Annotated in this window: 51 protein-coding genes and 2 tRNA genes; 3 read left to right on the plus strand and 50 right to left on the minus strand. The window is 41.5% G+C overall.

Annotated features, from left to right (window positions below):
- Positions 1–251 precede the first annotated feature (251 nt).
- From lysS to spoIIE, 13 genes are all read right to left on the minus strand, one after another.
- Positions 252–1,733 (minus strand): lysine--tRNA ligase, encoded by a 1,482-nt coding sequence (gene lysS / locus IEV27_RS19275; protein WP_188379144.1) that lies wholly within the window; start codon positions 1,731–1,733, stop codon positions 252–254.
- Between the two features lie 199 nt (positions 1,734–1,932).
- Positions 1,933–2,430 (minus strand): 2-amino-4-hydroxy-6-hydroxymethyldihydropteridine diphosphokinase, encoded by a 498-nt coding sequence (gene folK, locus IEV27_RS19280; RefSeq protein ID WP_188379145.1) that lies wholly within the window; start codon positions 2,428–2,430, stop codon positions 1,933–1,935.
- Positions 2,420–2,788, minus strand: a complete 369-nt coding sequence (gene folB / locus IEV27_RS19285; protein ID WP_188379146.1) for a dihydroneopterin aldolase — start codon at positions 2,786–2,788, stop codon at positions 2,420–2,422. Before folB ends, folK begins: the two co-directional genes overlap by 11 nt.
- Positions 2,789–3,613, minus strand: a complete 825-nt coding sequence (gene folP / locus IEV27_RS19290) for a dihydropteroate synthase (protein ID WP_188379147.1) — start codon at positions 3,611–3,613, stop codon at positions 2,789–2,791. It lies immediately after the preceding gene.
- A 110-nt stretch (positions 3,614–3,723) separates the two neighbouring features.
- Positions 3,724–4,650: a cysteine synthase A gene (gene cysK / locus IEV27_RS19295; RefSeq protein WP_188379148.1), complete on the minus strand. Its 927-nt coding sequence runs from the start codon at positions 4,648–4,650 to the stop codon at positions 3,724–3,726.
- 152 nt (positions 4,651–4,802) lie between these two features.
- Positions 4,803–5,681 carry an Hsp33 family molecular chaperone HslO gene (hslO, locus tag IEV27_RS19300; protein WP_188379149.1) on the minus strand — a complete coding sequence of 293 codons (879 nt, stop codon included), beginning with the start codon at positions 5,679–5,681 and terminating at the stop codon, positions 4,803–4,805.
- Positions 5,682–5,684: 3 nt separating this feature from the next.
- Positions 5,685–6,479: a type III pantothenate kinase gene (locus tag IEV27_RS19305; protein WP_188379150.1), complete on the minus strand. Its 795-nt coding sequence runs from the start codon at positions 6,477–6,479 to the stop codon at positions 5,685–5,687.
- A 135-nt stretch (positions 6,480–6,614) separates the two neighbouring features.
- On the minus strand, positions 6,615–8,675 hold the full coding sequence (gene ftsH / locus IEV27_RS19310) for an ATP-dependent zinc metalloprotease FtsH (RefSeq protein ID WP_188379151.1): 2,061 nt from the start codon (positions 8,673–8,675) through the stop codon (positions 6,615–6,617).
- 118 nt (positions 8,676–8,793) lie between these two features.
- Positions 8,794–9,333, minus strand: a complete 540-nt coding sequence (hpt, locus tag IEV27_RS19315; protein ID WP_188379152.1) for a hypoxanthine phosphoribosyltransferase — start codon at positions 9,331–9,333, stop codon at positions 8,794–8,796.
- Positions 9,334–9,356: 23 nt separating this feature from the next.
- On the minus strand, positions 9,357–10,736 hold the full coding sequence (gene tilS, locus IEV27_RS19320; RefSeq protein WP_229735432.1) for a tRNA lysidine(34) synthetase TilS: 1,380 nt from the start codon (positions 10,734–10,736) through the stop codon (positions 9,357–9,359).
- A gap of 71 nt (positions 10,737–10,807) precedes the next feature.
- Entirely contained in the window at positions 10,808–11,725 is a 918-nt protein-coding gene (gene prkT / locus IEV27_RS19325; protein ID WP_188379154.1) for a serine/threonine protein kinase PrkT, read from the minus strand.
- The gene (locus IEV27_RS19330; RefSeq protein ID WP_188379155.1) at positions 11,706–12,440 is read right to left on the minus strand and encodes a VWA domain-containing protein; all 735 of its coding nucleotides are present in this window, start codon (positions 12,438–12,440) and stop codon (positions 11,706–11,708) included. Before IEV27_RS19330 ends, prkT begins: the two co-directional genes overlap by 20 nt.
- 63 nt (positions 12,441–12,503) lie before the next feature.
- Positions 12,504–14,945, minus strand: coding sequence for a stage II sporulation protein E (gene spoIIE / locus IEV27_RS19335; protein WP_188379156.1), 2,442 nt, complete (start codon positions 14,943–14,945; stop codon positions 12,504–12,506).
- A gap of 270 nt (positions 14,946–15,215) precedes the next feature.
- On the opposite strand from spoIIE, the gene IEV27_RS19340 reads away from it, so the two are divergent.
- Together IEV27_RS19340 and IEV27_RS19345 are read left to right on the plus strand one after the other, a co-directional pair.
- Positions 15,216–15,289 (plus strand) — tRNA-Met (locus tag IEV27_RS19340).
- A gap of 306 nt (positions 15,290–15,595) precedes the next feature.
- Positions 15,596–15,667, plus strand: a tRNA-Glu gene (locus IEV27_RS19345).
- 113 nt (positions 15,668–15,780) lie between these two features.
- Here the strand turns inward: IEV27_RS19345 and IEV27_RS19350 are convergent.
- The 26 genes from IEV27_RS19350 to metG all read right to left on the minus strand — a co-directional run bounded on the left by IEV27_RS19350 (position 15,781) and on the right by metG (position 40,858).
- On the minus strand, positions 15,781–16,104 hold the full coding sequence (locus tag IEV27_RS19350) for a YnfA family protein (protein WP_188379157.1): 324 nt from the start codon (positions 16,102–16,104) through the stop codon (positions 15,781–15,783).
- Between the two features lie 98 nt (positions 16,105–16,202).
- The gene (locus tag IEV27_RS19355) at positions 16,203–16,592 is read right to left on the minus strand and encodes a S1 domain-containing RNA-binding protein (protein WP_188379158.1); all 390 of its coding nucleotides are present in this window, start codon (positions 16,590–16,592) and stop codon (positions 16,203–16,205) included.
- Between the two features lie 74 nt (positions 16,593–16,666).
- Positions 16,667–17,044 (minus strand): FtsB family cell division protein, encoded by a 378-nt coding sequence (locus tag IEV27_RS19360; RefSeq protein WP_188379159.1) that lies wholly within the window; start codon positions 17,042–17,044, stop codon positions 16,667–16,669.
- A gap of 66 nt (positions 17,045–17,110) precedes the next feature.
- Entirely contained in the window at positions 17,111–17,707 is a 597-nt protein-coding gene (gene yabQ, locus IEV27_RS19365) for a spore cortex biosynthesis protein YabQ (RefSeq protein ID WP_188379160.1), read from the minus strand.
- Positions 17,704–18,015: a sporulation protein YabP gene (gene yabP, locus IEV27_RS19370; protein WP_188379161.1), complete on the minus strand. Its 312-nt coding sequence runs from the start codon at positions 18,013–18,015 to the stop codon at positions 17,704–17,706. Before yabP ends, yabQ begins: the two co-directional genes overlap by 4 nt.
- A 412-nt stretch (positions 18,016–18,427) precedes the next feature.
- On the minus strand, positions 18,428–18,688 hold the full coding sequence (locus IEV27_RS19375) for an RNA-binding S4 domain-containing protein (protein ID WP_188379162.1): 261 nt from the start codon (positions 18,686–18,688) through the stop codon (positions 18,428–18,430).
- A complete protein-coding gene (gene yabN, locus IEV27_RS19380; RefSeq protein WP_188379163.1) occupies positions 18,685–20,145 on the minus strand; it encodes a bifunctional methyltransferase/pyrophosphohydrolase YabN in 1,461 nt (486 codons plus the stop codon). Before yabN ends, IEV27_RS19375 begins: the two co-directional genes overlap by 4 nt.
- On the minus strand, positions 20,142–21,722 hold the full coding sequence (locus IEV27_RS19385) for a putative polysaccharide biosynthesis protein (protein ID WP_188379164.1): 1,581 nt from the start codon (positions 21,720–21,722) through the stop codon (positions 20,142–20,144). The genes yabN and IEV27_RS19385 overlap by 4 nt, the downstream gene beginning before the upstream one ends.
- 84 nt (positions 21,723–21,806) lie before the next feature.
- On the minus strand, positions 21,807–22,343 hold the full coding sequence (gene spoVT / locus IEV27_RS19390) for a stage V sporulation protein T (protein ID WP_188379165.1): 537 nt from the start codon (positions 22,341–22,343) through the stop codon (positions 21,807–21,809).
- Positions 22,344–22,797: 454 nt separating this feature from the next.
- Positions 22,798–26,334 carry a transcription-repair coupling factor gene (gene mfd / locus IEV27_RS19395; RefSeq protein WP_188379166.1) on the minus strand — a complete coding sequence of 1,179 codons (3,537 nt, stop codon included), beginning with the start codon at positions 26,332–26,334 and terminating at the stop codon, positions 22,798–22,800.
- 49 nt (positions 26,335–26,383) lie between these two features.
- Positions 26,384–26,614, minus strand: a complete 231-nt coding sequence (gene fin, locus IEV27_RS19400) for an anti-sigma-F factor Fin (protein WP_188379167.1) — start codon at positions 26,612–26,614, stop codon at positions 26,384–26,386.
- Between the two features lie 68 nt (positions 26,615–26,682).
- The gene (gene pth / locus IEV27_RS19405) at positions 26,683–27,246 is read right to left on the minus strand and encodes an aminoacyl-tRNA hydrolase (protein WP_188379168.1); all 564 of its coding nucleotides are present in this window, start codon (positions 27,244–27,246) and stop codon (positions 26,683–26,685) included.
- Positions 27,247–27,379: 133 nt separating this feature from the next.
- Positions 27,380–28,054 (minus strand): 50S ribosomal protein L25/general stress protein Ctc, encoded by a 675-nt coding sequence (locus IEV27_RS19410; RefSeq protein ID WP_188379169.1) that lies wholly within the window; start codon positions 28,052–28,054, stop codon positions 27,380–27,382.
- Positions 28,055–28,143: 89 nt separating this feature from the next.
- Positions 28,144–29,097, minus strand: a complete 954-nt coding sequence (locus IEV27_RS19415; RefSeq protein ID WP_188379170.1) for a ribose-phosphate diphosphokinase — start codon at positions 29,095–29,097, stop codon at positions 28,144–28,146.
- A gap of 16 nt (positions 29,098–29,113) precedes the next feature.
- Positions 29,114–30,490 carry a bifunctional UDP-N-acetylglucosamine diphosphorylase/glucosamine-1-phosphate N-acetyltransferase GlmU gene (glmU, locus tag IEV27_RS19420; protein ID WP_188379171.1) on the minus strand — a complete coding sequence of 459 codons (1,377 nt, stop codon included), beginning with the start codon at positions 30,488–30,490 and terminating at the stop codon, positions 29,114–29,116.
- Positions 30,491–30,665: 175 nt separating this feature from the next.
- Positions 30,666–30,962: a septation regulator SpoVG gene (gene spoVG / locus IEV27_RS19425; RefSeq protein ID WP_188379172.1), complete on the minus strand. Its 297-nt coding sequence runs from the start codon at positions 30,960–30,962 to the stop codon at positions 30,666–30,668.
- Positions 30,963–31,155: 193 nt separating this feature from the next.
- The gene (gene purR, locus IEV27_RS19430) at positions 31,156–31,977 is read right to left on the minus strand and encodes a pur operon repressor (protein ID WP_188379173.1); all 822 of its coding nucleotides are present in this window, start codon (positions 31,975–31,977) and stop codon (positions 31,156–31,158) included.
- A 58-nt stretch (positions 31,978–32,035) separates the two neighbouring features.
- Positions 32,036–32,905 carry a 4-(cytidine 5'-diphospho)-2-C-methyl-D-erythritol kinase gene (gene ispE, locus IEV27_RS19435; RefSeq protein ID WP_188379174.1) on the minus strand — a complete coding sequence of 290 codons (870 nt, stop codon included), beginning with the start codon at positions 32,903–32,905 and terminating at the stop codon, positions 32,036–32,038.
- Between the two features lie 271 nt (positions 32,906–33,176).
- The gene (locus IEV27_RS19440) at positions 33,177–33,353 is read right to left on the minus strand and encodes a small, acid-soluble spore protein, alpha/beta type (RefSeq protein WP_188379175.1); all 177 of its coding nucleotides are present in this window, start codon (positions 33,351–33,353) and stop codon (positions 33,177–33,179) included.
- A gap of 287 nt (positions 33,354–33,640) precedes the next feature.
- Positions 33,641–33,901, minus strand: coding sequence for a biofilm formation stimulator Veg (veg, locus tag IEV27_RS19445; protein ID WP_101847154.1), 261 nt, complete (start codon positions 33,899–33,901; stop codon positions 33,641–33,643).
- A gap of 196 nt (positions 33,902–34,097) precedes the next feature.
- A complete protein-coding gene (yabG, locus tag IEV27_RS19450; RefSeq protein ID WP_188379176.1) occupies positions 34,098–34,976 on the minus strand; it encodes a sporulation peptidase YabG in 879 nt (292 codons plus the stop codon).
- Positions 34,977–35,026: 50 nt separating this feature from the next.
- On the minus strand, positions 35,027–35,899 hold the full coding sequence (rsmA, locus tag IEV27_RS19455) for a 16S rRNA (adenine(1518)-N(6)/adenine(1519)-N(6))-dimethyltransferase RsmA (RefSeq protein ID WP_188379177.1): 873 nt from the start codon (positions 35,897–35,899) through the stop codon (positions 35,027–35,029).
- Positions 35,889–36,452: a ribonuclease M5 gene (gene rnmV / locus IEV27_RS19460; RefSeq protein WP_188379178.1), complete on the minus strand. Its 564-nt coding sequence runs from the start codon at positions 36,450–36,452 to the stop codon at positions 35,889–35,891. The genes rsmA and rnmV overlap by 11 nt, the downstream gene beginning before the upstream one ends.
- Before the next feature lie 95 nt (positions 36,453–36,547).
- On the minus strand, positions 36,548–37,840 hold the full coding sequence (locus tag IEV27_RS20040) for a G5 and 3D domain-containing protein (RefSeq protein WP_188379179.1): 1,293 nt from the start codon (positions 37,838–37,840) through the stop codon (positions 36,548–36,550).
- Between the two features lie 209 nt (positions 37,841–38,049).
- A complete protein-coding gene (locus tag IEV27_RS19470; RefSeq protein WP_188379180.1) occupies positions 38,050–38,820 on the minus strand; it encodes a TatD family hydrolase in 771 nt (256 codons plus the stop codon).
- Positions 38,821–38,902: 82 nt separating this feature from the next.
- The gene (metG, locus tag IEV27_RS19475) at positions 38,903–40,858 is read right to left on the minus strand and encodes a methionine--tRNA ligase (protein ID WP_188379181.1); all 1,956 of its coding nucleotides are present in this window, start codon (positions 40,856–40,858) and stop codon (positions 38,903–38,905) included.
- A 413-nt stretch (positions 40,859–41,271) separates the two neighbouring features.
- Here metG and abrB point away from each other — a divergent pair, with 413 nt between their 5' ends.
- Entirely contained in the window at positions 41,272–41,553 is a 282-nt protein-coding gene (gene abrB / locus IEV27_RS19480; RefSeq protein ID WP_188379182.1) for a transition state genes transcriptional regulator AbrB, read from the plus strand.
- Between the two features lie 98 nt (positions 41,554–41,651).
- On the opposite strand, the gene rsmI is transcribed toward abrB, so the two are convergent.
- The 11 genes from rsmI to IEV27_RS19535 form a co-directional block, all read right to left on the minus strand.
- A complete protein-coding gene (gene rsmI, locus IEV27_RS19485) occupies positions 41,652–42,527 on the minus strand; it encodes a 16S rRNA (cytidine(1402)-2'-O)-methyltransferase (protein WP_188379183.1) in 876 nt (291 codons plus the stop codon).
- Complete coding sequence (locus IEV27_RS19490; RefSeq protein ID WP_188379184.1) at positions 42,496–42,792, minus strand: GIY-YIG nuclease family protein; 297 nt, start codon at positions 42,790–42,792, stop codon at positions 42,496–42,498. Before IEV27_RS19490 ends, rsmI begins: the two co-directional genes overlap by 32 nt.
- Positions 42,782–43,528 carry a tRNA1(Val) (adenine(37)-N6)-methyltransferase gene (locus tag IEV27_RS19495; RefSeq protein WP_188379185.1) on the minus strand — a complete coding sequence of 249 codons (747 nt, stop codon included), beginning with the start codon at positions 43,526–43,528 and terminating at the stop codon, positions 42,782–42,784. Before IEV27_RS19495 ends, IEV27_RS19490 begins: the two co-directional genes overlap by 11 nt.
- A gap of 447 nt (positions 43,529–43,975) precedes the next feature.
- The gene (gene yabA / locus IEV27_RS19500; RefSeq protein ID WP_188379186.1) at positions 43,976–44,320 is read right to left on the minus strand and encodes a DNA replication initiation control protein YabA; all 345 of its coding nucleotides are present in this window, start codon (positions 44,318–44,320) and stop codon (positions 43,976–43,978) included.
- A gap of 16 nt (positions 44,321–44,336) precedes the next feature.
- Positions 44,337–45,164, minus strand: coding sequence for a PSP1 domain-containing protein (locus IEV27_RS19505; protein WP_188379187.1), 828 nt, complete (start codon positions 45,162–45,164; stop codon positions 44,337–44,339).
- Positions 45,165–45,171: 7 nt separating this feature from the next.
- Positions 45,172–46,158 carry a DNA polymerase III subunit delta' gene (gene holB / locus IEV27_RS19510; RefSeq protein ID WP_188379188.1) on the minus strand — a complete coding sequence of 329 codons (987 nt, stop codon included), beginning with the start codon at positions 46,156–46,158 and terminating at the stop codon, positions 45,172–45,174.
- Between the two features lie 13 nt (positions 46,159–46,171).
- Positions 46,172–46,612, minus strand: a complete 441-nt coding sequence (locus IEV27_RS19515; RefSeq protein ID WP_188379189.1) for a YaaR family protein — start codon at positions 46,610–46,612, stop codon at positions 46,172–46,174.
- A gap of 14 nt (positions 46,613–46,626) precedes the next feature.
- Positions 46,627–46,956 (minus strand): cyclic di-AMP receptor DarA, encoded by a 330-nt coding sequence (darA, locus tag IEV27_RS19520; protein WP_188379190.1) that lies wholly within the window; start codon positions 46,954–46,956, stop codon positions 46,627–46,629.
- A gap of 44 nt (positions 46,957–47,000) precedes the next feature.
- Positions 47,001–47,633: a dTMP kinase gene (tmk, locus tag IEV27_RS19525; RefSeq protein ID WP_188379191.1), complete on the minus strand. Its 633-nt coding sequence runs from the start codon at positions 47,631–47,633 to the stop codon at positions 47,001–47,003.
- A 14-nt stretch (positions 47,634–47,647) separates the two neighbouring features.
- Positions 47,648–49,075: an aminotransferase class I/II-fold pyridoxal phosphate-dependent enzyme gene (locus IEV27_RS19530; protein ID WP_188379192.1), complete on the minus strand. Its 1,428-nt coding sequence runs from the start codon at positions 49,073–49,075 to the stop codon at positions 47,648–47,650.
- Between the two features lie 95 nt (positions 49,076–49,170).
- Positions 49,171–49,353 (minus strand): sigma factor G inhibitor Gin, encoded by a 183-nt coding sequence (locus IEV27_RS19535; protein WP_188379193.1) that lies wholly within the window; start codon positions 49,351–49,353, stop codon positions 49,171–49,173.
- Between the last annotated feature and the right edge of the window lie 311 nt (positions 49,354–49,664).

Raw genomic sequence — 49,664 nt, forward strand, 5'->3', positions numbered from 1 at the left:
ATTCGTTCGCCGCCTCAAAACAGCGACTTAATCAATATATCATGTGTTTAAGTTGAAGTCAACAACTTTTTCATGATTTTTAATTTGTTTTCTTGCGATGTCGCGACCTCTTGTTGCGACGTTTATTAATATACCACGGTTCAAAGAGCACATCAAGTACAAATTAAAATAAAAGTTAATTCTGACGATTACTCTTCAAAACAAAAGACTTCCAGCCTTTTATTAAGGTCTGGAAGTCTTTATTATCGATACTACCTATTTCTCATTTGAGGAAAAAGAAGTACATCTCTAATGGATGCAGAGTTTGTAAGAAGCATGACTAAACGATCAATCCCTATGCCTAATCCTCCAGTAGGAGGCATGCCGTATTCCAATGACTCAAGGAAATCATCGTCCATTAAGTGCGCTTCGTCATTTCCTTCTTCTCTTTCTTTAAGTTGTGCTTCAAAACGCTCACGTTGATCAATCGGGTCGTTTAGCTCAGAGAACGCATTTGCATGCTCGCGGCCTACAATAAACAACTCAAATCGATCAGTAAAACGTGAGTCTTCTGGATTCTTTTTCGCTAATGGAGAAATCTCGATTGGATGACCATATACGAAAGTAGGTTGAATTAACTTTTCTTCTACTTTCTGCTCAAAGAACTCGTTAACAATATGACCAAATGTCATCGTTTCTTGAATTTCGATCCCATGCTCTTTAGCAAGTGCTTTAGCTTCTTCATCGCTCATTTCTTTCCAGAAGTCTACTCCTGTATACTCTTTAACAGCGTCCACCATGTGCAGACGTGCCCACTCTGGCTCTAAATCAATTTCTTGATCATCGTACTGAACCTTTGTTGTGCCTAGTACTTCTTTAGAAATGTGAGCAATCAAATGCTCCGTCAAGCTCATAATATCATGGTAATCAGCGTATGCCTCATACAGCTCAATCATCGTAAATTCAGGGTTATGACGAGTAGAAACTCCTTCATTACGGAAAACGCGGCCGATTTCATAAACCTTTTCCATTCCACCTACAATTAATCTCTTCAGATGAAGTTCAATCGCTATACGCATATAAAGTTCCATATCAAGAGCATTGTGGTGGGTAACAAATGGACGTGCTGAAGCTCCTCCAGGAATGCTATGCATCATTGGTGTTTCAACCTCTAAGAATCCTAAGTTGTCTAGGTATCTGCGCATAGACTGAATGATTTTACTACGTAACACGAAGGTATCACGACTATCGGGATTCGTAATTAAATCTAAGTAACGCTGGCGGTAGCGCTGTTCCACATCTTTAAGGCCATGGAACTTCTCTGGTAAAGGACGCAGAGATTTTGTTAAGATTTCAAATTCACTAGCTTTAACGGATAATTCCCCTACGTTCGTTTTGAACATTTCACCTGAAACACCGACGATATCTCCAATATCTGCTGATTTAAAAATGGCATAAGCATCTTCACCGATCGCATCTTTACGGACATACAGCTGAATTTGACCGCTTAGATCTTGAATATGCGCGAATCCCGCTTTTCCTTTTCCGCGTTTCGTCATAATACGCCCTGCAATAGTTGTCGGAATTTGTTTTTCTTCTAACTCTTCCTTTGTGAATTCGTCATACTGCGACGTTAATTCACTAGCAAGAGCTGTACGTTCAAATTTGCTTCCAAATGGATCGAGTCCTTGTTCCTTATACGAGTTCAATTTCTCGCGTCTCACCTGCATTTGGTCATTGAGCTCTTCTGACATGATCATCACTCCATTCTTATAAAAGTTTATATATAAGTTTAACGTTGTCCCAAATGAAAAACTGCCAGCATGCCACTGGCAGTATTCTAACTATGGTTTAGTATAGAAAAGTCCTCGAAAGGTGTCAACGGAGAACCGTTCACCAAACTTTCATGCGCTCTTCAATATCTTCTGGAAATTCATAAAGAATGCCTAACATTTATCTACTCCAGATGCTTACACCGTTCACTTCACTGGAAGGAAGCTGATGAACTACGTCGTCAGCCCGTTGTCCAATCGCAGGGATGTAAACGTCTGGATTTAACTCGGCCAAAGGTACCATCACAAAAGCACGCTCATGCATATGAGGATGGGGTATCGTTAAACGCTCATCTTTCATATTTTCTTGATTATAGAGCAAAATGTCAAGGTCTATTGTGCGCGGCCCCCATTTAATCACTCTTTTTCGGCCTAACTCCTTTTCAATCGATTGACAGAAGTCGAGTAAAGCCAAGGGTTCAAGTATCGTATTAACTTCGATCACCATATTAAGAAAATCATTTTGGTCAGTGTAACCTACAGGAGCTGTCTCATAAATATTTGAACGTCGGGTGACATCAATAGCATCATGGTGATCTATCTGTTCAATCGCTTCGGTTAAGTATTGCTCTCGCTCATCAAGGTTAGAGCCTAACGCAATGTACGCTTTATTCATCATGCTTACTCCTGTATATATCAATGGCGACCGATTGATAATGACCCGGGATCGGAGGATCTGGCTTTGTTACTTTTACCCGGCACGCCTCAAGCTGGCTGAAATACTGTAACAGCTCGTCTGCTAAGTGCTCAGCAACCGCCTCTACTAAGTTGCGTGTTTCTCCTTCTACCACTCGCTTTGTTATTTGGTATACCTCGCCGTAATCAATTGATTGAGTCATATCATCAGAATGGCCAGCCGGCTGTAAATCCATCTCTAATTCTAAATCGACATAAAAACGTTGACCAAGTTTATTCTCTTCAGGAAAAAGTCCGTGATACCCCCAAAATTCCATACCATTTAATTGAATTTGATCCATTTAACTTCTCCTCTCTATCATTGCGTCCATCATTTTTGTCATCCGTACGATCTCTTTAACATCATGCACTCTTACGATTTGAACTCCCTTAGAAATACCTAAACAAACAGTCGCACCTGTCCCTTCCATACGGTCCGTTTCTGGCAGGTCCAATACATGGCCGATAAACGATTTGCGAGAAGTACCAAGTAACAGAGGAAAACCAAGATCATGGAATTGATCGAGATTGCGCATGACTTCTAAATTGTCATCGATGGTCTTGGCAAACCCAACACCCGGATCAAGAATGATGTGGTGGTCTTTCACTCCTGCTTCTTTAGCGATTTTTATGCTTTCCTGCAAGTCCCGCTTCATATCTATAATCAAAGAGTTATAATTTTTTTCTTCACGATTATGCATTAATATAATCGGGGCGTCATATTCAGCTGCTGCTTCCGCAATTTTTGGTTCCCTTTTTGCACCCCAGACATCATTAACAATTTCAGCCCCAGCTTTTAAGGCTTGTCTTGCTACTTCTGCTTTATACGTATCTATAGAAATTGGAATCGATATTTGTTCTTTCACAGCTTTAATGACAGGAACTACACGCTCAATTTCTTCTTGTTCAGACACAGGACGATGCCCTGGACGGGTAGATTCACCTCCAACATCGATGATATGTGCCCCTTCCTGCTCCATTTGCACCGCACGTTCTATAGCTGCCTCCGTTCGATTGAAACGACCGCCGTCAGAGAAAGAATCAGGCGTTATATTTAAAATCCCCATCACGAGCGTCTGCTCGGATAATGCATACGATTGGCTCTTTGTCATTAGCTGAAAACTCATGATACATCCTCATTTCCCACGTTTATTATTTCTCTATTTTACACCATCACCCCTTCGGATAACAAAAAAGCTGTGCTCCTTTTTGAAAGGGCACAGCTTTTAATTTCATTTTATTCTTCTTCAAATTGATAAAGAGGTGTAGAAAGATAACGTTCACCATTACTCGGAATAATAGCTACTACTTTTTTACCTTTCCCTAATTGTTTAGCGACCTTTTTAGCTACATGAATGGCAGCCCCCGACGATACGCCGCCTAAAATGCCGTCTTTTCTGGCAGCTTCTCTAGCTGAATCGTAAGCTTCTTCGGTCGTTACTTGATGCACTTCATCATAAATTTCAGTATTTAGAATTCCCGGAACAAAGCCAGCTCCGATCCCTTGAATTTTGTGAGGTCCTGGCTGTCCGCCTGATAAAATAGGAGATCCTTCAGGTTCTACAGCGTGAATTTTAACTTCAGGATACTTTTCTTTTAACACTTTTCCTGCACCCGTGATTGTTCCACCTGTTCCAATACCTGAAATGAATGCATCAAGCTGATCGCCCATTTGCTCAACAATTTCAGGTCCTGTCGTTTTTTCGTGAACAGCTACGTTCGCCTCATTATTAAACTGTTGAGGCATGAAGTAACCATGCTGATCTTGAAGTTCAGACGCTTTTTTTATAGCTCCTTTCATTCCATCCGCTCCAGGTGTTAAAACTAATTCAGCACCATAAGCACGTAAAAGGTTACGTCGCTCTTGACTCATAGTATCCGGCATTACGAGAACCGTCCGGTAACCTTTGGCCGCTGCTATCATCGCTAACCCAATTCCCGTATTCCCGCTAGTCGGTTCAACGATCGTATCGCCGGCTTTTAGGTCGCCAGCTTCTTCAGCAGCCTCAATCATTGAAAGAGCAATACGGTCTTTAACCGAGCTGCCTGGATTCATGTACTCAAGTTTTAAATAAATGTCTGCACTATTTTCATCAGCACTTTTGTTCAATTTTACTAAAGGGGTTTGACCCACTAATTCACTCACACTATTTGCAATTCTCATAACTTCACTCCTAAAACCAAGTATTTTAATAGGATTTAATACTAATGTACGCAATCTCTGGGTCATTGTCAAACATTTCTATCATTTTTATCAAAAGTGTTCCCAAAATAAAAGCGAGCGAAACGGATATTTATCTCGTTTCGCTCAGCTCTTTAGGATGGATTGGATTGTAGTTCTTTTAAATCTTTTTCATTAAAGTTATAGGCTTCATTGCAAAAGTGACACTTTGCTTCTGCCCCTTTATCTTCTTCAATCATACGTTGAATTTCTTCGTCCCCTAAACTTGATATCGCAATTTCTACACGCTCTCTAGAACAGCGGCACTTAAATTGGACAGGCATTGAATCAAGAATCTGGAGATCCTCTTCGCCAATTAAAGCAGCAAGAATTTCTTCTGGCGTTTTACCTTCACGAACCATAGTAGAGATGGGGGCAATTTCAGTTAGTCGTTTTTCCAGGGTTGCCGTTGTCTCTTCATCAGCTCCCGGCATCATTTGAATGATAAAACCACCAGCCGCCAAGATGGAATGGTCGGTATTAACTAGTACGCCTGCTCCTACAGCTGATGGTACTTGTTCTGAATTGGCAAAGTAATACGTGAAATCTTCGCTGACTTCTCCAGATACAATCGGAACCTGCCCTGTAAAGTGATCTTTCATCCCAAGGTCTTTTACAATACTTAACGTACCGTCCGTTCCTACAGCGCGAGCTACATCAAGTTTCCCTTGATTATTCAAGTCAAAATCGACATGAGGATTTTTCAGATAACCGCGGACGTCTCCTTTTGAATTAGCATCAGCAATGATCGCTCCAACCGGGCCGTTGCCTTCTATTTTGGCTGTCAATTTGTCTTCGCCTTTAAGCATAGCTCCCATCATAGCACTGATGGTAAGTGTACGGCCTAAGGCAGCTGAAGCTGTAGCCCAAGAGTCCTGCCTGCGGCGTGCTTCTTCTACTGTTTCAGTTGATTGTATAGCGTAAGCGCGCACTTGTCCATTAAAGCCAATAGCACGTACTAAATAATCTGACATAAATCATCCTTCTCCTTTGAATGCTTTATTATCTTTGTTGTTTTGATAAATTTTATTCAACCCTTTTAATGTTAAATAAGGATCGATCACATCGATTGTGCGTGACTCATCCCCTATCAGGGAAGCCAGCCCTCCTGTTGCTACTACAGTAGGCGTGGACTCTGCGGTTTCCTTCATTCTACGAACCACTTCATCTACTTGACCCACATATCCGTAAAACACTCCAGACTGCATAGCTTCAACGGTTGATGACCCTACGACTTGCTCCGGACTTTTAATTTCAATCTTCGGTAATTTTGCGGCTTTTGCATATAAAGCTTCCATGGAGATATTAATACCCGGCGCAATCGCTCCTCCGACATATTCCCCTTTTTCATTAACGTAACAGTAAGTGGTAGCTGTACCAAAGTCGATAATAATAAGAGGAGTATTATATTCTTCAATCGCTCCCACGGCATTTACAATTCGGTCGGCTCCTATTTCTTTAGGGTTCGGATACTTCATCGATAAACCTGCATCTACTTCTTGCTCTCCGATAATCATCGGTGTTTTTTTAAAATAATAACGAGCCATCCGTTCAAGTGCAAACATTATGGGTGGTACAACGGAGGAAATGATGACTCCATCTATATCTTGAAAAGTAAGACCTTCATGTTCAAAAAGTGATTTAATCAGCATTCCGTATTCATCTTCTGTTTTATACCGATCCGTCTTAATGCGCCACTGATAGTTCAGCTTATTGTGTTCAAATACGCCGAGTACAGTATTCGTATTCCCCACATCAAGGACAAAAATCATATGCAAAGCCCCCTGTTTCTTTTTCTTCGGCTTCCATCATATCACAATTAAAGATAGGGATGGGATGAAGAGTTTTGAACCAAGACAGGAAAAAGCCACATTCCCTGTCTTGGAAATGTGACTTTTTTATATGAGTTATGAACGGTCATGACGATCTTTGTTGTCGTCTTGATCTTCCGAACCTTTTTGTTCTTCTTTAGAAGGAGATGCTTTACCCTCTGGCGTTTCTTGCTCTTCGTCTTTTGACTTTAGGTTCACGCGTACATTCTCATTGTTCTCTTGACGCTCATCAATCTCTTTTTGCTCTTCCTGATTCGCTCGAAGCTGCTTATTGTTTTCAATCGCAATTTCTTCTAGCTCTTCATCAGTTGGAAGGCGTCCTTTTTTAAATAAGGATTCGATTTGAGTAGCATCTAATGTTTCCACATCTAATAAAGTATTCGCGATCAGTTCAAGTTTATCTTTATTCTCTGTAAGAATCGTTTTCGCACGATCATAAGAATCTGTAATAAACCTTTGAACTTCTGTATCAATATCATAAGCAATTTGATCACTATAATTTTGTTCATTTTGAATGTCTCTGCCAAGGAATACTTGACCGCCGGAGTTTTGTCCGAATTGAAGCGGTCCAAGCTTTTCACTCATTCCATATTCGGTGACCATCTTACGTGCAATGGAAGTCGCACGCTGGAAGTCATTATGAGCTCCAGTAGACACTTCACCAAACATAATTTCTTCAGCGACACGTCCACCAAGTAAGCCTGTAATCTTATCAAGCAATTCTGGCTTCGTCATAAAGTAGCGGTCTTCTCGTGGAAGCATCACAGCATATCCTCCTGCTTGGCCACGAGGCACAATCGTAACCTTGTGCACCATGTCCGCATCATCTAAGACCATACCGATAACAGTATGTCCACTTTCGTGGTGCGCCACAATGTTGCGTTCTTTCTTAGAGATGACACGACTTTTCTTAGCTGGGCCTGCTATAACACGATCAATGGCTTCGTCGACATGGATCATATCGATCTCTTTACTGTCTGCACGAGCGGCCACAAGTGCTGCTTCGTTAAGCAAGTTCTCTAAGTCTGCGCCCGAGAACCCCGGGGTACGAAGAGCAATAGTCTTAAGGTCAACGTTATCAGATAGAGGCTTATCACGAGCGTGCACCCCTAGAACAGCTTGACGACCTTTTACATCAGGACGGTCTACCGTAATTTGACGGTCAAAACGGCCTGGACGCAGTAAGGCTGGGTCAAGAATGTCCGGACGGTTTGTAGCTGCAATCATAATGATTCCTTCGTTAGCTCCAAAACCATCCATTTCAACTAACAGCTGGTTCAATGTTTGTTCACGTTCATCGTGACCGCCGCCTAAACCGGCTCCACGTTGACGGCCTACTGCATCAATTTCATCGATAAAAATGATACAAGGCGCATTTTTCTTAGCATTTTCAAACAAGTCACGGACACGGGAAGCACCAACACCGACAAACATTTCTACGAAGTCAGAACCACTGATTGAGAAGAACGGAACTCCCGCTTCTCCTGCTACGGCTCTCGCTAGTAATGTTTTACCTGTACCTGGTGGTCCTACAAGCAGGACACCTTTTGGAATACGGGCACCTACTGCTGAGAACTTACGAGGATCTTTTAAGAAGTCTACAACTTCCACAAGCTCCTGCTTTTCTTCATCTGCTCCGGCCACGTCTTTAAAACGCACCTTCTTCTTGTCTTCACTGTACATCTTCGCCTTACTCTTACCAAAGTTCATGACACGGCTTCCGCCGCCCTGAGCCTGGTTAAGCAAGAAGATAAACAAGATAAATATAATCACAAACGGAATGATGGACGTTAATACCGTGACCCATACACTCGGTTGTTCTTCTTCTTCAACGGTTAAAATACTTTGCTGTTGAGCTTCTTCAGTTACGTTAGAAACGATTTCTTCGTTAGCTGGAATGTTTGCAGTAAACGTTTCTCCTTCTTCACTGCCAGCTACTGAACCTGTGATACGAATGACACCATTAGTAGGCTGCATCGTCATTTCTTCGATTTCACCATTATTCAATCTATCGTAAAATTCGTTCACATTTAATGTTTGTTCTGGTTCACCTTGACCTCTAAATAGACCGACTATGCCGATAACTACGAGGAAGATTAGTAAGTAAAAGATTGTATTACGAAATATCCGGTTCATTTCCTACCTCCTCCCAAGCGAGAAAAACTATAGTAAATGTTATCACACAAAAAACGAAACACACAACTAATTGCCCTTACATCCAGCACGTTTGTTTGAAGTCGCAAATTGGATTCCATCAGCCACCATACACTTCTGGTTTAAGAATCCCGATATATGGAAGGTTACGATACTTTTCATTGTAATCTAAACCATATCCAACTACGAATTCATCAGGCACTTCAAAACCCACCGTATCGGCTTTAATATGTGAAGTTCTGCCTTCAGGTTTATCGAGCAATGTTACAATTTTAATGGATTTTGCTTTACGATATTTAAATAAGTCCACTAAATAGCTTAATGTCAATCCACTATCAATGATATCTTCCACGATGATTAAGTCTCTGCCTTCTACTGAAGTATCTAAGTCTTTAACGATCTTTACTTCTCCGGTAGAACGCATTCCTCCGTCATAACTAGAGACATCCATGAAGTCCATTTCCAAGTGTGTTTCCACTCGTTTTAAAAGGTCACCCATAAACGGCATAGCTCCTTTAAGTACGCCGATCGCTAAAGGGAAACGTCCTTCATATTCTTCTGTTAGTTGTGCTCCAAGTTCTTTACATTTGCTTTGAATCTCTTCTTCAGAAATCAAGATTTTCTCAATTTCGTTGTGCATGAAAGCTCCTCCTACGTTCTCAGTTATTTTTTATATTGTAATCGAAGCCATGTACCGGAAGGGTTCCTAGTACACCCCTCACCTTTTTTTAAACCAACCAGCCATAGGACTTGACCATCCTGATCCGTAACAAGCGGCCAAGTATCACGAAGTTGTGCAGGGATCTTTTGGTCGATAAAAATATCCTTTACCTTCTTAGACCCATTCATTCCTCTAAGTATCATTCGATCTCCTGGTTTTCGGTTTCGTACAATTAATGGCAGAGATACGTGATGTGAATCACAAACATAGTCATGTTTTCCCTGCTCCCAAGAGTCTTCCCCCGCCGTGAGCGAGAGAGTTGATCCATCCGGAAGTGAAACTTGCTCTCCTATGTATAATGTTTTAAACAAAATAGATTCTTCCTTTTCAGAGTTAAAAGTAAACATTATGTCATCGTAGGCACGAACCACTTTTAACCCTCTTGGAAAATCTAGACTTGCATTAGGTTTTTGTTCATCTAAAAGGTGAAAAAACATCTCCTCATGTATATAGGAGATTTCTTCAATTTGATTACCATACAGATAGTTTAATATTAGATGAAAGGCACTTCTTTGTAAAGCAAGCGGCTGCTTTTGAAAAACAGTTTTTGAAAATTGTGTGAAGCCGCCTTTTCCACCCTCCATTTTTATATCTTGAAGGACTTCTTCAGCCTTCTCTTGAATGAAGCCTCGATCTTCTGAGAATCGTTCACTCATTCGCTGCATGTGCTGGTGAAGCTTAGGGTTTGAGGCTTTTAAAAAAGGGAGGACCTTTTTACGAAAAGCATTCCGCGTATAATCTGTTTCTTCATTAGATGGATCGTGACGAGGCTGCAGCTGATGGGCAGCGCAATATTGTACTAAGTCTTCTTTCTCTAAGCAAAGAAAAGGACGAATAATACTTCCGGAGGCAAACGGACGTTTTACCGGCATTCCATGCACGGCTTCCGGTAGTGCGCTTCTCGTGAACTGCATGAGCATCGTCTCCGCCTGATCATCGCCATGATGGCCAAAGGCCAGCTTATCAGCTTCGACCTCATTCATTACTTCAGCAAAAAAACGGTAACGTAACGTCCTCGCTGCTTCCTGCGTACCCATGCCTGTCTCTTTCTTAAACGAAGGTACATCAACTGTCGTTCCGTAAAACGTCAGCTCCCATTCCTTAGCGAGGGACCTAACATAGTCAAGGTCCTGCTTCGATCCTGCTCCTCGCAAACTGTGATCGACCGAAGCGACTACAAGTGTTAACCCATATTTATCTTTTAATTGAGAAAAGTAATGAAGAAGGGCGAGAGAGTCTGGGCCTCCGGATACAGCTAAAATGACTGTATCGTTAGGTTGAAGCAATTGATGTTTTTTAATAAAATTCTCCACGTCTATCACCTGCCGCGCTACCTCCCATCGCATCTCCCCTCATCGTACCACTCGACAGCCTTCTCCTGCAAAGCTTTCCTTTACATCCATAGATTCCAAGCAGAGATGCCATAAAACACTAATGCAATAAAGCTCACACCAAGCATTTCTCCCCACTCTGACGCCTCGTGATGGATGCTTTTACGAGTTAAGCGCTTCGGAGGCTGGACTCTTTTCATGAGGATTTGACCTAGCGCTTCTTTCATATCTCTGGCTGAATGATATTTTCCCTGCCAGCAATCTGTTATGACCCGCTTGTACTCTACTGGCAGCGAGGCTTGCTTCAGTTTGTCCTGCAATGTTTTCTGCGCATCCCTATGTGCTGTGAAACGCGCAGGATAAACAGTCTCAAGCATAATCATGGTCACTGCAAATAAGTCATACCCTGGATCTGCCCGACGTGAACCATACCCCCAGTATCCGCGATCATAGAACTCTGTATATTCCTTTATCGCTCGCCCAATGCCTGTTACTCCACCGACATCAATCCATTGCACCTTAGAATCAGCAATTAATAAATTATCCGTTTTAAGGTCTCCAAATACATATCCCGCTTGATGCAAATGCTCTAAGTCACTAAGCAGCTGCATCGCACAAATCCCAACCCATTCTTTTTTCTTCCCACGAAGGAAAGTCGAAAACGAATCTCCTTTAATATATTCCATGACGTAAAAAGGGTAGGTTTGACCATTGGACGCCACCCAATCATCAACATCAACAAAAGAAGGCCCAAGCTTTACTCCTTGGACCTTACTGAACTTCTTAAGCATATTCACTTCAAGCATGAGCCTTGAGCTCTCGGTCCCTACTTTCAGCGCATATCGAACTCCGTTTTTCTCACACAAATAAACAACGCCACAAGCCCCTTCACCAAGCTTGTTTACAATATGGTAAGCATGATGGTTCCATTTTCCACGCACAAGAGTACCATTGGTTACATTAAAAACCGGTTTCTTCATATGGATCCACCCTGCTTTCATCTCTAGAGATTGATTTATGTGTAAATGCATAAAGAGCTTCTTTTAAAGCTGGCCCTGTCGGAGTATATCCTCCACTTGAAAGCTTAGAAAATAAGTTATGCATAGCGCTAAGCTCCGATGTCCAGTCCACTCGCTGCTTAATCGTGTGCTTTACATCCGGGAAAGAATAAACACTAAACTGATTGGATCCGCTTCTCGCATTAAGGCTTAGCGACAAATCAGCAAGAGCTTCTTTCACTGTAGGGAGCTTATGATGCATACTTGCACTTGAATCAACCAAAACAAGGACCTCCAACTTGCAGGTCTCCCCCAGGTCATCCACGATCTCTACAACTTCCCCTCTCTGTTCAGGAGGCAGCTCTTCAATGGTTTTACTTTCACCCAAAATATGCTGCAGCTCTTTATTGACCACCCCTTGTATCGTCTGAGTCATCGCTTGCTTCGTTACCATCTGCACGGTTTCAGACAAGTTCTTTTGATAGACGATCTGACTAACGCCGCCCCCAGCTTCTGCAATCGACTCTACCTCTTTAAGTCCTTGTGCCTCACCTGTCTGCTGGTCATCGAGCACACCAATGACATTGACCGTTACCCCCTGATTCCTCGCTAATGCAGCGACAGCAACAGGATCCTCACCATAGTTTGAGCACCCATCAGTTAACAATAGAATTTGTTTTAATCGACCTGCTTTCATCGAGCTTCCCTCCTCATTTGTTACGACCATTTTCGCCGAAAATGAGGAGGAATATACGTGGCGCTAAGCCTGTTTTTTATGAAACTTAATAGCCGACCATTCCGGCATGTAATGATCAATCCGTGCCACAAGCACCGTCATATCGTCATCAATTCCTCCAGATTGAGCACGTATGACTTCTTCTAATAAAATATCGGCCACTTCTTGCGGATCCTGCTCATCGATTTCTCTAATCTTTCTCTTTAACCACACCTCCACATTTTCGACGTGTTTTGGCCCCTCTAAGATGCCATCACTCACCATAATTAAAAGATCCCCGGCTTTAAGCTGCTCACTCGTAGTATCCACATCAACTTCAGGTATAATCCCCATTGGCAGATTACCTGACTCTACTGAGATAATTTGATCTCCCCTTTTTATAAAGCTCGGTGTACTTCCTATTTTAATAAACTTCGATGTCGCAAAATGCAGGTCAATCACGGCTAAGTCTAACGTTGAAAATATTTCATCGTTGCTTCTTAACGAGAGAATGGAATTAATAGACTGAATGGCCACAGATTCTTGAATACCAGATTGTAAAATTTGTTTGAGCAGTCTTAATGTCTCTACGCTCTCCTCGTGAGCTCTTTCCCCGTTCCCCATCCCATCACTGATCGCTAAAGCATACTTCCCCCTTCCTAATTCCATCATGGAATAGCTGTCTCCCGATATAAATCCTCCCCCTTTAGCGGCATGAGCCACTCCAGATTCAATCGTATAGTGTTTCGCTGATCCAAACGTCATTAAACAGCGCCCGTGAGGATAAGGTGAAATATCCTCCATCGTTACCACGATCGTTTCCTGTAAAATATCAGAAAGCAGCGGGGCGATTAACTTTGCTCCTTCCCCTCTATATTGGTCGATCTCAATGATCACTTCCAAATCAATATTCCCAGCATCAAGCGTATAGATTTCAAGCTTAGCCACATTTAAACCTAACCTCTCTAATGCTTCATGAATGATGTGCTCTTTTTGTTCATGATGCTCTCGTTCCTTTACAATCTCCTTTGCAAAATTATTCATCACTTCTGAAACACCATGAAGCTGTTCTGCTACAAACTTTCGACTTTCTTGAACCTGCTGCTTCAGCTGTTTATTCGCATGGTAAAAGGACAGCTCATGCTTCATCGTGTCAATCAGCTTTTGAGACTTCACACAATATTGATCCACATTCTTCCGCATCATACGGCTTACGTCTTCCTTCTCATCGATCTCCACCATTAAATCCGTCATAAGATTATGCGTCTCATCAAATTGATTAATCCAACATTTCTCTTTCTTAAAACACGCCTGGCACGTTTTCTCTGTCACATGACTTAAGAAATAATCTACCTCTTGGGTATCATCTGCCTCCTTTTGTGAATGATCAATATGATGAAAGCTCTTTGACAAAGCCTCAAACACATCAGAAAATTTTCCCACACGAACAGCTGTCACATCTCTAACCTTTTGTAAATACTTCTGTTGCTCTTGACGGTGTTCATCGGTACCAGGTACGAAGCGTGATAACCTCTTAACCCAGCGTTCAGGCGTCAGAAAAAACAGAATGATTGCGAAGAAAGATGCCCATAAGGAAGCAGACAAACCATCTCCCGTATAAAATCCCATTAATATGGTACTTACAAAAAGTCCTGCACTAACCCCCAGTTTATTTCCCTCTTTTAATAAGCCGCCCAACAACCCCGAAAAGGCAAGCAAACTCATTTGATAAAGATGATCCACCTGGGACAGACTCAGAACAAGCCCCGTAACCACCCCCACCGTCGATCCAATAGCCGCTCCAGCTATATAAGCCAACAATATAACTAAATAACGAGAAAACACATCGACCATCGCTATGTCTTGGTACTCAAAACCAATCATCCCGGTTAACACAGAAGCCAGTAAAATGATAAAACAAACAATTTCCTCATTTTTTAACGTAGGATGATAGCGTTGTGGTGATAAAAGCGGTAAGCTTTGCATAAAAATAAGTACAAGTATAAAAGCCAGCACTCCTTCAGAGACGAGGAGAAAAATTTCGTATAATTGCCAGCGGTCCAACACGGCAAGGCTTACGGTTCGCGGGATCATACTCGCTAATGCCGCTATAACCGGCAGCCACTTCTGCGGTTGGTGAAGCTTATTTAATAAACCACTTAATAGAAGAATCGAAACCGCAGCTCCAGCAATAAATCCAGCATGTCCATAACTATATGTAGCAGCTCCAATCGCCATCATCATTGTCGCCGGTATGATGAGCGGACGCTTAAACCACCAGATCACTGCTAAGAAAGCAACGCCGAACGGTGCCATCGACGATAAGATGACAGCTCGTCCAAGTAATAAACTGAGAGCCATATGAAAGACACCCTTAGCCGCTAGAAAAGTAAACACCGATAATGCCATCTTTTCAATTCCTCGATTTAATGATGACTCTCTCCACATTGCTTCTCGCCCTGCTCGTTTCATAACGGTCCCCAACATAATATTCACCACTCCTTTTTGTTAGACCCATTAAATCACATCAAAGCGAATCATTTTGTCAAAACAACAGACGTGCAACAACAAAAACTTCGATTGATTTCATACAAACGGAGCTCCATTCTACAAAATAACACTCACGTGATTCGTTACTTATCCAAAATCATCCAATATCCTCTATCGAAATTAACAGACTAATCTCATAATTTTATTTTATGTTGACATGTTTTTTTTCATAGTGTACTATATTTCTTGTGCCTTAAATGACAACATGGCGGTGTAGCTCAGCTGGCTAGAGCGTACGGTTCATACCCGTGAGGTCGGGGGTTCGATCCCCTCCGCCGCTACTATTAAGTGCAGAAGGGGCCTGCTTAGACACGAAACGGATAAGACAGGCGCTTCCATGTTCCCGATTTTTGGAACATGGAAAGTGACTGACTTATCTCGCGAGTGTCTGGCCCCTGAAGCCGGATAACACAAGTGCTGAATGGCTTTGAATAGATGCGATACGCATAAGACAAGCAGCTGAAATGGTCTGATCTTTGACCATTCAGATGATTGACTTATGTCGCGAGCATCTAAGCCATGAAGCCGGATGATATTAAGTGCTGAAGGGGCTTGGTTCGCTAATCCCCCACATTACATATGAACGAGGCCCGTTGGTCAAGTGGTTAAGACACCGCCCTTTCACGGCGGTATCACGGGTTCGAATCCCGTACGGGTCATAAAGTAAAAAAACGTCTTTCTCCATTTGAGAAAGACGTTTTTTATTTTCATTCACTCGTTTACTTTCTATAGAAAGAAGCTTTTCTCTACTTCCTTCGATCAAGTAACAAAATCAACTTCTTGGCCCCCATAACATGACGGCGACTCCAACCAAACAAATACCAGCACCTGCCCAGTCATACATGTCAGGCATCTTTCGATCTACACCCCATCCCCAAAGAACGGATAAAACAATGAACACTCCACCATAGGCAGCATATACCCGTCCGAAGGCAGGAAAAGATTGAAAGGCAGCCACGACACCATAAGACGCTAACAAAAAAGCTCCTGTGATCCCAAAGTAAAAAGGCTTACCTTCTCTTAACCAGATCCAAATCAGGTAGCCTCCACCGATTTCTGCTAAGCCTGCAAGCAGAAATAATAGTAACGCTGACACGTCCTCACCTCTATCCAATCTAAAAAAACAGACCTGCTAATAAGCAGGTCTGTTTTTATATAAACGCGCATCTTTTACTCATTGTCCTAGACAGCAAGCTATCCTCTTTTAGCACCTCGACCTCCACGTTTGGTCTCAGTTTGCTTTTTCAGTGATGCTAGACGGTCTTCGCTGTCCTTTAAGAAGTTACTCATTTTCTGCTCGAATGATTCTACAGGTTTACGAGGCTTCTTAGGCGCACGACGACCATAATTCTCTTTTGCTTTTTTGATGGATAGACCAATCTTTCCATCATCTCCAACATTAATAACCTTAACCTCAACTTCGTCACCTTGGCTAAGGTGCTCATTAATGTCTTTCACATAGTTATCGGCAACTTCACTAATGTGGACAAGACCTGTCTTCCCATCTGGAAGCTCGACAAATGCTCCGAAATTAGTGATACCCGTTACCTTACCCTGTAGCTTGCTGCCTACTTCAATTGACATAAAAAAAATGCTCCTCCTTAGATTTCGATAAAAATATCCTTCTTTACTATTATATATAAGCTATGAAAAGAGTGTCAATACGAAGGGGCATCATTTGGCATTTTAAAGATAATTTCCCCATCTTTTGAGAAGAAATAGTTCGATCTGGCAATTTGCAAGACGTATTCTTCGTTATTTAATAACTCAATCTCTTCGTTTAAGTTTTTTTCTTCCTGCTGCAGTTCATCCATTTCGGCTTGCAGCTGCTTGTACTCTTCTACTTTCTCCGCATGGAGTGATCGCTGCTGGAAGTGATAAAAAGCCATAGAGCCTGCCACAACAATTACTAAAAGGCTAAACAGCATAATCCGGCGCATCAACCGTTTCTTTTTCCTTGCATGACGTTCCATGTGAGCATCGTAATTCTTCATGTATGTAGAATCCATGCGAGTAACTGACGACTTATTTGCCATTTCCGTCGGGCCCCCTTATTTAAAATATGTGCAGATCCCCATCGCCTGTCCTCTACAACGCTAGCTTTATTCATCTTTGTTTTTGCTATTCCATTTATTAACTATAATATTCTTTATTGTATCGTAAAATCCTGCTAAATGAAGTAAATATTTTTTTATTTTTTCCGGTATTAGCTTCCAAATGAGACGAAAAACCAACAAAATAGGATAGAAAGCGACAGTAAACACTATAAATATACCCTTATATAATATTCGGTAAACCCATATTAATACATTTTTCGATATAATGATCAAAGTTGTGAGGGGCCACACGATAAAAATGTCAAAAAGACGCTTTAAGAAGCGTAATACACTCACACAAATTCGAATCTTAAACTCCAATAATCGGTTATAGCTTCGCTGAAATAATGCGCGGTAAGCAGCATAGCCACAAAGTAAAGCTAGAAAAATATATACCCGTATCTCACCATAGTTTACGGAATACAAGATAAAAAAAAGAAAAGCAGCCTGAGTCATCCAAAAGGCAGACTGCCACATATACTCAAACCAGCTTCTCTTGTTTCTTTTATGAAAAAGGCGTTCAAAGGTATCCATGGCTGCCCCAATATAGATTCCACCAGCGATCATCGAAATCATCGTCATGAATTGAGTAGTTAACGTCATTTGAACAGCTTGCTAAATAAACCTTTAGCTTTCTCCCCATGATTTTCATCTAAGTACGTCATTTCGTACACTCGGCCTTTAATAGCTACTTGTCCGTCATCTAAGTTTAGGTTTTTCATTTGTAGATTTTCTCCGCGAATCACAAGGTAACCCATAGATGTTTGCAGAAGAAATTCTTCACTGTCGAAGCTGTCCACTTCTTTTACACCTGATATTTCAAGGTTGCGACGATTCCACACCTTTACATTATGTTCAGCTTGATGAATATGACTACTGCGCCCACTTATATTCTTTTCATACCCTTCCATTTCACAGCCTCCTTCTCTAGTACAAGCTATGAGGAAGAACGGGTAAATAGAACTTACAGCATACAATCTGCAAAAAAAGAAAAAGACCCTTTTCTTCAGGGTCTCCACTTATAGAGAAACCTTAGTTTTCTCCACGTTTTTAAGTGAAAGTTTCTGTCATTAAATAGAATAAAGGGTTCTAGGAAACGACTCCCTTTCCATGGGCGAATGGTGTGCCTCCTCGGGCTTTATCGCCCTCCGGGGTCACACCTTATTCGTATCTCCCACAGGAGTCTCGCCGTTTCCTAAAACCCTTTTACGGTATGCTCACATATTATATCCGTCTAATCTTTTTCAACAGCCAGACCCTTTTCTTCAGGGTCTCCAGGTTGTTGTTCCTATCCTTTTATAACGAAAAAATGATAAAGAGTGGCTACTGCTTTACAGGTTCTTCTTTTTTTATTTCATAAAGAGTGGCCGCTTCATCTTTTTTTACATTTTCCCGTAACGACTTCACTTCGATCGTTAAGATCTTTTGCCCAAACTGAATCGTCAATTCATCTCCAACGTCTACTTTTGTCGCTGCTTTACTAGGTGTGCCGTTTATATTAATTCTACCTTGATCGGCAACTTCTTTAGCCAGCGTACGACGTTTAATAAGCCTTGAAATCTTCAGGAACTTATCTAATCTCATCCTCCATCTTCCTCCTTCTCATATTTCGCACGAACCCATAATTGCTCCATCTCTTCTAATGAATAATCATCTAATGTACGATTAACGCTGCTCGCTTGTCTTTCCATAGAGGAAAAACGGAATCTGAATTTTTGGTTTGTTCGCTGCAATGCTGTTTCCCCGTTAATTTTATAATGACGGGCAACGTTCGCAATTGCAAATAACCAGTCTCCAAACTCCTTCTCCATTTCCTCCTTGTTATCCGCTTTCTTCGCTTCTAAAAACTCTTCCCATTCTTCTTCAACCTTTTCTAGTACTAATTCGACGTTATCCCAATCAAATCCTACTTTAGCAGCCTTCTTTTGCAAATCTTCAGCTTGTAATAACGCAGGAAAACTTGTAGGAACGCTATCTAACAAGGATTCAGGCTCTTCCCCTTTTTCCTGTTTCTTTATTTCATCCCAGTTCGTCAGCACATCCTCTGTATTGTCGACATGGACCTGCCCAAACACATGGGGATGACGCCGAATCATTTTATCTGTAACCGACTGTATCACATCATCAACCGTGAAGAAGCCATCGTCCTCCCCAATTTGGCTATGAAGCATCACTTGTAATAGCACATCTCCCAGCTCTTCGACCATATGTTCATCATCTTCGCGATTGACAGCATCAATAAACTCATAGGCTTCTTCAATCAAATATTTTCTCAGCGATTCATGCGTTTGCTTTTGATCCCACGGACATCCGCCTGGACCTCTAAGATCACGAATCACCTCACGCAAGCGGAAAAACTGATGGTTCAAATCTTCCTTTTTTACAGGAGGGACGTATACACTCGTTAAATTATTAACGGCCACTGCACGATCTAAATCCTCCAGAGGAACCGTCACTAAACGTTCTTCGCTGCTTCCTGCTGCGGTAACGACGGTCACTTCATACTCAGGTGGCAAATCCTCTAAAAGTACAAGTTTTACTTCAGAGGCCATCATCGCATCGTAAACCTGACAGAAGACTAGATGATGCTGTAACTGAAGTTCATCTCGCACGAAAGAAGTGGCATCGATAAATTGAAAGCCTTCAATTGGATCAATTTTCAAGGCTGTAAACAGATCATCTAAATAGCTTTGTCCGCCTTTTATTTCCACATTTACCTCATCACAAGCAATAAGCAGCTGTACGGTACGTTCTGCAAGCATCGGATGACCGGGCACTACGTAGGTCACATTCTGGTGTTTAGCAGCTTCCACTAATTGACGCACAATGGCTGCATATACATCTTCAAACTGATCATATGCTTCATAAACAGAATCGAAGCTCTCGAAAACAAGCCCATCTTTTTGTAATTCCGAAATGACGGGATGACCCATCGTCCGCACATAAATCGCACCCTGCACCTTCTGTAGTTTGCGATAAATTCCTAAAGGGAGCTGCTCTAGATCTCCAGCTCCAAGTCCAACAATCGAAATTGTATTCATACTTTCCTTCCTCTCGGCAAAAATTTAACGAACACCTCTCCAAAAGGGAGAAGCTCTAGTTCCTTTTGTTCAAACGCCCCAAACCGAATCAGCAAGTATAAATAAACGGAAGCTCCAAGCGCTATGACGAACAGCAAGTAAGCCAATAGAGCAAGCCGATGTTCGATACCCGCCATTCCCAGTTCAAGTGCAAACAATACCCCTGTCATACCGCTCAGTGCACCGAACAGGGCAAACCAAGGCAGTCGCCTCCAATTTGTGAAATGGTACTCTTTATGTAATAAAACGACATGACACCCTACTACAAAGACGACGGTAATGACGGAGGCAGCCGCCGCTCCATACACCTCAAACAGAGGGACTAATCCTATATTCATCCCCCACTTTACAAACAAAGCAGCGACCACCACAATGGCGGTATGAACCACTTTTCCAAGGCCTTGGAGCAACGACGAAAGCGTGATCGCTAAGGAGCTAAACAAAATAACAAGCATAAGTAGTTGCAGCGGGGAAGACCCCTTCGAATTCTGAAAAAAGACTTCATTCACATAAGGAAATAGAGTGACAAGACCGGCAGTTGCACCTGCTGCAATAAAGAGACAATACTTTATCCCTCCAAAGATGTAACGCTCCACCTGTTCAGGTTCTTTCTCTTTACGTTCTTTGGTTACAGAGGGGACTAATGCTAAAGCAAGGGACGATGCCAATACCGTCCCTAACTGAATAAGCGGCTGGCCGCGATCAAATATACCTTTAGCTGCTTTCGCTTCTTCTAATCCAAATCCCGCGGTTTGCAAGCCGGGTATGAGTGTAAGAGCATCAATTAATTGCAGAAACAGCAATAACATGTAATTCAAACAAATAAATACCCCATAAAAAAAGATCGTTTTTGCAAAAAAGCCGGGCTTTATACTTTCTTGCCCCACGGGAATTTTTTCGCTTCGCAGCCAAAACACGAGTAAAACAAAAGCAGCAGCCGCTGCTCCCAGAATAGAAGATATTGCTCCACCAATACCGATCTGATAGAGGTTCCCTGCTCGTGTTGCATAAATGGCACTTCCTATAATGACAAAAACCCGGACGAGCTGTTCACTTATTTGAGAAGCCGCAGTTGGCTCCATAATCCCTTTCCCTTGAAAAACCCCGCGTATAAGCGAAGAAAATGGAAGAAGCAAAAACACAAAAAAAGCAGCCTGCAATGAAGAGGTTAATTGCTCATCGCCCATCACCGCGGCCAATCGGTCAGCTTGAGTATACCCAAGAAGAAAAATTCCTCCACAAATGATAGACAACCAAGCAAAGGCAGGTATGTAAAAGGAGCGAAGGCTCAGCTTTACCCCTTGATCTTGAAGTTCGGATACCAGCTTGGAAATGGCGACCGGGAATCCATATAGCGAAAGCATAAGGGCCATCCCTAATACTGGATAAATTTGTTGATAAATATAAAAGCCGACATCACCAGCGATATTTTGCAAAGGAATCCGATAAGCGGCACTTAATATTTTGCCGATTAACCCTGCTATTGTCAGTAATAGGGCTCCTTTTATCAGCCGGTGGGACGCATTGGTTTGTTCCATGGTTTACCCTTTCCCATTCATAAAATAAGTGGTTCCATTATAGCACAAAACAAGCCAGATCTCTTGATAGACCTGGCTTTCGAGCTATTCCATCTGCTTTGCTAAGAAATGTGCAGCTGTCTCAACAGCCATTTGAGCACCTTCTTCGATCGGTGAACCTTCTTTGTTAAATGCAGCTACACAACCAATTGGATCACCTTGCGCAATGATAGGATAAATAATATAAGATATAACGTCCTCTTCCTGATCACGCACGATTTCTACAGGCTGCGGATGTTTTTCTGACTCTGCAGTTCGCTTGTCCAACACCTGCTCCATAAGCGTCCCAATCTGCCTATTTAAATAGGACTTCTTCGACTCACCTGCGACGGCAATAAATTCGTCACGATCACAAATAAGTACCGGAACCTTCAAAGAATCGTGTAAGGCTTCCGCATATTCCTTAGCAAAATCGCCAAGTTCACTAATTGGAGAGTATTTTTTCAAAATAACTTCACCTTCACGGTCAACGAAAATTTCCAATGGATCGCCTTCTCTAATACGCAAAGTACGACGAATTTCTTTAGGTATTACAACCCTGCCTAAGTCATCGATACGACGAACAATACCAGTTGCTTTCATTCAATTGCTGCCTCCCTTTCATGATGCTACAACCTGCATTATCCTGACAAATTTCCCATGCAGAATAAACGGGTGATAAATATAGTATGATACACCATAAAAAACCTATGCATAAAAATTAAAAAGCGGTAGGAGCGGCAGGGTTGTAAGCGTTGATAAATCTTGTTCAGAAATCATGTTGACCTGGTTCGAACTTCAAGAAGGCGTCCTCCTGATTAAGAAGAACGCCTCCGTTGGTAAAGAGTCTTTTTTTATTTAAAAGTGTGTTAAGGGATGAGGAAGCGACTCCCTTTTTCAATAAAAGAGCAATAGAAAAGCAGTCAGGGACATCGCTGGACACAGACCTAGGTGACTCTCCCCCGTGGAAAGCAACACTTTTCCTGCTCCTATTTACATGCATTCCAGCTTTTTTGACAGCCTCAGGCATCCTTCTGTTTAAGAAGGCGCCTTTTTATTATGCACTTGTTGCTTCTCGCGTTAATTGTGGAAGCTTTTCTAGAAATTCTTCCACTACATCATAGCGCTTCAATGCCGATTGACGGTCCCATGTAATCGTTACTTTCAATTGACCATCTTCGGTTCCCAGTTGAATCATGCGGCCATATTCGTTAGCCACTTCAAATAACTTAGCACCATCAACTTGCTGACTTTGACTAGACTCCATCAGCATTTCAATTTTTCTCTTTTTCTCGGATATGGATTCAATCCGGGCTTGCTTGGCGTAGTATTTGATTGAAGAGACACGGAATAAGTTCTCTACCTCGTCTGGGTAATCACCAAAACGGTCGATAAGTTCATCTCGTAGATCATGGATATCTTCCACTGATTCAATCGCTTGAAACTGCTTATACATATCAATTTTTTGTTTTTCATCCGAGATATATTCTTCAGGAATGTACGCATCAATATTGAGATCGAGTTCTGTTTGGAATGGCTGCACAGCTTCGGGTTCTTTACCTTGACGTTTGGCTTCAATAGCGTCTTTCAGCATTTGAGAATACATGTCAAACCCAACGGAATCAATAAAGCCATGCTGCTGGGCACCTAACAGATTCCCGGCTCCTCGAATAGATAAATCACGCATTGCAATTTTAAATCCAGATCCCAATTCAGTGAACTCTTTAATAGCCTGTAACCGTTTCTCTGCTACTTCGGTTAACACTTTATCTTTTTGGTAGGTGAAATAAGCGTAGGCGACGCGGTTGGAACGTCCCACTCTTCCCCTTAGCTGGTATAGCTGACTAAGCCCCATTCGATCAGCGTCAAATACGATAAGGGTGTTTACATTTGGAATATCCACGCCTGTTTCAATAATCGTTGTGCTGACGAGAACATCGAATTCCCCTTCAAGAAAGGAGAACATCACATTCTCAAGCTCCGTTTCATTCATTTGCCCATGGGCAAATGCCACTCTCGCTTCTGGAACAAGGGCTGATATTTCCTGTGCCATTCTTTCGATATTTTCCACTCGATTAAACAGGAAGAATACCTGACCATCCCTCGCCATCTCGCGCTCGACAGCTTCCCTCATGAATACAGGGTTATATTCAAGAACATAGGTCTGGATGGGGAAGCGGTTCTCAGGCGGTGTTTCAATGACAGATAAATCTCTTACCCCTAACATTGACATATGCAGCGTTCTTGGAATAGGCGTAGCTGTTAAAGTTAACACGTCTACGTTAGCCTTCAATTGTTTAATCTTTTCTTTGTGCTTCACACCAAAACGCTGCTCTTCATCCACAATGAGTAAGCCTAAGTCTTTAAACTGAATGTCCTTCGATAAGATGCGGTGCGTTCCTACCACAATATCGATTAGACCTTTACGGATGCGGTCTGTCGTTTCTTTTTGCTGCTTTTTCGTTCGGAACCGACTAAGCAGTCCAATGTTAATGCCAAAGTCCTGAAACCTTTCCTGCATCGTTTCAAAATGCTGCTGCGCCAAAATTGTAGTTGGTACAAGTAACGCGACCTGTTTCCCATTCTCCACTGCTTTAAAGGCCGCCCGAATCGCAACTTCTGTCTTCCCATATCCCACGTCTCCACAAAGTAGACGGTCCATTGGGCGAATTCTCTGCATATCTTCTTTAATCTCTTCAATACAGCGGATTTGATCCTCTGTTTCCTCATAGGGAAAGGCAGCTTCGAAATCACGCTGCATTTCACCATCGTCATCGAACGCGTGTCCTTTGGATGCTTCTCGTTCAGCATAAAGTTGAATGAGGTCATCTGCAATGTCCTCAACCGAGGATTGAACACGACTCTTAACCTTCGTCCACTCGCTGCCGCCAAGCTTATATACTTTGGGCTCTTTGCCTTCAGAGCCAACATATTTTTGAATGAGATCAATCTGATCAATGGGAACGAAAAGCTTATCATTTCCAGAGTACTTCACCATAAGAAAATCCTTATGGCTATCGCCTACTTTTAGTGTCTCTATTCCGATGTACTTCCCAATTCCATGGTTCGCATGAACAACATAATCGCCGACCTTTAACTCTTGATAGTTCTTAATTCGTTCGGCGTTCGACAGCTTTTGCCGTCTTTTCGGCTTTGCTGTACGTTTCTTGAACAATTCATTCTCTGTCAAAACGGCTAATTTATGCATCGGCCATTCAAATCCACTGCTAATATTGCCTTTGACAATGGTGGGAATATCAACAGGGAGCTTAGGCTGTTGCTTAGCTACAACAGCCTCCATTTGGTAGTCAAGAAGTACAGAATGAATCTTCTCTGCCCTCGTCTCATCAGGAGCTAAAATAATCACGCTGTACCCTTGCTTCATCCAGCGGTCCATTTCTGTCTTCAGCAAATTCATCTGCCCATGAAATTGCTGCATTTGGCGGCTGGAGATGTTGACGATATTTTGCGGCTGAGTATTAGGTATGTGACGCATAAATACAGATAAGTAAAGCTTAGTCTGCTGCATGTTCGCCCATGTATCATGCCAATCAAAAGATATACGAAGATCACGTACCATCTGATTAACCTCTAGCAGACTGTTGTGCCACTCCGCTTCTTCTTGATCGAGTCGTCCAGCCGTTTCTTGAATTCGACTCATTTCATCTAGAACAATTAATCCGTTGTCTGGTAAATAATCTAGTAAACTAACGGGTTTTTCATAAAAATACCCGATATATTTATACATTTCCTGAAATCTTTCACGGTGCTGCAATTGCTCTATATCACGCTCAATATATGAAGTTAGTGTTTCCTTGGCTTCTGATTTTGTCAGCTTTTGCAATGAGTGACTCAACGCTTCCTCTAGTTTATGGGAAGCCCTTGTAAAGTCCTCTTCGGTTAACAACATTTCAGTTGCAGGTCCTACTTGAACAAAATCAAATTTATCCTGCGATCGCTGCGTTTCAGAATCAAACGTTCGGATGGAGTCTACCTCGGTATCGAACAGTTCAATACGATAAGGATATTCAGCTGTTAATGGATAGACGTCTATTATGCCTCCACGAACAGAGAATTCGCCGGGACTCGCCACCATATCCGTTCGTTCATAGCCCATACTGACAAAACGGTTTAAATATCCATCCAAATTAATTTCTTCACCAACACGAAAAGGGAGCATATTGTGCTCCCAATAATGTTTTGGCGGCATAATCCGTTTTAAAGCGGCAACAGGGGCAATGAGAATGCCGGAATCCTGATGCAGCCATTGACTTAAAGCCTCAATTCGTTGACTTCTTAACTCTGGACTAGCCACTGCAATTTCAGAGGCGATCAGCTCATTGACTGGATAAAGGGAAACTTGTTCTTTATCGCTAAGCTCCGCTAAATCATCATATAGCTGTTGAGCTTGGATCAGCTGATGGGTAACAACTAATACAGGACGTTCTAAGGATTCGCGAAGCAATGAAATCATTACACTTCGAGAAGCTCCCGACAACCCAGCCACCATTTGCTCTCTCATACCAGATTGGAAACCTTCGACCACTGAATGAATATCATCTTGAGGATACAAATACTCTTTAATACCGTCCATAACATACTCCTCCACCACCATGAACGCTCTTGAGAGGAGACGTCCTGGTTTACTGAATAAAAAAGTCTAACTCATGATAATGAGGATGCTGTTGAAGGGATCGCTCACACGAATCACATATCGTCTTGATGTTCATATTCCCTTCACGATCATACGTAATCATTTCTCTATGATCATCTTCTGACAAACACTCTAAGCCAAGCTCAGAAACCTCGACCCTTTCACGATCTAGTTTTCCTACTTGGCGTTGACAATGCCGGCATATATAGTTGATTTGCATACATACACTCTCCTTGTTAGCAGTACATGTCACTATTGTTGCCGGCTTTTTGCAAGGTTATACAGTTCTTATTTTACATTAAAGTCATTCATTACTTCGTTAAAAGACTGCTCCATCCAAGATTCACAGGCTTTTACAGATTGAGTGATCGCTTCACTTACTGGACCTTGCTGCTCTTTGCTAAATGGACTAAGTACATAGTCTACTACCGTCGTCGAGCCACTTGGCCGTCCAACACCCACGCGCAAACGATTAAAATCTTTCGTACCAAGGTGAGTGATAATATTACGAATGCCATTATGACCACCATGTCCACCTTTTTGGCGAAGCCTGATTTTTCCTGGAGGCAGATCTAAATCGTCGTATATGACGAGTACATCTTCTTCCTCTATCTCATAATAATCCATGAATAAACGAAGCGATTCACCAGATAGGTTCATATACGTTTGAGGCTTCAGCAACAGAATCTTTTCTCCATTTACATGCTCGACCGTATATTGTCCTTTAAACTTATCTTGGGAGATGGTCCAGTGGTTTTGTTTCGCTAATTCATCGAGAATCATAAAACCGATATTGTGACGCGTTTTATCATATTTTTTACCTGGATTTCCTAATCCAACAATACACTTCATATATGATCTTCCTTTACCCTGTCATTCATACTCGCTTCATTATAACAAATCTATGATAAAAAAATTGTCAGAATGCTGTTTACGTAAAAAAAGAGCGCAACCATCGGCTACGCCCTATGCTTCTACTATAAGATTATTTATCGTCGTTTTCGTTATTTTCCTCGTTATCACCAGATTCAGCGCCTTCTTCATCGGCATCTTCACCGACACGCTCAGGTTCAGCATCTGCATTCTCCAAGTCTGGCTCTTCCGGCATTTCTTCCGGCGGAGTGACAGAAACGATGGTCGTGTTTTCATCTTCCGTAATCTCATACTTGCGAGATTCCTTTAGATCACCAACCATAACGGCGTCTCCAATGTTTAACTCAGAAACATCTACAACGATTTCTTCAGGAATGTCACCCGGTTTCGCACGAATAGCTAAATCATATAACGGCTGTTGTACAACGCCGCCTTCTTTAGCTCCTGCTGCTTCACCTTCCAGGCGTACTGGAACTTCTACATCCATCTCTTCGGACATGTTAACAATATAGAAGTCAGCATGAATAAGCTCGTCCTTTAACGGATCAATTTGATATTCATGAAGCATAACATTGACTGTTGATCCTTCATCAATATCTAGTGAAATAATTGCGTTTTTACCTTCGTCACGTACTGTCTTTAACAGTTCGAGGCTGTTAACTGCAACGTTTACAGGTTCTTTATCTTTACCATATACAACACCAGGAACGTTTCCTTCGTGTCGTAGTTCACGTGTCACTGATTGTTTTAGATCTTTTCTTTGATTTGCTTTTAATGTAATTGCCAAAATAATCTCCTCCAGTTAATTAACCATTCATTATATTCAGGTTCCCTTTTCTAACAGAAGTTAAACATTTTTCATTACAAAAGTCGTTCTTAATCAAACAAGATGCTTACAGATTGTCGCTCATGCACACGGATAATCGCCTCACTAATAAGCGGGGCAACGGAGAGTTGTGTGATGTTATCGATAGTTTTTTCTTCTCCAAGTGGAATTGTATTCGTTACAACTAACTCTTTGATCTTAGAATTTTCAATTCGCTCCAGTGCAGGACCTGAAAGAACAGGGTGTGTACAACAAGCATACACGTTCTTTGCTCCATTTTCCACTAGAGCATTGGCTGCGAGCGTAATCGTTCCCGCTGTATCAATAATATCATCAATCATAATGGCCGTTTTCCCTTCAACGTTACCTACGATATTCATAACCTCGGCTACGTTAGGCTTAGGACGGCGCTTATCAATGATGGCAATTGGAGCCTTTAAGCGGTCAGCCATCTTACGGGCTCTCGTTACACCACCGTGGTCTGGTGAAACGATGACCACATCATCGAAGTTTTTCGATTTGAAGTAATCGGATAAGATTGGCACACCTACAAGGTGGTCAATTGGCATATCGAAAAATCCTTGAATTTGTGGTGCATGCAGATCCAGCATAATCACTCGGGACGCTCCAGCCGTTTCAAGCAAGTTAGCGATAAGTTTCGCTGTAATAGGCTCCCTCGCTCTTGCTTTTCGATCCTGTCTTGCATATCCGTAATAAGGCATAACAATATTAATCGACCTTGCAGACGCACGTTTTAACGCATCAATCATAATTAACAGTTCCATAATATGTTGATTGACCGGAGCACATGTCGATTGCACGACATAAACGTCACATCCACGAATACTTTCATCGATATTAATCTGAATTTCCCCATCACTGAAGCTAGTGACTGTACACTTCCCTAATTCTGTCCCGATATTCTCAGCAATTTCTTTAGCAAGCTCAGGGTTTGAGTTAAGAGAGAATACCTTTAATGCTGAATCCTTATATCCAGTTGCCATGGATTTGAACCCTCCGTTAGTCTTTTTTATTCTGGAATTTAGTAGCATAGCCTTCTTTATTCGTTTGACGAGACCTGGCAATGGACAAAGCCTCCGCAGGTACGTCTTGATTAATCGTAGATCCCGCTGCAACATATGCTCCTTTGCCTACAGTGACCGGAGCCACCAAGTTTGAGTTACATCCAATAAAGGCATCATCTTCGATTGTCGTCAAGAATTTATTATGGCCGTCGTAGTTCACTGTTATTGTACCACACCCAATGTTCACTCCGGTGCCTACATTAGCGTCGCCAATGTAGCTTAAGTGAGAGGCTTTACTTCCGTCGCCGAATCCAGCTTTTTTCACTTCTACAAAGTTACCGATCTTCACGTCATTTCCTAAGTCAGAGTCTGGGCGAATGTGAGCAAATGGTCCGATTTGAACACGAGCTCCAATTTTGCTGTTCGTAGCTACACTTTGTTTAATGACCGTTGCTTCTCCAACATTACATTGGGTGATGTTCGAGTGCGGCCCTATGATGGCATCGTCTTCAATGTAACTGTCTCCATCAATGATAGAACCAGGATACACGGTCACATCTTGACCAAATGTGACGTCAGGACCAATATAAGTATTCTCTGGATCAATGATCGATACACCGTTACGCATATGCGTTTCGTTAATACGCTGTTTCATCATTTTCTCAGCTTGTGACAACGCTACACGGTCATTTACCCCTAAGGATTCTGAAAAATCCGTTGTCTGATAGGCGCTGATGACCTCGCCTTGACTTTGAAGAATTTGAATGACGTCCGGAAGGTAGTATTCCCCTTGAGCGTTATCATTAGACACATTTTGAAGTGATTCAAAAAGCTCCTTGTTATCAAAGCAATACGTTCCTGTGTTAATTTCCTGAACGGCTTGCTCATCTTCAGAAGCATCTTTTTGCTCAACAATACGCTCCACTTGTCCATTGCCACCGCGAATAATACGGCCGTATCCTGTTGGATCTTCAGCATGAGCGGTTAATATCGTTGCCTTCGCTCCAGTTTCAATGTGATGATTCATCATATTTTGCAGTGTTTCCTTTGTTAGTAAAGGAGTGTCACCGCAAGCAACGATCGTTACACCTTCTTTATTTGCCAAAATGTCTTCTGCTTGTTGAACCGCATGGCCCGTACCAAGCTGTTCTTTTTGAACGACATAGTGACTCTTATCACCAAGCTGATCCTGGACTTTTTCAGCGCCAAAACCTACAACACTAATTAATTCATCTAATTCAAGCTTATTTAATTGATCAACCACATGTTGAACCATTGGTTTACCGCAAACAGGGTGCAAAACCTTGTATAGTTTTGACTTCATTCGCGTTCCTTGGCCAGCGGCTAATACAACTGCATATTTTTGGGTCATGAAGCAACCTCCATCCTATTTATCCACTATGAATAATATCTTAAAATAGGCGCAATTTCAACAAACATCCCTTTAAAAGCAAGTAGTCACGAATTCTTACGCCTCACGTCCTTTATGTATACAAAAAAAGAAGCCAGACCCCCCCTTGAAGGTCAGACTTCTATTTGACAAGCGGTTACGAAGCGCCTGCTTCTTCATATTCAACTTCTGATTCCGTTTCCCCTACTTTATGGTACTCTTCAAGAACAGCATCTTGAATCTTACCTCGCGTTCCCGAATTGATCGGGTGTGCAATATCACGGAATTCCCCATCAGGAGTACGCTTACTTGGCATGGCTACAAATAGGCCATTGTTGCCATCAATCACCCTAATGTCATGGACAACAAACTCCTGATCCAAGGTAATAGAAGCAATTGCTCGCATTCTTCCTTCGGTATTTACGCGTCGCAGTCTTACGTCAGTTACTTCCATTAAAGTTCACCACCTTTTCCCAAAAAGAACTTACTAAATAAATTCCACAAACCACCAAAAATTCCTGCTTAATTTCCAAAAAAAATTAGCGATCAATAATTTTGAAGTTTTATAAGACTTTAGACACACAAAAAGAAAGCCTTTACACCAACGGTTCACGGCTTTCTTTACTGGTAGAAATTTTTTAAATTTTTTATTCCGTTTGCTTTAGGAAGTTCCCCGGATGCACTTCAATCTTTGATTTCCGGTCATCCACATTCATGATTTGAACGAGGGATACATGATCATCAATGACACGGTCTTCTTCTTCATCTTCTGCTTCAGCTAAAACACCAATCCCCGCAACTTCAGCATTGAATTCTTTAAGGAGGCTCTTCATCCCATTAATGGTGCCCCCGGCTTTCATAAAATCATCTATAATACAAACTTTGGACCCTTCCCTTAAAGACCGTTTAGTCAGGACCATGGTTTGAATTTTTCTTGTTGAACCAGACACATAATTAATACTCACCGTTGATCCCTCTGTCACCTTTGGATCACGTCTCACAATGACGACTGGAACGTTTAGATAAGAGGCCACTGCGTAAGCAAGAGGAATCCCTTTTGTTGCTACTGTCATTACCGCATCAATTTCTCTGTCGGCAAAAGCAGAAGCTAACAAACGACCAATATTCCTAATGGTATCCGGTTCACCAAGTAAATCGCTCATAAATAAATACCCGCCTGGGAGAAGCCTTTCTGGATCTTCCAATCGACGGCATAATTCAAGGACGAATTGTTCGCTGTAGCTTGTAGAAAACGCAGGAATATACTTCACGCCACCTGCTGCACCAGAGACGGTTTCTAAATATCCAATCCCTTCTTGCTGGAATATTTTGTTCACAATCCCTAAATCTTCACTAATGGAAGACTTAGCGGCTTTATAATTCTCCGATAAGAAAGGCAAAGAAATTAATTCCCGAGGCCGGTCGAGCACATAATGGGTCATAGCAACTAATCGTTCACTTCTTTTCATAAAAAAGACACCCCAAAATCCGAATATTATTAATAAATATATCAGATTCGTACGGATTTTAGCAAGTGGTTTCTCGATTTCCTAACATTCTCACAATATGCACTTCCGGACAAAAGCCTTTTAACGAATTATAAATCCGATGAACTCTTGCGTCTTGAGCGACGAGAGCAAATACTGTAGGACCACTGCCACTCATTAATACAGCGTCAGCTCCAGCCTCGCTCATTTTTTCTTTTATTTGGTTTACTTCCGGATGAAGTTTAGTGGTAACCCCTTCTAATGTGTTGGCTACGTGCGTACAAATGCCTGCAAAGTCTTTTTCTTCTAACGCTTTAATCATAGCTTGTGTATCAGGGTGCTCCGCTTGCTTAATGTTCAACTTTTGATAAACCGTTTGTGTGGAAACCCCGATCGCCGGCTTAGCTAAAACGACCCAGCAAGGTGGTGGAGAAGGTAAATGCGTAATTTTTTCTCCTCGTCCTTTTGCCAACGCCGTTCCTCCATATACGCAAAACGATACATCAGAGCCTATTTCAGCCCCTAATTCAGCAAGCTCATCTATGTCAGCTTCAAGACCCCACAATTTATTAACTCCGCGAAGTACTGCAGCTGCATCACTACTTCCTCCAGCTAATCCAGCCGCTACGGGTATGTTTTTCTCAATAAAGATTCTTACTCCTTGCTTTACTTGGAAGTGTTCTTTCATCAGCTTAGCCGCTCTGTATGCTAAATTACGTTCATCATTAGGTACAAATCGGCTTTCAGAAACAACTTTAATTTTGTCCTGATCTAACAGTGTTAATTCAATGCGGTCGGCAAGATCGACAGTAGTCATTACCATTTCCACTTCATGGAATCCATCATTTCTTTTATGTAACACATCAAGTGACAAATTAATTTTGGCCGGTGCCTTCTCTAAAACAACCACACGTACACCCCCTTCTCTCATAATCCCTTTCAGCATTGTACCACATTATAAATAAAGAGAGGTAGTGCTCAATGGGACCAGTCGAAATGAGTGTTTATTATTTTCTCTCTTCCTATGGTGTGTGCTCAATGGTACCAGGTACCGGAAAGCTAAATGTGACTCAAGAAGCAAAATATGTATTCCGGTACCTGGTACCTCGTTATACTCTCTTTAGTTAAATACAGTTAAACACCAGCAGCCCAGCGAAAGGTTTTTCGCTGGGCTGCTTTTTTTACTGCTGATCTTTCATCATTTGCTCTTCAGCCATCTGAATAGCACGCTTCACCATATTTCCGGCATCACGAGTCGTAATACCGCCCCATCCATCTTTCTGAACTTTGTCGTAAAACCCAAGTTCTTTTGCGATTTCTTCTTTCAACGAATCGGACATCATACTTCTACGTCCCATCGCCTTCAGCTCCTTTCGCCATCACTTAGCTACGACAAGGTTAGTATGTGCAGGGATTGAGGGTTAATGTGATGTAGAAAAAGGAAAGAGAGGGAGGTTGGCGCTCACGGTATCTTCTCCATCATTGGTTGGTGCTCATGGTACCAGGTACCGGAAAGTTAAATATGGTTTAGAAAGCAACTATATGTATTCCGGTACCTGGTACCTCATTTGCTCACTTAATATTAAAAGATGTTATACTGTTTTTTCTTTTTCTCCCCAAGAAAAAAAGCAGCAACCCCGTAGGTTTACTGCTCCATAGCCATTGTTGATAGGTCGTCAAAGCTTAGTTCGACTGTCTCTGTGAGTACATCTGCATAACTATATGATACACGTTCGAAAGCATTTTCGTCTTGGTCTAATTCAACAATAAAAACGGCTGGATATGTCTCAGCAAGAACACCAGATCGTTCAATGGTCTTACGGCGTCCACCGTTCGCTTTTAATGTTAAACGTTTTCCAATTTGCCCCTCAAGGGATTGTTTGATTTCTACTAACGTTTTAGCCACTATACTCCACCTCACTAATGATAAATATATCATTTTCTCCAGACAAAGTCAAATAAAATATATAATTATAACAGTATGCTAAATTCGATGTCAATACAATAGTTCATGGATTGGAGGTTATTTATAAATTTTTATAGTAAATTCTTTTGTCAGTAGACAATCATCGGTATTACCCTTTACACTCAGTCATATTGCGTTATTTTTCGACATCTTCCGAATAAGGCATTCCAATTCTAAGCAGCCCTCTTGTTTGAAGTCCGCCTAAACCTTTTTCTCCACTAATGGTATTCCGCACAACTTCCCAAATATTAATATGATCCATAAAAGACGTATAAGCTACACGTGCTGCTACATATACTGGATCAATAGCATGGATGTTGACCCTTGCTGGCGAGCTTGCAAAATTTGCTCCTGCTTTAATAATGGACTCAAAATGCGATTGACAAGCGCCTGCAAATATTACTAAGTGGTCAAAATGAGGATAGTCTTGCCTTAAGTTGCGTACCGCTTCCACAAAGTACTTGGAGTTGCGATATGAGTCCAGTTCCCTTACTGAACCTTTTGCTTTTGAATAGGCATCATGGCCTGTTAACACCACGATTTCGGGATGAATCTTCTGCACGAGAGCAGGAACCTCAGAAGGCATATTTTTTTCTTGAATGTATTGCCCATGGACTTGAAGACCCAACTGCTCATACAATTGAACGCATTTCTTTAGAAATAACGGATCACCGTCAATATGAAGGATTCTTGGGGAGATTTGAAAATAATTCGATTTTTCTTCAAGTTCTTCATACCCGCCTCCTGCTTCCACCTCCCGCTTTTCCTTAAGAAGGCGGTAGTCTTGACGAAAGAGACGATAAGAACAAGCCTCTTGTTTATTTATATGTGATTTTCTCTCTTCGTATTCAGATCCTGAGACTTTTTTTAAATCCTCTAAAGGAGCATCTGCTTGAAGACGTATATCTTCACCAATTAATTTAACCATTGAGCCTTCTATAGAGAACACTCGAAATAAAACGTCGTGATTATAAGATTTTCTTGTTACTAGGTCTCCAGTTGTTAACACCCGCATCCCACCTCACAGCAAGCACTACATTAGTCTATGTGGGAGTTCTCTTCCTGTTACTTTTCGTAAAAGTAGTGAGCTAGTACGGCGAATTCTTCCATGGATAACGACTCTCCTCGACGTCCTGGATCGATTTCTGCAGCTTCAAGACGCTTTCTGATCTCTTGCTTATCCATTGATTCTTTAAAGTGGCGAGCTAAGTTATTCATTAAAGTTTTTCTTCTTTGTCCAAACGTAGCCTGCACAAGATCAAAGAAAAATTCTTCATTTTCGACTTGGACAGGCGGTTCCTCGCGCATCTTTAAATGTAAAACGGAAGAATCCACATTAGGTTGAGGCATAAACACGGTTTTTGGTACGTTCATAGATACTTCCGCTTCCGTATAATACTGCACAGCGATCGATAATGAGCCGTAACTCTTCGTGTTTGGTGAAGCAGCCATCCGTTCAGCCACTTCTTTTTGAATCATAACTGTAATACTTTCAACAGGCAGCCGGCCCATTAAAAGCTTCATTAAGATCGGGGTAGTAATGTAATAGGGAAGGTTAGCGACAACTTTAATAGGCTGTCCTTCTTTAAATTGGGCAGCGATTACCTCATTGACATCAGCTTGAAGAATGTCTTTATTAATCACCGCTACATTATCATAATCAGCTAGTGTATCTTCTAAGATCGGGAGAAGTCGTTGATCAATCTCAAATGCTACTACACGATCGGCATGGATCGCCAGCTGTTCCGTTAACGCCCCGATGCCTGGTCCAATTTCAATAGCACCGGCTTCTCGATCAATGCCCGCGTGCTCGATAATATTCTTTAAAATATTGACGTCGATTAAAAAATTTTGCCCTAAGCTTTTCTTAAACGCAAAGCCATACGTTTCAAGAATTTCTTTCGTCCGTGTTGGTGTGGCCACCGCTTTATTTTTCATCTTTTTCCTCCTGAACAATTTGATTCATTGTCTCTTTTAATTGCTCTTTTGATATTTGAAACATATTCAAGCGCTTCAAAAGTTGCTTTCCATTCGTTTTTCCAATACGAAGAGCGACTCCGAGCTTCTCCCGGCGCTGGCCAGCTTTAGGGCCGCCGATCAAACCATAGGCGATGAGTTCCTCTTTTTCTATCGTTCCCGCTTCCTCATCCGTCAACTCATAAACGCCCTGTAAAGCCTGCTTAATATCTTCAATACTGGCATGCTCTACACCGACCCCTTTATTTCGTTTGGCTCTCGCCGATTCTTTAGGTAAAAAAGCGTGCTTACATCCAGGAACGTGTTCCGCTACGATATGGCGGATCCGCTCACCTGGAAAATCAGGATCCGTAAATATAATGACGCCTCTTTTTTGCTGAGCGATAGCAATTCGTTCTAACACTTCTTCATCAATAGCAGATCCGTTGGTTTCAATGGTATCCGCTTCCACCGCTTGTCTAACCCTTGCCGTATCATCTCGGCCTTCCACAACGATTACTTCTTTAATTTTCAATCGTATATCCTCCACAAAACTCATATAATCTTTCATAGCATAGCATAGAAAAAAAGCAGAGGAAACGCCCTTCCTCTGCTTACGTATGGTTAACTTTAATCTAACACTTTTACTTCAACCGTTTTTCTTCCGAAGCTTTTAGCTTCAGCAGAAGAAGGAACATGCACGTCAATCTTATTTCCTTTGATTGCACCGCCAGTATCTGCAGCAACTGCTGTTCCGTATCCCTCTACCCAGACTTTACTCCCTAAAGGGATAACACTTGGATCTACAGCCACTACTTTTTTATCAGGATTTGCATTTAAATCCACCCCTGTTGCGGTCTTACCGGAACATCCCGTGCAATCCGCTGTATAGGCCGTAGCTTTCATGTGTAATGTCTTTGATTCACTTTCTTCTCCTCTAGAAACCGTCTCGTTTGAAGAGCTAGAGTCGGATGAAGAAGATGTGGAAACTAGAGTAGGTTCAGATGACTCGGATTCATCAGGTTTGTCTGCTTTTGGCTGTTTAGGTTCAGACTTAGGCTGCTCCTTTTTAGTTCCTAAGGCTACGACCTCATCAATACTTTCTTTCTCTACCTCTTCGTTTACCAGTTTTTTCTCAGATTCTTCCCCATTTTTAAGAGTAATTTCGTATTCTTTCGTTACCTTCCCATCTTCTCCAGAAGTAACTACTTTTTCCTCGCCATTTGGTAAGGAGTCATCCTTCTCTTTTACTACTTTATATTCAACCTCCTCTTCAATCGTTTCCGTCTTTCTTTCGATTCGAGTAATCGTTAGACGAGAATCCTGCTCTAAAGAATCCTGTTCATTTTTATTCAGTTCGTCCAGCTTAGAAAGTTTGATACCTTCTTCATCTAAAAATTCATCTACTGTGGAAGCCGTTGTCCACACTTTCTCTTCTTCGCCACCATCATTTACTGTCACTTGAATGGCTTTGTTGATCGAGATCCCCATATCATCCTGAATCGGATCATTTGATTCATGCGAGATTTCGTCATGCGCTTCCCACTCAAATTCTTGTTCATCAAAGAATTCTCCAACCGTGGAAGCAGTCGTATGAAATTGTTTTGTATCGTTATTTATGGCTACATTGATGGATTTAGATGCTATGTATTCGACATCCATTCCGTATTCGATCGGTTCAGATAGTTCATGTGAAAGCCGGTCATGTGCTGCAGGCGTTACATCAAGTTCTTGTAATAAATCTTTAAACGTATGGGCATGAGTGCGAATCACTTGAGTTTCCCCGTTTTGTGTCACCTTAACCGAAGCTTTCGTTGCTTCATACGTAACGAATCCTAGAAAAGTAATCGTAAAGGCTGAAATTATAAACGTCCACAGCACCATAGAACTTATTACTGCTTTCATGTTCTTCATAATTTTCATAGTTCCTTCCTCCTTTCTTTCGTCCACGTTTTTCTAAAAATATGACAATCATTTTTCAATTGATATCTTTCGAAATAAAAAAGAGTCAGCATTCAACTGCTGACTCTTAACATTATGCACTTTTACCTATTCGATTAACATAACAGACATGTTACAATTCCTATACAGATGGAACGTTAGTTGTAATATTAGTGCTAAAGTCCTCCAAATTACGACTTAATCCGGAAAAACTGCAGCGCATTTTCTGTTGTACGTTTACTTACTTCTTCATACGTTAACCCCTTAATTTCAGCTACCTGTTCAGCCACAAGCTTAACGTAAGCAGGCTCGTTACGTTTGCCGCGATTCGGATGTGGAGCTAAAAATGGGCAATCGGTTTCGACAAGCAAATGATCTAAATCAATGGCTTCTGCTACTTCTTTAGGCAGCTTCGCATTTTTAAAGGTTACAGGTCCTCCAAGGGAAATCATGAAATTCATATCAATGCATTCCTTTGCTGTTTCGACCGGTCCGCTATAGCAATGCATAATGCCTCCAACTTCAGCTGCGTTTTCTTCTTTTAAAATTTCTACAATGTCATCCGTCGCCTCGCGGTTATGAATAATGATGGGCATATTCACTTTTTTGGCGAGTTGGATTTGCTTTCTGAATACTTCTTTTTGCACGTCTGCTGGTGACTTGTCCCAATGATAGTCAAGCCCCATTTCTCCAATAGCTACAACTTTTGGATGAGAGGACAATTCTTCAATCCATTGTAAATCTTCATCTGTCATGTCGATCGCATCTACAGGATGCCATCCTACTGCTGCGTAGATATGATCGTTATCTTCAGCGATTTGAATCGCTAACGGGATGGTTTTTCGATCAAAGCCAACGACGGTCATATACTTCACACCCGCTTCACGCGCCCTTGTGATTGTTTCCTCTAAATCATCAGCAAATTGGTCCGCATTCAAATGAACATGTGTATCAAATAACATGATAATCCTCCTCATTCACATGATAAGAAAAGGGAAAAGCTTCGTTATCGCTTTTCCCCATTGTTTGTTTCCACAGTCTTTATTATTTAACTTTCGCACCGTTTGGAAGGGTTTGGTCAATAGAAGCTAATGCTAACTTCCCTTGATCATCCTGTCCAGCTAAAATCATGCCCTGGGAAAGTTCTCCGCGCAGTTTCACAGGTTTTAAGTTTGTTACACAAATCACCTTTTTACCTGTAAGCTCTTCTTCCCCGTAATGCTCGGCAATACCAGAAACAACCTGACGTTTTTCTTCACCGAGATCCAGCTGAAGCTTAAGAAGCTTGTCCGCCTTTTTAACTTTTTCTACTTTCGTAACCTCTGCCACACGGAAATCAAGCTTCATGAAGTCATCAATCGTTACCTCTTCCGGCTGGTCTTTCTTCTCTTCTGCTTTCTTTTCCGGCGCAGGGGCTGCAGGCTTCTTCATCATATCCTTAATGATTTGTACTTCTTCTTCGGCCTCAAGACGCGGAAAGATGGGTTGATCTTTTTGAACATTGGCCGGCCGCCCTTTGAACTCTGCAATGCTATCCCACTCTTTATCCTTAGCGTTAGAAATGCCGAGTTGTGAAAAGATCTTCTCTGGCGTCTCTGTTAAAAATGGCTGAAGCATAACCGCGATATGGCGAAGTGATTCAGCAAGGTGCGCCATCACATTTCCTAAACGATCTTTTTGCGCTTCATCTTTCGCTAATACCCAGGGCTGGGTCTCATCAATATATTTATTCGTTCGGCTCACAAACTTCCAAAGGTCTGCAAGGGCAACGGAAAACTCCATGTTTTCCAGTGAGCTTTCAACGGCTGCCTTAGTCTCTGCAGCTAAGTTTTCTAAGTTTTTGTCGTATTCATCCTCAGACAACGTAAGCTTTGGAATTTCTCCGTCAAAATATTTACTAATCATAGCTACGGTACGGTTAAGAAGGTTTCCTAAGTCATTAGCCAAATCGTAATTTGTACGTTCTACGAAGGCTTCAGGAGTAAAGACACCATCAGAACCAAACGGTACTTCACGCAGCAAGTAATAACGCAGTGCATCAAGGCCGTATCGGTCACTTAGTTGAACAGGGTCTACTACATTTCCTTTTGACTTAGACATTTTACCGTCCTTCATGAGGATCCAGCCGTGGGCGAAAACTTTTTTCGGTAACGGCAAATCAAGTGCCATAAGCATAATAGGCCAATAAATCGTATGGAAACGAACGATTTCCTTTCCAACCAGGTGGACATCAGCCGGCCAATATTTTTGATAAAGTTCGTCATTATCACTGTCATACCCTAAAGCAGAAATATAGTTACTTAGGGCATCAATCCAAACATAAACGACGTGTTTTTCATTAGCTGGAACTTTTACACCCCAATCAAACGTCGTTCTAGAAACCGCTAAATCTTCTAACCCCGGTTTAATGAAATTATTAATCATTTCATTTTTACGGCTCTCAGGCTGAATGAACGTTGGATTGTTCTCATAAAACTCGAGAAGCTGGTCGACGTACTTGCTCATTTTAAAGAAATAGGATTCTTCTTTAACCTTCTCTACTGTACCGCCACAATCTGGGCAATGCCCATCTTCTAGCTGTCTTTCAGTAAAAAAAGATTCACACGGCGTACAATACCATCCTTCGTATTCATCTAAGTAGATGTCGCCTTTCTTTAATAAGTAATCGAAAATCTTAGCGACTACTTTTTTATGACGATCCTGGGTGGTACGGATGAAATCATCGTAAGAGATATCAAGTTTATCCCAAAGGTTCTTAATGCCAGATACAATATCATCTACATAAGCCTGTGGGGTAACCCCGGCCTCTTCAGCTTTTCGCTGAATTTTTTGTCCGTGCTCGTCCGTTCCAGTCAGATACATGACATCATATCCACGAAGACGCTTATAACGTGCCATTGCGTCTCCCGCCACTGTAGTGTAAGCGTGGCCTATATGCAAGTTACCGCTTGGGTAATAAATTGGTGTACTAATGTAAAAGGTCTTTTTCTCTTCTGACATCATGTGCCCTCCTTGTTTTCAACATTCATACAGTGTATTGTACCATTCTTTTCGGTTAATTTCTGTATATCCATATCTAACTCTAAAATATACCGAATCCTTCACGAAAATGTCAAAAAATCTGTCATTTTACTGGTGCAAATTTGTATCAAGGGAAGTCATAATCTGGTAAACTACAATTATATCCCATTGGATATATAAACCATTTTTGGAATGTATGAATGTAGAAGAATCAGAATTCAACCTTCCAAAAAGTAATTTTGCATTCATTTTAATATACCCATAAAGGTATATTTTTCAAAGTGATTTTGGAAATTATGTGAATTGACAGCTTTGGGAAACGTTGGTACTATATAGTGCGAGACATATGTCGATATTTGACGAATAACTTTTGATTGAGGGGAGACAAAAAAATGAAATCTACAGGTATTGTACGTAAGGTCGACGAGTTAGGTCGCGTAGTAATCCCGATTGAACTCCGTCGCACACTAGGAATTAACGAAAAAGACGCATTAGAGATTTACGTTGACGATGACCGCATTGTTCTAAAAAAATATAAGCCGAACATGACTTGTCACGTCACTGGGGAAGTGTCTGACGAGAACATGAAGCTTGCCAATGGCAATCTTGTATTAAGCAAAGAGGGAGCGCAAATGCTTCTTCAAGAAATTCAAGGTCAATTAGACAGAAAATAAAGAGATTCTTTAACACTACTGGTTAATTAATAGTTACATTAATTTGACATATGCTCGGACAAAAGCCCTTACTGCATAAAGCAGTAAGGGCATCTTTTTTAATCGTGCACATGATACGCCTGATAAACCTCTCGTTTTTGCATTTTACGATCGACTGCCGTTTGTTTAATCGCTTCTTTGGATTTTAGATCATTTTCTTTCACATAATAATCGACGTGCTCAGTAATAGATAAATGAGTCCACCAGAATGCATCTTCTTCTTCGACTTCATCGGTTCCCTCAACAATGACACAAAATTCTCCTCGAATTTCTTCTTTGACCGACCATTGTATTAATTCCTCAAGCGTACCACGTACATACTCTTCGTATTTTTTCGTTAACTCACGAACGAGAGCCGCACGACGGTTCCCAAATTGTTGATGAACATGCTGCAGCATCTCTTTTAATCGATGAGGAGATTCGTAAAAGATAAGCGTCGCTTGATGGTTTTGCAATGATTCTAAGACCGCCAGCCGCTCTTTTTTCTTACGTGGCAAAAAGCCACAAAATAAAAATTGATCCGTCGAAAGTCCTGATCCTACGAGTGCAGGAAGCGCTGCATTCGCACCGGGAAGGACAACGACGGGGATATTTTCTTCCGTTGCCATTCGTACGAGATCAGCACCGGGATCAGATATTCCCGGCATCCCCGCATCGCTAACGACCGCTAAATCGTCTCCTTCTTGTAGACGGCTAATAAGCTGTGGTCCCCTCGTTTGTTTATTATGCTCATGGTAGCTGATCAGCGGAGTTGTTATTTCAAAATAATGAAGAAGCTTCTTTGTATTTCGTGTATCTTCTGCTGCAATAGCTTTTGCCTCATGTAAGACAGACACTGCACGATAGGTCATATCATCCAAATTGCCTATGGGTGTAGGAACAATATAAAGGGTTCCTTTTCCCTCATGATTCGTGTAGCTCTTTTGAATATTCATGCTGTAAACCTCCCTCCTGCTCTCTAATCCAGGCTTCTTTCCTTAGACGAGATAACTGCTTAATCCAATATTCCTGCCTCATTGCTTCACCTTTTGTTTCATAGGTCTGACAATATTCCAAGATAAAAGGACCGCGACCTCTTGTATACTTTGCTCCTTTACCTTGAGCATGCTTTTGCAGGCGGCCAGCTAAGTCATTCGTATACCCTGTATAAAGGGATTTATCCTTACAACGAATGATATAAACATAATAATTACTTTCCATGATATAGAATCTCCCTAAATTCTTCACTATACTCTCCATTTTCCTTATGGGTAAAAAGAGGAGGTAAAATCTTTAAATCAGGTTTTCCATCACGAGCTCCCTCAATTAAAAGTACATTCGCTTCTTTTCCTTGTTTTGGATGTACCAGTTGAATCCGCTTTGGCTCTAGCTGGTACTTTCGAAATAAATGAATAATATCCGCAAGGCGCCCCGGCCGATGGACCATCGAAACTTTTCCTCCTGATTTAGTCAGGCGGCTGCATGCTTTAACCGCATCTTCTAGAGAACAGTAAATTTCATGACGAGCGATGGCTAAATGCTCGTTGCTGTTTCGTTTATCATTGGCTGGAGTTGGAAAGTAAGGAGGATTACAAGTGACAAGGTCATATTTCCCATTGCCCAATCTTTTAGGCATGTCTTTAAGATCTCCATGGACCATATCCAACTGATCTTCCAGCTGATTGAGTTCAATGTTTCGAACAGCCATATCATAAAGGCGTTCTTGAATCTCCACCCCCGTAATGGAGACGTTAGACCTTCTCGATAAAAACAAAGGAATCACGCCGTTCCCCGTACAAAGATCTAAAATTTTCCCGCGTGTTCTAGGCACGGAAGTAAACCGAGCCAGCAGTACCGCGTCGATGGAAAACGCAAAAACTTGATCACTCTGGATAATCCTCATATTCTCTTCTGCTAATAAAAAGTCAATGCGCTCATCGCCTTTCAACTTCACCATAAATCTGCACTTCCTTTAATTTTAACGGTCTTCTATTTTGTTACTTACTAACAAATATCCACCTAATTTTCTTTACGTCTGTGTGGAGAAGGAACGTGGGGGAACGACTCGCTTTCCGTGGGAGTACGGTGAGCCTCCTCGGGCTTTTTGCCCTCCGGGGTCTCACCATGTACTTTTTCCCACAGGAGTCTCCCCGTTCCCCAACGCTCCTTACGTTATAAGCTTCGCGATTACACAAGTTCAATTTTATTCAGAAACAGCGTAAAAATGGCTCAATCCCCCATTGTAGAACCTTTCTAGAATGCTCTTTTTATGATCATTCAAAAATAACGAAACCATTCTTCTAAATAAGGGTGTTTTACTACTAATATCCTTATTTGATCTGTATTTAACCTAAAAAGAGAGCCTTTCCTCATGTTGCTTAAGGAAAGGCTTGGACCAAAATTATTATTTCTTATTCAAAAAGGAGAGGCAAAACAAACAATCTTCATCACGTGGACTGCCAAAATGCAAATTACAAATATGAAAGCCTTCTTCGTATAAGCGAGCCAGATTGTCATATCCTTCTCCGACAACGGCTCCCTTCTCACTTTTTGCTTTAGAATCAGCCTGTTGAACACTTTCACTTTCCCGGTCTAAACGTTGACGTAAATGATGATTTTCAAGCGACAAGTGCTGATTTTCTTCTAGTAAATAAGCAAGCTGCTTTTTTAAGTCACCCAATTGTTCATAGAGCTCGCCAATCTGCGTTTCTAAATGAGATACTTGTTCAAATATAGCTTTCTTGTTCACGCTTGACTCCACCCCGTCATTCTGTGGCTTCGGTTTGAACGATACCTTCATCGATCAGCTCCTGTAAGGAATATTCCAGCGTACGCTCCTGTTCACGAAATTCAACTTGAACAAGACGCTCTAACATATTAAGACCTACAACCTTACCTTTACCGTAGGAAGTTGCTATGTTTTCCCCTATGTCTGGAAGGTCTCGCTTAGCGGATTCATACTCATCGTTTTCATACTTCAAGCAGCACATGAGACGTCCGCACAGACCGGAGATCTTCGCTGGATTTAAGGACAAATTCTGATCCTTTGCCATTTTTATGGATACAGGTTCAAAATCACCTAAAAAAGTGGAACAGCAAAGCATTCGTCCACAAGGTCCGATGCCTCCCAGCATTTTTGCTTCGTCACGTACTCCAATTTGTCGTAATTCGATCCGTGTTTTAAATACAGACGCTAAGTCTTTCACCAATGTTCTAAAATCCACTCGACCGTCTGCGGTAAAGTAAAAAATCACTTTCTTACGGTCAAACGTATATTCTACATCGACTAAGTTCATGTCTAATTTATGTTCACGAATTTTACCCACACAAACTCGATAGGCTTCTTGAGAAATCTCTTGGTTTTCGTCTACTGACAATTTATCTTTCTCATCGGCTGTACGCATAACCTTTTTCAAAGGTAAAACGACATCTTCTTCGTCTACCTCTCGATTACTTATAACGACTTTACCGAATTCGATCCCGCGTACTGTTTCTACAATGACATAATCATCTGTTGTTAGATGATTAGGACCAGGATCAAAATAATATATTTTTCCCGCCTGTTTGAATCGGACACCTACAACTTCGATCACTATATAATCACCTCTGCAGTTGAAGTGTAAGTTGCTCCATCACGAGTGTCGGATGGACATTCTGATTTATTTTTCGTTTCGCCTCTAAAATTAAAGCTAAAGAATGAGCAGCAGATTGTCGTGACCAATGTAATGAGGCTTGTTCCCTTTTTTCTCTCTCTTGTTGAAAAACAATCGCTTGTTCCCGGTCCAAATTATAATGAATTAAATCATGGAACCAAAGCATCAGAACATCTAAACCTATCTGTAACTGTTTTCTTTCTTTAAAGTGAGGCATCCACTGATGGTTGATAAATAAAAGTCCTTCGTTAGGTTTATGAAGAAGCACTTCAACTAATTGTATCACTAATTTTCGCACATTAGCAAACCACTCATCGTCATTTAATTCTTGAGCTTCAGCTAAATTATTTGTCAAAGCAGCGAGAATTCTAGCATTGGATTGCGAGACTCCCTGCTCCTCAAGCTGATGCTCCACTCGCTCAGGATGTAAGGGCTGAAAGGCAAGCAGCTGACACCTGGAGCGAATCGTATTCAACATCGCCTGGCTATTTTCTGTCAAAAGGATGGCCGTTGTCTGCTGACTCGGCTCCTCTAAAAATTTAAGCAAACGATTAGAAGCATTGGTTGTCATTTTATCAGCATCAACAATAATATAAACTTTTCGATTGGATTCAAGCCCTGTATATGTGAATTCCTTTTGTAAATTAAGGATTTGTTCTTTTTTGATGGATTGACCATCAGGCTCCACCCAATGCAGGTCAGGGTGGTTTCCTGAATCAATCCGCTTACATTCGAGACATTGCTGGCAAGGCTCAACGCCGTCTCTGTTTTTGCAAAAAATGCTTTTCGCAAATAAGGTACTCATTTCACGCTTTCCTGTCCCTCGATCACCTTGAAAAAGGTACGCATGCGAGATTCGCTCTTTTTTAAAGCTGTTGGTAAGCATTTGAGTAACTAAAGGCTGTATTTCTTTTATTTCTGTCCATGTTGACATAAGCTTTCCGTCCTTAAGTATACAAGTTAATTAACAACCCTTTAATTTCTCCGATAATGCCCAGTAAATCAATCGAATTCCTTTCTTGGTCCATCACAGCTTCTGTCAACTCAGCCAATCGATCATCGACCGATTCGACAATCGTTAACTTTCGGCCGCGCCCTTGGATATCAAAGCTGTGGCTTTGCTTCACGTGATAGCCGTATTGTACAGCTTCTTCAACAAAGTCCTTTATCATTCGTTTGTACTTAGCTAAATCACGAAACGAACGAAAGCGAGCAACCTTTTCTCCTTGAGTTGAAATGCTCTGCATTAACTGGTTCAATTGATTTTCTTGAAGCTGTTTCGTTTGAGAATGAACCATGGAGTCAAAATTTTGCCGCCCTCTATTGTTTAACTGAGATTGCTGCTTCGCTCCTTCGAGTTGTGTCCGCACATCCTGCGTGATTTTCATAAGTGAACTCCTTTTTAAAACTGAAAAAATGAATCGATTGGCAGCACGAACACTGTAGCTCCGCCCACTTCTACCTTTACTGGCTTCGGAATGTAGGAGTCAGCATTGCCGCCCATTGGAGAAATCGGAGCAACCATTTGTTCACGCTGGCTGCAATTTTTACGAATGATATCTAACGCATCATCTACGTCACCATCATCGCAGCCAATCATAAACGTCGTATTTCCTTCTCGTAAAAATCCGCCTGTAGTTGATAATTTGGTTGTCTTTAAATTATTCTCTGATAGAGCATCTGTCAGACGATTACTATCTTTATCTTGAACAATCGCAATGATCATCTTCATGAGAAGAAAACCTCCTATAGGATTTTTTTACTATTATATCAAACTCAGTGATTTGATAAAAATGGCTGAAGCGCGGTCATAGCGGCTTCTTTCACCCTATTCATAGGTTGATCAGCATCGATTGATCTCATACGTTCAGGGTACTGTTGAAGCAGTTGTAAGTACGCTTCGTACACCTTCTCGTGAAAATCGAGCTCCTCCAAATCCAGTCGGTTTTTCTCCCTCTCCTCATTACTGGCAATACGTTGAAGTCCCTTGGAAGGTTCAATATTGAAGAATAACGTGACATCTGGCATACGATCTTCAATTGCAAACTTATTAATTCGATAAACCTCTTCCATACCTAAACCACGGGCATGCCCCTGGTAAGCAAGACTCGAATCTATAAATCGATCACATAAGACAACTTTGCCTTCATTCAAAGCAGGAATGACCTTCTCAACAAGGTGCTGTCTTCTTGCTGCTGCGTATAATAAAGCTTCTGTTCGCCCATCCATGCTGGTGTGAGTTTTATCTAGAATCACTTGACGAATCCGTTCGGCAATGTGAATGCCGCCTGGCTCTCTCGTTTCTAATACGGATAACCCCTGGCTTCTTAATTCCTCGCAAATGATTTTTAAAATAGAAGATTTACCGGCTCCATCGCCGCCTTCAAACGTAACAAAAAGTCCCTTCACTAAACCATTCTCCTTTAAAACACCCAAGTCCCCTGTTCAATATACGTGTTCTGAAAGCGCGTGTTTTGCTCTAGTAATGCGCGAACGCTTCTCACTTGCTGCTCCGTCATCCGCTCCCCTTTTAAAATAAAAGGAATACCTGGAGGATAAGGTACCACAGCCTCTGCACAAATTCGTCCAGCAGCTGCAGACCAGCTTACAAATTCAGGGGTGGCCTGTTGCATATCTTGATAACTTAAATCCAAGGATTGAACCTTTGGAAATAAAAGTTGTTCTTTCTTTATTGTATCATGCCCCTTCCCAATTTTTAATTGCCAATTCATCTTGCCTAACCGTTTCTTTAAAAGACCTAAATCAAAGCTTGGAGCAAGCCCGCAAACTAACAAAACCTGTTCAGTAGTAGCAAGCTCAGGATAAATGCCGACAGATTCCAACACTTCTGCAACTTCAAACCCCGTCCAGCCCTCTTTTGTCTCAAGAGTGAGTTTTAACAGATCATCACGTTCTGTTACAGGCAGCACGCAGAAGGGAGCATCGACTGCACTAAAAGCTTCCCTTATCTCAGAGAGATAAGAAAGCAGCTTTTCTTTCTCTCTTTCTTTAAATGTTTCTAAAAATAGACGTGACAAGTCTAAACTAGCCATTAATGGATAGGAAGGACTACTCGATTGAAACACTTGTAAATAATACGTTAAACGAGATTTATTTACGCGAGAGCCTAACGTATGTAAAAAAGAAGACATTGTCATAGCGGGCGCCATCTTGTGAGCCGACTGCACGACAATATCAGCTCCCGCATGTAATGAAGACTTAGGAAAAGGAGGGCCTAAAGAAAAATGTACCCCGTGAGCTTCATCTACAATAACAGGAATATTGTACTCATGAATAGCCGTAATCACTTCTTCGATCGGATAGGTACGTCCAAAATAGTCAGGGTACGTTAAAATGACCGCTGCAACACGGGGAGTATGGTGCAACGCTTCTTTGATCATTCCTTCATGAATACACGTATAACGATTCGTTTCATGCTCATATTCCGGAGTGAAGAAAACAGGATGAGCTCCTGCTAATTCGATCCCATGCATAATAGACTTATGGCAGTTACGTTGGACGAGTACCTGATCTCCCGAACGGCACGTTGCTAAAATAGCAGCTAAGTTTCCTGATGTACTTCCATTCACTAAAAAATAAGTCTCATCAGCACCAAAAAAATCGGCTGCTAACTTTTGAGCCTCGTCGATAACTTCTTCAGCCGCATGTAAATCATCCATACCCGTAATCTCTGTCGCATCGATAGAAAGTATATCTTTGAACGTCCTTTTTCCTTTTGAAGGAAATACTTCTCCGAACTTATGCCCTGGAACATGAAACGATAAAGGATCTCGCTTTGTATGTTCAATCAACCGATCATATAGTGGAGTTTTTTGACCTTTATATTGCATGGCAATCACCTTCTACTTTCATTATCTATCCTATATGCTACACGAAACAAACGAAAAAAAACCACTCCTATTTTAATAGGAGTGGAAGGTAGCAGCTATGAATAAATCATCGCTCGGTGAGCTTTATTCATTTGTTCAATATAAAATTTATACTTAGGATCATCCGTGGACGTATGAATCATTTCTTTTTCACAAGAAGAACAAATATAAATGCGGAGTAAATAGATGCCATCGTCTGTCTGTTTTGAACAAATACTACAACAGTCTGTACTTTTCATTCTCCAGCCTCCTCACGCTGTCTTTTATAAGACAAGCTTGCTATATCCCTAGTATCTCCTAATCTATGAATCCTATACTATTTTTTAAAAAAAGTAAGGTAGAGTTTATAAGTTAGCAGAAGAGGGCTTTTCCATTATCCTGTAAAACTAAAAAGTCTGTCAAAAAAGCTTAGATGGATGAAAATTTGTGAGGATAAGGTTTCTTCATGTTTGCCTAGAGTAAAAAGTAAGATGAACTTATATGAATACATCAAAAAAACCGAAAGCATATGCTTTCGGTTTACGTTAACGTGGCAGCGTCCTACTCTCAC

Origin of the sequence: Halobacillus andaensis (genome assembly GCF_014636475.1) — a bacterium.
GTDB classification, from domain to species: Bacteria; Bacillota; Bacilli; order Bacillales; family Halobacillaceae; genus Halobacillus_A; species Halobacillus_A andaensis.

Coding starts and splice junctions, on each gene's coding strand:
- rsmA (WP_188379177.1), bottom strand. CDS start 35,899: ATGAAAAATAAAGCGGTGGCCACACCAACACGGACGAAAGAAATTCTT.
- prkT (WP_188379154.1), bottom strand. CDS start 11,725: ATGAAGAAACCGGTTTTTAATGTAACCAATGGTACTCTTGTGCGTGGA.
- yabN (WP_188379163.1), bottom strand. CDS start 20,145: ATGAATACAATTTCGATTGTTGGACTTGGAGCTGGAGATCTAGAGCAG.
- IEV27_RS19440 (WP_188379175.1), bottom strand. CDS start 33,353: ATGGGACGTAGAAGTATGATGTCCGATTCGTTGAAAGAAGAAATCGCA.
- IEV27_RS19490 (WP_188379184.1), bottom strand. CDS start 42,792: ATGGAAAGTAATTATTATGTTTATATCATTCGTTGTAAGGATAAATCC.
- yabG (WP_188379176.1), bottom strand. CDS start 34,976: ATGCGGGTGTTAACAACTGGAGACCTAGTAACAAGAAAATCTTATAAT.
- abrB (WP_188379182.1), top strand. CDS start 41,272: ATGAAATCTACAGGTATTGTACGTAAGGTCGACGAGTTAGGTCGCGTA.
- glmU (WP_188379171.1), bottom strand. CDS start 30,490: ATGACCCAAAAATATGCAGTTGTATTAGCCGCTGGCCAAGGAACGCGA.
- holB (WP_188379188.1), bottom strand. CDS start 46,158: ATGTCAACATGGACAGAAATAAAAGAAATACAGCCTTTAGTTACTCAA.
- IEV27_RS19515 (WP_188379189.1), bottom strand. CDS start 46,612: ATGAAAATCACGCAGGATGTGCGGACACAACTCGAAGGAGCGAAGCAG.
- IEV27_RS19330 (WP_188379155.1), bottom strand. CDS start 12,440: ATGAAAGCAGGTCGATTAAAACAAATTCTATTGTTAACTGATGGGTGC.
- IEV27_RS19470 (WP_188379180.1), bottom strand. CDS start 38,820: ATGTTATTTGATACACATGTTCATTTGAATGCGGACCAATTTGCTGAT.
- IEV27_RS19305 (WP_188379150.1), bottom strand. CDS start 6,479: ATGATTTTTGTCCTTGATGTGGGGAATACGAATACTGTACTCGGCGTA.
- spoVT (WP_188379165.1), bottom strand. CDS start 22,343: ATGAAAGCAACTGGTATTGTTCGTCGTATCGATGACTTAGGCAGGGTT.
- spoVG (WP_188379172.1), bottom strand. CDS start 30,962: ATGGAAGTAACTGACGTAAGACTGCGACGCGTAAATACCGAAGGAAGA.
- IEV27_RS19375 (WP_188379162.1), bottom strand. CDS start 18,688: ATGAGATTAGATAAGTTCCTGAAGATTTCAAGGCTTATTAAACGTCGT.
- IEV27_RS19355 (WP_188379158.1), bottom strand. CDS start 16,592: ATGTCAATTGAAGTAGGCAGCAAGCTACAGGGTAAGGTAACGGGTATC.
- IEV27_RS19385 (WP_188379164.1), bottom strand. CDS start 21,722: ATGGAACAAACCAATGCGTCCCACCGGCTGATAAAAGGAGCCCTATTA.
- cysK (WP_188379148.1), bottom strand. CDS start 4,650: ATGAGAATTGCAAATAGTGTGAGTGAATTAGTGGGTCAAACCCCTTTA.
- folB (WP_188379146.1), bottom strand. CDS start 2,788: ATGGATCAAATTCAATTAAATGGTATGGAATTTTGGGGGTATCACGGA.
- IEV27_RS19530 (WP_188379192.1), bottom strand. CDS start 49,075: ATGCAATATAAAGGTCAAAAAACTCCACTATATGATCGGTTGATTGAA.
- fin (WP_188379167.1), bottom strand. CDS start 26,614: ATGCAAATCAACTATATATGCCGGCATTGTCAACGCCAAGTAGGAAAA.
- hpt (WP_188379152.1), bottom strand. CDS start 9,333: ATGCACAACGAAATTGAGAAAATCTTGATTTCTGAAGAAGAGATTCAA.
- ftsH (WP_188379151.1), bottom strand. CDS start 8,675: ATGAACCGGATATTTCGTAATACAATCTTTTACTTACTAATCTTCCTC.
- mfd (WP_188379166.1), bottom strand. CDS start 26,334: ATGGACGGTATTAAAGAGTATTTGTATCCTCAAGATGATATTCATTCA.
- lysS (WP_188379144.1), bottom strand. CDS start 1,733: ATGTCAGAAGAGCTCAATGACCAAATGCAGGTGAGACGCGAGAAATTG.
- yabQ (WP_188379160.1), bottom strand. CDS start 17,707: ATGACGTTAACTACTCAATTCATGACGATGATTTCGATGATCGCTGGT.
- folP (WP_188379147.1), bottom strand. CDS start 3,613: ATGAGTTTTCAGCTAATGACAAAGAGCCAATCGTATGCATTATCCGAG.
- hslO (WP_188379149.1), bottom strand. CDS start 5,681: ATGTCAGATTATTTAGTACGTGCTATTGGCTTTAATGGACAAGTGCGC.
- darA (WP_188379190.1), bottom strand. CDS start 46,956: ATGAAGATGATCATTGCGATTGTTCAAGATAAAGATAGTAATCGTCTG.
- yabP (WP_188379161.1), bottom strand. CDS start 18,015: ATGGAAGGGTATGAAAAGAATATAAGTGGGCGCAGTAGTCATATTCAT.
- folK (WP_188379145.1), bottom strand. CDS start 2,430: ATGATGAATAAAGCGTACATTGCGTTAGGCTCTAACCTTGATGAGCGA.
- spoIIE (WP_188379156.1), bottom strand. CDS start 14,945: ATGTTGGGGACCGTTATGAAACGAGCAGGGCGAGAAGCAATGTGGAGA.
- metG (WP_188379181.1), bottom strand. CDS start 40,858: ATGTCAGAAGAGAAAAAGACCTTTTACATTAGTACACCAATTTATTAC.
- IEV27_RS19415 (WP_188379170.1), bottom strand. CDS start 29,097: ATGGCAACTGGATATAAGGATTCAGCATTAAAGGTATTCTCTCTTAAC.
- IEV27_RS20040 (WP_188379179.1), bottom strand. CDS start 37,840: ATGAAAATTATGAAGAACATGAAAGCAGTAATAAGTTCTATGGTGCTG.
- IEV27_RS19535 (WP_188379193.1), bottom strand. CDS start 49,353: ATGAAAAGTACAGACTGTTGTAGTATTTGTTCAAAACAGACAGACGAT.
- purR (WP_188379173.1), bottom strand. CDS start 31,977: ATGAAAAGAAGTGAACGATTAGTTGCTATGACCCATTATGTGCTCGAC.
- IEV27_RS19360 (WP_188379159.1), bottom strand. CDS start 17,044: ATGGCAAATAAGTCGTCAGTTACTCGCATGGATTCTACATACATGAAG.
- rsmI (WP_188379183.1), bottom strand. CDS start 42,527: ATGAATATTCAAAAGAGCTACACGAATCATGAGGGAAAAGGAACCCTT.
- IEV27_RS19495 (WP_188379185.1), bottom strand. CDS start 43,528: ATGGTGAAGTTGAAAGGCGATGAGCGCATTGACTTTTTATTAGCAGAA.
- pth (WP_188379168.1), bottom strand. CDS start 27,246: ATGAAGTGTATTGTTGGATTAGGAAATCCAGGTAAAAAATATGATAAA.